The 57,671-nt window shown below is 60.3% G+C and carries 44 protein-coding genes and 1 pseudogene (2 of these 45 cut by a window edge); 15 read left to right on the top strand and 30 right to left on the bottom strand.

Annotated elements, in window-relative coordinates:
• The 7 genes from CLOEV_RS00265 to CLOEV_RS00290 all read right to left on the bottom strand — a co-directional run.
• Positions 1-100, bottom strand: the 5' end (the start) of a protein-coding gene (locus tag CLOEV_RS00265) for a creatininase family protein (protein WP_034441235.1). The gene continues 632 nt to the left of window position 1, outside the view; 100 of the gene's 732 nt are visible here — the first part of the coding sequence; the start codon lies at positions 98-100; its stop codon lies beyond the left edge, outside the window.
• A gap of 35 nt (positions 101-135) precedes the next feature.
• Positions 136-636, bottom strand: coding sequence for a hypothetical protein (locus CLOEV_RS00270; protein ID WP_034441237.1), 501 nt, complete (start codon positions 634-636; stop codon positions 136-138).
• Complete coding sequence (locus CLOEV_RS00275) at positions 605-2,176, bottom strand: sodium/proline symporter (RefSeq protein ID WP_008708586.1); 1,572 nt, start codon at positions 2,174-2,176, stop codon at positions 605-607. The genes CLOEV_RS00270 and CLOEV_RS00275 overlap by 32 nt, the downstream gene beginning before the upstream one ends.
• Positions 2,177-2,205: 29 nt before the next feature.
• The gene (locus tag CLOEV_RS16670; RefSeq protein ID WP_008708587.1) at positions 2,206-2,343 is read right to left on the bottom strand and encodes a hypothetical protein; all 138 of its coding nucleotides are present in this window, start codon (positions 2,341-2,343) and stop codon (positions 2,206-2,208) included.
• Positions 2,344-2,372: 29 nt separating this feature from the next.
• A complete protein-coding gene (locus CLOEV_RS00280) occupies positions 2,373-3,515 on the bottom strand; it encodes a M20/M25/M40 family metallo-hydrolase (protein ID WP_008708588.1) in 1,143 nt (380 codons plus the stop codon).
• A gap of 194 nt (positions 3,516-3,709) precedes the next feature.
• Positions 3,710-4,243: a hypothetical protein gene (locus CLOEV_RS00285; RefSeq protein WP_051484749.1), complete on the bottom strand. Its 534-nt coding sequence runs from the start codon at positions 4,241-4,243 to the stop codon at positions 3,710-3,712.
• A 371-nt stretch (positions 4,244-4,614) separates the two neighbouring features.
• Positions 4,615-5,400, bottom strand: coding sequence for an IclR family transcriptional regulator (locus CLOEV_RS00290; RefSeq protein WP_051484752.1), 786 nt, complete (start codon positions 5,398-5,400; stop codon positions 4,615-4,617).
• 541 nt (positions 5,401-5,941) lie between these two features.
• Here CLOEV_RS00290 and CLOEV_RS00295 point away from each other — a divergent pair.
• From CLOEV_RS00295 to nifJ, 13 genes and pseudogenes are all read left to right on the top strand, one after another.
• On the top strand, positions 5,942-6,787 hold the full coding sequence (locus CLOEV_RS00295; protein ID WP_008711993.1) for a sulfide/dihydroorotate dehydrogenase-like FAD/NAD-binding protein: 846 nt from the start codon (positions 5,942-5,944) through the stop codon (positions 6,785-6,787).
• On the top strand, positions 6,778-6,957 hold the full coding sequence (locus tag CLOEV_RS17480; protein WP_425393589.1) for a hypothetical protein: 180 nt from the start codon (positions 6,778-6,780) through the stop codon (positions 6,955-6,957). Before CLOEV_RS00295 ends, CLOEV_RS17480 begins: the two co-directional genes overlap by 10 nt.
• 14 nt (positions 6,958-6,971) lie before the next feature.
• On the top strand, positions 6,972-8,186 hold the full coding sequence (gene gltA / locus CLOEV_RS00300; protein WP_425393613.1) for an NADPH-dependent glutamate synthase: 1,215 nt from the start codon (positions 6,972-6,974) through the stop codon (positions 8,184-8,186).
• Positions 8,187-8,424: 238 nt separating this feature from the next.
• Positions 8,425-9,717, top strand: a complete 1,293-nt coding sequence (locus CLOEV_RS00305; RefSeq protein WP_034441238.1) for a lyase family protein — start codon at positions 8,425-8,427, stop codon at positions 9,715-9,717.
• The gene (locus CLOEV_RS00310; protein ID WP_034441239.1) at positions 9,710-11,200 is read left to right on the top strand and encodes an aldehyde dehydrogenase family protein; all 1,491 of its coding nucleotides are present in this window, start codon (positions 9,710-9,712) and stop codon (positions 11,198-11,200) included. The genes CLOEV_RS00305 and CLOEV_RS00310 overlap by 8 nt, the downstream gene beginning before the upstream one ends.
• 63 nt (positions 11,201-11,263) lie before the next feature.
• Positions 11,264-12,382, top strand: coding sequence for a Zn-dependent alcohol dehydrogenase (locus CLOEV_RS00315; RefSeq protein WP_034441241.1), 1,119 nt, complete (start codon positions 11,264-11,266; stop codon positions 12,380-12,382).
• Positions 12,383-12,482: 100 nt separating this feature from the next.
• The gene (locus CLOEV_RS00320; RefSeq protein WP_051484754.1) at positions 12,483-13,313 is read left to right on the top strand and encodes a lyase family protein; all 831 of its coding nucleotides are present in this window, start codon (positions 12,483-12,485) and stop codon (positions 13,311-13,313) included.
• 121 nt (positions 13,314-13,434) lie between these two features.
• Positions 13,435-15,157: pseudogene (locus CLOEV_RS00325) on the top strand (IS1634 family transposase).
• Positions 15,158-15,234: 77 nt separating this feature from the next.
• Positions 15,235-16,002 (top strand): lyase family protein, encoded by a 768-nt coding sequence (locus tag CLOEV_RS17130; protein ID WP_245591148.1) that lies wholly within the window; start codon positions 15,235-15,237, stop codon positions 16,000-16,002.
• 2 nt (positions 16,003-16,004) lie between these two features.
• Positions 16,005-17,636, top strand: a complete 1,632-nt coding sequence (locus CLOEV_RS00340) for a BCCT family transporter (protein ID WP_051484760.1) — start codon at positions 16,005-16,007, stop codon at positions 17,634-17,636.
• A gap of 52 nt (positions 17,637-17,688) precedes the next feature.
• On the top strand, positions 17,689-18,864 hold the full coding sequence (locus CLOEV_RS00345) for an NAD(P)-dependent malic enzyme (RefSeq protein ID WP_034441247.1): 1,176 nt from the start codon (positions 17,689-17,691) through the stop codon (positions 18,862-18,864).
• A 33-nt stretch (positions 18,865-18,897) separates the two neighbouring features.
• On the top strand, positions 18,898-20,271 hold the full coding sequence (gene fumC / locus CLOEV_RS00350; protein ID WP_034444941.1) for a class II fumarate hydratase: 1,374 nt from the start codon (positions 18,898-18,900) through the stop codon (positions 20,269-20,271).
• A 268-nt stretch (positions 20,272-20,539) separates the two neighbouring features.
• Complete coding sequence (gene nifJ / locus CLOEV_RS00355) at positions 20,540-24,073, top strand: pyruvate:ferredoxin (flavodoxin) oxidoreductase (protein WP_034441249.1); 3,534 nt, start codon at positions 20,540-20,542, stop codon at positions 24,071-24,073.
• Positions 24,074-24,604: 531 nt separating this feature from the next.
• On the opposite strand, the gene CLOEV_RS15570 is transcribed toward nifJ, so the two are convergent.
• Positions 24,605-25,330, bottom strand: a complete 726-nt coding sequence (locus CLOEV_RS15570; RefSeq protein WP_051484761.1) for a LytR/AlgR family response regulator transcription factor — start codon at positions 25,328-25,330, stop codon at positions 24,605-24,607.
• Between the two features lie 219 nt (positions 25,331-25,549).
• On the opposite strand from CLOEV_RS15570, the gene CLOEV_RS00365 reads away from it, so the two are divergent.
• Positions 25,550-33,511 (top strand): Ig-like domain-containing protein, encoded by a 7,962-nt coding sequence (locus CLOEV_RS00365; protein ID WP_034441251.1) that lies wholly within the window; start codon positions 25,550-25,552, stop codon positions 33,509-33,511.
• A gap of 516 nt (positions 33,512-34,027) precedes the next feature.
• Here the strand turns inward: CLOEV_RS00365 and CLOEV_RS00370 are convergent.
• From CLOEV_RS00370 to modA, 4 genes are all read right to left on the bottom strand, one after another.
• Positions 34,028-34,423: an endonuclease domain-containing protein gene (locus CLOEV_RS00370; RefSeq protein ID WP_034441254.1), complete on the bottom strand. Its 396-nt coding sequence runs from the start codon at positions 34,421-34,423 to the stop codon at positions 34,028-34,030.
• 637 nt (positions 34,424-35,060) lie between these two features.
• Positions 35,061-36,134 (bottom strand): sulfate/molybdate ABC transporter ATP-binding protein, encoded by a 1,074-nt coding sequence (locus tag CLOEV_RS00375; RefSeq protein ID WP_008709830.1) that lies wholly within the window; start codon positions 36,132-36,134, stop codon positions 35,061-35,063.
• 9 nt (positions 36,135-36,143) lie between these two features.
• The gene (modB, locus tag CLOEV_RS00380; protein WP_008709832.1) at positions 36,144-36,854 is read right to left on the bottom strand and encodes a molybdate ABC transporter permease subunit; all 711 of its coding nucleotides are present in this window, start codon (positions 36,852-36,854) and stop codon (positions 36,144-36,146) included.
• Between the two features lie 242 nt (positions 36,855-37,096).
• On the bottom strand, positions 37,097-37,864 hold the full coding sequence (gene modA / locus CLOEV_RS00385) for a molybdate ABC transporter substrate-binding protein (RefSeq protein WP_008709834.1): 768 nt from the start codon (positions 37,862-37,864) through the stop codon (positions 37,097-37,099).
• 258 nt (positions 37,865-38,122) lie between these two features.
• Here modA and CLOEV_RS00390 point away from each other — a divergent pair, with 258 nt between their 5' ends.
• The gene (locus tag CLOEV_RS00390; RefSeq protein ID WP_034444945.1) at positions 38,123-39,475 is read left to right on the top strand and encodes a glutamine synthetase family protein; all 1,353 of its coding nucleotides are present in this window, start codon (positions 38,123-38,125) and stop codon (positions 39,473-39,475) included.
• Positions 39,476-39,872: 397 nt separating this feature from the next.
• On the opposite strand, the gene CLOEV_RS00395 is transcribed toward CLOEV_RS00390, so the two are convergent.
• The 18 genes in view from CLOEV_RS00395 to CLOEV_RS00480 are tightly spaced (at most 45 nt apart) and all read right to left on the bottom strand, a layout consistent with a single transcriptional unit that may run on beyond the window.
• On the bottom strand, positions 39,873-41,243 hold the full coding sequence (locus CLOEV_RS00395; RefSeq protein WP_034441257.1) for a cobyrinic acid a,c-diamide synthase CobB: 1,371 nt from the start codon (positions 41,241-41,243) through the stop codon (positions 39,873-39,875).
• Complete coding sequence (locus CLOEV_RS00400; protein WP_034441259.1) at positions 41,240-42,778, bottom strand: cobyric acid synthase; 1,539 nt, start codon at positions 42,776-42,778, stop codon at positions 41,240-41,242. Before CLOEV_RS00400 ends, CLOEV_RS00395 begins: the two co-directional genes overlap by 4 nt.
• Before the next feature lie 45 nt (positions 42,779-42,823).
• Complete coding sequence (locus CLOEV_RS00405; RefSeq protein ID WP_034441261.1) at positions 42,824-43,330, bottom strand: cob(I)yrinic acid a,c-diamide adenosyltransferase; 507 nt, start codon at positions 43,328-43,330, stop codon at positions 42,824-42,826.
• 3 nt (positions 43,331-43,333) lie between these two features.
• Entirely contained in the window at positions 43,334-44,626 is a 1,293-nt protein-coding gene (gene hemL / locus CLOEV_RS00410; protein WP_034441263.1) for a glutamate-1-semialdehyde 2,1-aminomutase, read from the bottom strand.
• Positions 44,626-45,600, bottom strand: a complete 975-nt coding sequence (hemB, locus tag CLOEV_RS00415; RefSeq protein ID WP_008709844.1) for a porphobilinogen synthase — start codon at positions 45,598-45,600, stop codon at positions 44,626-44,628. The genes hemL and hemB overlap by 1 nt, the downstream gene beginning before the upstream one ends.
• A 1-nt stretch (position 45,601) precedes the next feature.
• A complete protein-coding gene (gene cobA / locus CLOEV_RS00420; protein WP_008709846.1) occupies positions 45,602-47,056 on the bottom strand; it encodes a uroporphyrinogen-III C-methyltransferase in 1,455 nt (484 codons plus the stop codon).
• Positions 47,053-47,952: a hydroxymethylbilane synthase gene (gene hemC, locus CLOEV_RS00425; RefSeq protein WP_034441265.1), complete on the bottom strand. Its 900-nt coding sequence runs from the start codon at positions 47,950-47,952 to the stop codon at positions 47,053-47,055. The genes cobA and hemC overlap by 4 nt, the downstream gene beginning before the upstream one ends.
• Positions 47,942-49,177, bottom strand: coding sequence for a precorrin-6A reductase (gene cobK, locus CLOEV_RS00430; RefSeq protein WP_034441268.1), 1,236 nt, complete (start codon positions 49,175-49,177; stop codon positions 47,942-47,944). Before cobK ends, hemC begins: the two co-directional genes overlap by 11 nt.
• Before the next feature lies 1 nt (position 49,178).
• Positions 49,179-49,916 carry a precorrin-3B C(17)-methyltransferase gene (gene cobJ / locus CLOEV_RS00435; RefSeq protein WP_034441269.1) on the bottom strand — a complete coding sequence of 246 codons (738 nt, stop codon included), beginning with the start codon at positions 49,914-49,916 and terminating at the stop codon, positions 49,179-49,181.
• The gene (locus CLOEV_RS00440; protein ID WP_034441272.1) at positions 49,913-51,091 is read right to left on the bottom strand and encodes a glutamyl-tRNA reductase; all 1,179 of its coding nucleotides are present in this window, start codon (positions 51,089-51,091) and stop codon (positions 49,913-49,915) included. Before CLOEV_RS00440 ends, cobJ begins: the two co-directional genes overlap by 4 nt.
• A gap of 3 nt (positions 51,092-51,094) precedes the next feature.
• Positions 51,095-52,033 (bottom strand): cobalt-precorrin 5A hydrolase, encoded by a 939-nt coding sequence (locus CLOEV_RS00445; protein WP_034441275.1) that lies wholly within the window; start codon positions 52,031-52,033, stop codon positions 51,095-51,097.
• A 4-nt stretch (positions 52,034-52,037) separates the two neighbouring features.
• Positions 52,038-52,793, bottom strand: a complete 756-nt coding sequence (gene cobM, locus CLOEV_RS00450) for a precorrin-4 C(11)-methyltransferase (RefSeq protein ID WP_008709856.1) — start codon at positions 52,791-52,793, stop codon at positions 52,038-52,040.
• A 3-nt stretch (positions 52,794-52,796) separates the two neighbouring features.
• A complete protein-coding gene (gene cbiE / locus CLOEV_RS00455; RefSeq protein ID WP_051484763.1) occupies positions 52,797-54,014 on the bottom strand; it encodes a precorrin-6y C5,15-methyltransferase (decarboxylating) subunit CbiE in 1,218 nt (405 codons plus the stop codon).
• A complete protein-coding gene (gene cbiD / locus CLOEV_RS00460) occupies positions 54,004-55,098 on the bottom strand; it encodes a cobalt-precorrin-5B (C(1))-methyltransferase CbiD (RefSeq protein WP_034441277.1) in 1,095 nt (364 codons plus the stop codon). Before cbiD ends, cbiE begins: the two co-directional genes overlap by 11 nt.
• Complete coding sequence (locus tag CLOEV_RS00465; protein WP_034441279.1) at positions 55,085-55,693, bottom strand: precorrin-8X methylmutase; 609 nt, start codon at positions 55,691-55,693, stop codon at positions 55,085-55,087. Before CLOEV_RS00465 ends, cbiD begins: the two co-directional genes overlap by 14 nt.
• Before the next feature lie 28 nt (positions 55,694-55,721).
• On the bottom strand, positions 55,722-56,615 hold the full coding sequence (locus CLOEV_RS00470; RefSeq protein ID WP_034441282.1) for a membrane protein: 894 nt from the start codon (positions 56,613-56,615) through the stop codon (positions 55,722-55,724).
• On the bottom strand, positions 56,616-57,308 hold the full coding sequence (locus tag CLOEV_RS00475) for an SAM-dependent methyltransferase (RefSeq protein WP_034441289.1): 693 nt from the start codon (positions 57,306-57,308) through the stop codon (positions 56,616-56,618).
• A gap of 5 nt (positions 57,309-57,313) precedes the next feature.
• Positions 57,314-57,671, bottom strand: the final stretch of a protein-coding gene (locus CLOEV_RS00480) for an ABC transporter substrate-binding protein (RefSeq protein ID WP_051484765.1). The gene runs 494 nt beyond the window's last position; the window shows 358 of its 852 coding nt (coding positions 495-852); its start codon lies off the right edge, out of view; its stop codon occupies positions 57,314-57,316.

Here is a 57,671-nt window from a genome sequence, read left to right on the forward strand (position 1 = left end):
CGGTGCCGGTGGGGAGGTGCGGTCCGTGCTGCTCGACCGAACCGCTCACGATCAGAGCGATCATCTCGCCGCGCTCCGCCTCGATCTCCTTCCAGGTCATATCAGTCCAACGCCGCAGATTATCACGCAAAAAAATCACCTTTCCTTGATACCCTCATTAATGGGGATTATTCCATACTCTCCTGTAAGCGTATCGAGCGAGATACCGCTCTCCGAACCGTTTGAATAACGTACGCGCCAAAGCGAGCACTCCTTATACACCAGCTCGATGCCGTTGATCGTGTAACTTATATCGGACCAGGCGCGCGCCCGTTTTTTCATGCCGAACCTTATCATCTGTGACAGCCGCGCGCCGTCCAGTTCATCTTTGGCGATATGAGGGGAGACCAGCTCATCTTCGTCGGCCTCCGTCTCATAGATGCCGCCCGGAGGCGGGAATCCCGCCCCCGAATTCACCGCGTCGACCGCCAGAAGCAACCGTTCCCTGCGCGGAGCGATAAAAGGAAATTTTACCGAGACCGCCAGATCAAGAAGCCAGTACGGATAAAAATATCGTCCGAACTCGCCGGCCTCACAGGCATTCCCCGCGACCTCCGCGGGAAGCTCAGTTACCCGCCGGTGCCAGCACCTTATCAAAAAACTCCCTCCGTTCGTTCACGGCGGCGCGCGCCTCACAGCTGACCGCGGCGGACGCGCCGGCGGCGACGGCCTTAGGGACATCGCCGTATTCGGAGGCGGCATCAAACAGCGCCAGCGTCTGTTTATGCGGCGGCTCCGTAAACAGCGAAACGACGACCAGCACCGCCACTGCAACGACAAGCCCTGCGATAAAGGGGTGCAGCCCCAACAGGTTCCAGTTGCCCAAAGTCGCTCCGACATAGATAAAGAGCGAGCATATCATACTGGCGATGACTCCCGCGGCGGTCGTGCGCTTCCAGAAGACCGAGAAAAGATTCGGTACTCCGAAGGCGAGCGCCATCCCGCCAAAGACAAAGATCACGATCGTGAAGACAAGCGCCGGCGGATTCATGGCGACGATGAAAGAGAGCACGGCGACGAGGAGGACAAGCACCCTCGAAATAAAGAGCCGCTTCTTTTCCGGTATTTCATGCTTTGAAAAACGGTTGAGCAGATCATGCGCGATCGTTGAAACAAGAAGCAAAAGGAAAGAGTCGGCGGTCGACATCAGCGAGGCGACGGCGGCCGAGCTCAAAAAGCCGGCCCAGAAAGGCGGCAGCACCGAAAACCAAAGCTTTACTCCTGCCTGCTCCACATCGGCAAGCCCCTCGCCGAGAATTACCCTCGCGAGGCTCCCCGTCATGTAATAGACAAAACTGAAAAGCACGACGAAGACCCCCGTTATAAGCATCGCCTGGCGCGCCGTGCTCGGATTGCGCATGGAAAAGTGCTTGATCGTGATATGCGGCATTCCAAAGCTGCCCATAATAATAAGAATTATCGGCGTGGCCGCCGCAAGCAGTCCGTAATAGGCCATATCCGGCCCCCACGGCGTGACCAGCGCGGGGTTGACGGCGCCAAGTTTGTCGTTCAGCGCGGCAAAACCCCCTACCTTGAAAAGGGCCACCCAGAAAAGCACCTGCGTTCCGGCGAACATCAGCAGTCCCTGAATAAAGTCCGTATAGACCACCGCCAGGTAACCGCCCATGATGGTATAAAGAAGGACGACGACGCAGCCGATCAGCATGCCGGTGAAATATTCCGTACCGAAGACGACGCTCAGCAGCTTGCCGGAGGCGGTCCACTGTGCCACCAGGTGCATACTCACCGTGAGCAGGATTACCAGCGCGGCGATCACGCGCAGCGCCGGGGAGTTAAAACGTTTTTCGTAATACTCCGGCAGCGTGATCGCGCCAAGCAGCTCGGAATATTTTCTCAGGCGGCGTCCAAGAAGGCCGAAACTCATCGCGTTGCCCGGAGCGTCTCCCGTCGCCCACCAAAGCACCGAGTACCCGCCGGCATACCCGAGTCCCGGGGCCGCCGTATAAGTATATCCGCTCATATAAGACGTTATCAGGGCAAAAGACGAGACCCATGGTCCGATCCTTCTCCCGCCGATAAGAAAATCCTCATAAGTATTGCCGATCCTCATAGTGACTACGCCGACGAGGCATATCGCCGCCAAATAAATAAAAAACGAAACCAACGCCCAATTCATAAAACTACCTCCTTAAACTCAGTGACCGTTTAGCCGGCTTTTTTCCCAGCCTCTTTTTCCTTTTTCCCCATATAAAAATACAGCGCGACGATCAACACCAGCACAAGCGCCTGACCGGCGAAGAGCATCCAGGTCCCGGACTGCCAGAAGATCTCATTTCCACTCATATCTCTCTCACCCCCTTTTTCAGCAAAAATTATTCCGACATATATTTTTCATATATTTTCTGAGCGGCACACACCTTGCTCATATATACATATTCATCCATCCTGTCGTCAAAGACCCGCTCCCCCGGGCCAAGGATCACAAAGGGGACGCCGAGCTCCTTGACAATGACCGAAGAATCTGAAAAATAACCGAGCCCTGACCGGGCGTTCTCGATCCCTTCCCGCCGGCAGATGGACTCGATTCGCCTGACGATAGGGGAATCGGCGCTCACGCCGACCGGCGGCCGCGCATTTAGAATGTCATAATCTATCGAAAGCCCCGGGACCTCTTCCGTCATCTCCGCGATCAGGCGGTCTGTATCCTTAATAAAACCGGCAAGATCAACGCTTGGTATCAGCCTTATATCGATATTTCCGCACGCCGATTCCGGCAGGATACATACTTCTTTTTCGCTTGTGGAGACCCCGGTCAGATATACGGTGGAGCCGCCCAGCAGGAAATGCGGGCGCGCCTCTTTCAGGAGCCCCTTAATACGGCGGACAAATTCCAGCAGCCAATAAAGCGCGTCTATCCCTTTTTCCGCTTCGAGCACATGCACGCGACGGCCGGAGACCCTGGCCTTCATCCAGACCGCCCCCTTTTGCGCGGTCGCGATGCCAAGCCCGGTGGGGTCCGCGAAAATAACCTCTGATATTCCATCGAGGAAACCACCCTCCAAGAGCGACCTGGCGCCCATTCCGTCGTCGTCGCCGCCCGCCGTGAAACAAAGCAGCGTATCCTCAAAAGGCGGACATTTTTTCTCAAGCAGCGAAAGCGCCGCGGCACAAATTGCGGCGACGCCGCCCTTTGAACTTGAAGCGCCGCAGCCATATACCTTTTCCCCGTCAAAATCGGCGGCAAACGGAGCATGGCGCCACCGCCGCGGTTCAAGCGGACTCACCGTATCCAGGTGGGCCATCAAAGCCCTCTTCGCGCCATTCCCGTCTCCCTTCAGCGAAAGTACGAGCGACGCCCTGTTGTCCCCGTGCCGCACGATATTGGCGGCCGTACCGTAAGGTTCGAAAAGCGAAACAATATATTTGACGACATCGAGCTCGTCGCCCTCTGGCAGACAAGAACGGATGCGTATCAGATTTTGCAGTATCGTCAGCGTCTTTGCCGAATATTCCATCTATCCACGTCGCCTCCAAACGGCGGCCCATCTTAGGCTGCCAGTTATTTAAGAGATATTAAATATAAATTTAAATTTTGTATATAGAGGTAACTTATAAATATATTTGGCAGTCGCTTACATATACGGACAGGCCGCCGCCCCCCTGGAGAGGGGGCGGCGGCTCGGCGATATCCTAATTTGAAGGCAAAAAATCAGGGCAAATCTATGAGATTGTCATCTGTGCCGAATTCCATTTCGGCGGGGCCGGAAATCATTTTGAGACTTTGGTTCGCCTCTATCTCCGGCAGATAATTTTCTGAGACCCAGATATGGTCAAGCTCCAGGGTGTTGTGGATTCTCACTATCCGCACGTCTTTTATTTCCGTCTTGCCGCAGGCCGAGGCCGCCGCGTAGATCGTATCGGAATCGTTGTTCATCACCATCGGGATCTTCGCCATGCAGAGCGGCGAGGAGAGGCTGTTGGTGTATGTGGCGGCGAGGTCGAGCTCCTCGGCGAAACGCCTGCAGACGAAATCGGCGATGCCAAGCCCCGCGGCGTTGCCGTGGCTCATCTCCGTCATACGTAAAATAGCTATTTTTTTCGGATGCGGATAGCCCTCCATCTGTTTTTCCGGCGCGAAGAGAAAGCGTCCCGTAATATTGGGGTCCATGCCGGCTCCGCTTATCTCCTTGCCGTACTGGTCGACGACAAGCGTATCTATATCTTCAAAAGCGATCTTCGGCATAGCCGCGGCAGCCTCTTTAAGCAGTTCCGGCTCGCGGGCGAGGACAGAAACATCTTCAACACGGATTGGTTTGAAAGCAAAAGCTGGGAACCGTGGTGCAGCCCGGCGATACGCGTCTACCGCGGCAACTTCGCCGCCTACATGGACGGCGAGACCAACCGCGGCGTGATCGTCGACAAAGACATGGGAGAAGAGAACGGCGGCTGACGGCAAAAATTTTAAGCGGCGGCCCCGGCCGAGCCACCCCCAAAGGGAGGCGCGGCCGGGGCCGTTGTTTGGCCGCGGCGACATTCACGATATGCCGCGATACAGGCGTTGACTGATTCCGCCATCTAAACGCGGCAATACCGTCTGCTCCGCATAGGTAAAAATCAATCCATACCTACCCTGAACGATTCCTCCACGCGTCTGCACGCCGAGATCAGGGCCGGCGCGACTTCGAACATCCGTTTTTCCGTGAAGCGGAACGACGGCCCCGCGACGCTGATGAAAGCCACCGGCCTCTTATCATATATTATCGGCGCCGACACGCCGTTTTCTGATTCGCTGAGTTCGCTGAGGATCATTCCGAAACCGCGTTCCCGCGTTTTGTTTATCTCTTCGATAAGCTGTTCCCTGTCCGTGATGGTCTGCGGTGTGAAGGGCGGCCGCGGGAGGGCGAGAAACTTTTCCAGCTCCGCCTCGGAAAGGAAGCTCAGCGCCATCTTGCCGTTCGAGGTCCCGTAGAGCGGCGATGTGGTGTTAATGTAATCCCGCAGCCGTATCGAGAGCGGCGACTGCACCTGCGCGATGGTGACAGTGCAGTTATACTTCGGCACCGCCAGAAGCACTGATTCCTGCGTGATCTCCGCAAGCTCTTCCATCGCCTGACGGGAATGCCTGATGATCGGTTCGTTTTGCGCCGCCGCGTCCGCGCAAAGCAAAACGGAGCTCAATCCGAGCTGGTAACATTTTGTCGAAACGTCGCGGTCTATAAAGCCGTTATTCACGAGCGTTGACAAAAGCCGCCACGCCGTGGTCCTGTTGAGCTCAAACTCCTGGCATATCAAACCTATAGGCACAGGCCCCTTTTCCGCCGCAATATACTTGAGTATCTGCAGCGCCCTGTCCGCCGTCTGCGCGCCGCCTGCCGCGCAGGCGGGCTTGTCCTTGTTCAAAAGCACACCCCCACAACACAATTTAGTTTATTCTAATACAGAGGGGGCCTTTTGAAAACAGAACGTTTGCGCAGAACAAATCATATGATAAAGTTGCCGCGATATGAATTGTTCATAGGCGAAACGCTCTCTTCCTACAGCCCTGACGGCAGCCGTCCGCACACGGCGCGGGATGAGATACCCTTGTTGCATTTTTTGTTTCAATAAAAACGACTTACAAAAAACGCTCTGCATTGACAAACAAAAGCTGCAATGATAATATCACATTATTTCAAATAACGCACTATATATTTATATATTGAACATATAAAAATAAGAACGATAAAAATCGATAGCAACCAAGATAAGGAAACGGCAAATATATCGTTCGGAACGGCGTTTGTTCCGATTCTATCACATATGCGCAATGTAAATATATTTAAAATTTAACGCCGTAAAACTTTTGAAAGTTTAATATGGATAGACAACGGCGGCCCAAAATCACGCTGCGCGCGGGCGGAGTCGCGATTTTTTAAGAATATATACTTAGAGGAGGTACATCATGTTCAAAATCGTATCAAAGCAAAAGCTTGCGCCGAAAGAATTCGACATCTGGGTCGAAGCTCCGCGCATCGCCGACCACGCGAAGGCGGGACAATTCGTCGTACTGCGCGTCAATGACCATGGAGAGAGAATACCGCTCACCATCGCCGATTATGACACCGAAAAGGGGCTTATCCGCCTCATCTTCCAGGTCGTCGGCAAGACGACCGCGGCGATGTCGGGCCTCAATGTCGGCGACTGCATCCAGGACATCTCCGGCCCTCTCGGCTCGCCGAGCGAGATCGAGAACTACGGCACGGTCCTCATGGTCGGAGGCGGCGTAGGCATCGCGGCCCTCTACCCCATCATCAAAGCCCTCAAGCTCGCCGGCAACAAAGTCATCACCATCCTCGGCGGACGCACCTCGGACCTCGTCATCATGAAAGACGAATGCCGTAAGTATTCCGACGAACTCATCATCACCACCGACGACGGCTCCGAAGGCATGAAGGGCGTCGTCACCGAAGCGATGAAGATGGTGGTCGAGCGCGGCGACAAGATCGACCGTTCATGGTGCATCGGCCCCTCGATCATGATGAAATTCGGCACCAAGGCCGCGAAAGAACTCGGCCTGCCGATATGGGTGTCGCTCAACCCCCTGATGGTCGACGGCACAGGCATGTGCGGCTGCTGCCGCGTAACGGTCGACGGCAAAATATTCTTCGCCTGCGTCGACGGTCCTGAATTTGACGGGCACAAGGTCAACTGGGACGAGTTCATGAGCCGCCTCCGTCAGTATAAAGATGAAGAAAAAATCTCAATGGAAAAATATGAAGCAGAAGTAGGTGAACCGACATGGCTGTAACATTCTCAAAGTGGAAGACCCCCATCAAAGAGCAGGACGCCGAAGTACGCAAAGGCAACTTCGGCGAAGTCTGCCTCGGCTACTCCCTCGAAGAGGGGACAGATAGAGGCGGGACGCTGCCCGCAGTGCAAGACGAAGCCCCTGCGTCGCCGGCTGCCCTGTCAAGATAGACATCCCCGCCTTCATCAAATGCGTCAAAGAGGGCGACATGGCCGGAGCCGCCGAAGTAATGGACAAATACACCAACCTCCCCGCCGTCTGCGGCCGCGTATGCCCGCAGGAATCACAGTGCGAAGGCCTCTGCACAGTCGGCAAAATGAAAGACTTTGAGCCCGTCGCGATCGGCAAACTCGAACGCCTCGTCGCCGACTGGAAATACGCGCAGGAAAACATGCAGAGCAAAGTTTACGAAGGCGAAAAGAAAGGCAAAGTCGCGGTAGTCGGCTCCGGCCCCTCGAGCCTCACAGTCGCGGGCGACCTTGCGAAAATGGGTTACGAAGTGAAGATCTTCGAGGCCCTCCACGCGGCAGGCGGCGTCCTCATCTACGGCATCCCTGAATTCCGACTCCCCAAAAAGATCGTCAAAATGGAGATCGAGGCGATGCAGAAACTCGGCGTAGACATCGAATGCAACGTAGTCGTCGGCAAGACGATCACCATGCAGGAGATCATGGAAGAATACGACGCCTGCTACATAGCGGTCGGCGCGGGAGCCCCGCACTTCCAGGGAGTGCCCGGCACGACGCTCAACGGCGTCTACTCCGCCTCCGAATACCTCACGAGGATCAACCTCATGCACGGCTATGAATTCCCGAAATTCGACACCCCCGCGAAAAAGGCGAAAAAAGTCGTAGTCATCGGCGGCGGCAACGTCGCGATGGACGCCGCGCGTTCCGCGAAACGCTTGGGAGCCGAAGAAGTGACGGTAGCCTACCGCCGTTCGCTCGCCGAACTTCCCGCTCGTATCGAAGAATACCACCACGCCGTTGAAGAGGGCATCATCTTCAACTGGCTGACGAACCCGACCGAATACGTAGACGACGGCAGCGGGCAGCTCAAAGGCGTCAAATGCATCAAAATGGAACTCGGCGAACCCGACGCCTCCGGCAGACGCCGTCCCGTCCCCGTAGAAGGCAGTGAATTCTTCATCGAGGCGGACTGCGCGATCGAAGCCATCGGACAGGGCTCTAACAAAGTGCTGCTCTCCACCTTCCCCGAAATGAAACTCAACAAATGGGGTTACATAGAAGCCGACGAAAAGACCGGAGCGACCTCCGTCCCCGGAGTATTCGCTGGCGGAGACATCGTCACCGGAGCGGCCACCGTCATCCTCGCGATGGGCGCCGGCAAGGACGCCGCCGTCGCCATCGATAAGTACATCACGGAGAAGAAAGCCTAGCATTTTTCCCGCGGACGATGAGGGTCTCCGTGCGCCTATGCGCCACGGAGGCCTTTTTTGTCGGGAACGCCCCGCTGAGGGGGATTATTAATAAATCTAGTTACTTATATTTTGAAAACTAATATTTAGTAAAATTAAATTTTCCTATTGACAAACAAAAATTGACGTGATAGCATGAGGTTGTTTCAAATAATGCATATTATATTTATATAATGAACTTATAGAGAAGGCGAAATCTATGGCAAACGAGAAAAACGCTGAACGTAAAGTACTCTATGGACAACAAACAAAGCTGAATCTGGAAAATATGTCTTTTTCCGGCGAGCGGCTTTCGCGGTTTCCCGAATATATATCGGCGGCGGCGAAGGTAAAGAAGGCCTGCGCGATGGCCAACGACGGGGCGGGCTTTTTGCCGCCTGAGGTCGCAAAGAATATCTGTTCGGCCTGCGATCTGCTTATCGGCGGCGAATATAACGACCAGTTCCCCGTGGACGTCTTCCACGGCGGCGGCGGGATCGGCATCAACATGAACCTCAACGAAGTCATCGCTTCGCTTGCCGGCGGCGGCACGGCCCCGATAGACCAGGTCAACCTGAATCAGTCGACCTCCGACGTCTGCCACTCCGCGCTCCACATCACCATCGTAAATGAAATAGACCGGCTCATTCCCATTCTTGACGATTTCGCAAAAACCCTGCGCCGAAAGGCGGACGATTTCACGAATATCACGACCATTGCGAGAACCTGCTGGCAGGACGGCCTCACGGCGTCTGTCGGCGTGCTTTTCTCCTCCTGCGCCTCGGCGCTGGAAAGGAATATCGGCAAGATCCGGGCGCTCAGAAATGAGTTCCTGAAAGTCAATCTCGGCTGGACGGTGATCGGCACCGGAAGCGGCGCCGATGAAAGATACAGAAAGCTCGTTCTCGGCGTCCTCTGCCGGGTCACGGGGCTTCCGCTTTCCTGGCCGGAAGATAAATGCGACGCGGCGCAGTATCCCGACGACATCGCCTCGCTCTCTTCGGAAATAGCGACGACGGCCGCCGTCCTGATGAAGCTTTCCGCGGATTTGCGCCTGCTCTCATCCGGGCCCGAGACGGGGCTGCATGAGCTCAACCTGCCGGCGGTGCAGGCGGGCTCATCCTTCTTCCCCGGCAAGGTGAACCCGGTGGTGCCGGAGATGATGATCCAGTGCGGGATGCTGATCGAGGGCAACAACGCCGTGGTAGGCAGGACGGTATCGATGGGTGAAATACATATCAACCTGTGGGAGATAATGGCGGGCTTCCTCACGCTCAAAAACATTTCCATGCTTGGCAAGGCGGCGCGCCTTCTGAACGACCGCTGCCTGAGCGGAGTAACGGTCAACGCCGATGTCTGTGAGAGATACGCGCACAGCAGCATCCCCACGATCACGGCTTTCAAAGAGAAATTTGGCTATCAGCGCATATCCGCGCTGGTCAAAGAGTTTGGTACACAAAGCGCAATAGAAAAACTAGAACAAATTGAAAGAGAGGAAAAAGGAAATGAGTGAATTTGCTCCTAAAAGGGAATGGGCAAAAGAATGGCTTAAGGATGTGAAGTCGCTGTACATCGGCGGCCAGTGGGTCAAGGGGCATGGCAACACCTTCCAGTCGTCGAACCCCGCCACCGGCGAGGTGAACGGCACTCTGGCGGCCGCCTCGGCCGAAGATGTCGACGCCGCCGCCAGGGCGGCGAGAAAAGCTTTTGAGGGCGACTGGACGAAGTCGATCTCCAACAAAGAGCGCGGCATCATCATGCGCAAGCTCGCCCAGCTCGTCAGGGACCATGTTTCTGAACTCGCCACCATCGAAACGATGGACAACGGCAAGCTCTTCTCCGAAGCGTGCGAGGACGCCGTGAACGTCGCGGACTTCTTTGATTATTACGCAGGCTGGACTGACAAGATCTACGGCGAAGTGAACCCCGTCTCCAACGGCTATTTCTCGTACACGAGACGCGAGCCAGTCGGCGTCTGCGCGCAGATCATCCCGTGGAATTACCCGCTCGACATGGCGGGCTACAAACTCGGCCCCGCGCTCGCGGCCGGCAATACGCTGATCATGAAGCCGTCGGGAATCACCTCTTTTTCCCTCGTGCGCCTCTATGAGATATTCGACGAGGCGGGAGTACTTCCTCCCGGAGTAATGAACCTCATCGTTGGCCGCGGCGCGGTCGGCTCGCTGCTCACCAGCCACAGCGATATCGACAAGGCCGCCTTTACGGGCAGCACCGAGGTCGGCCGCAGCCTTGTACGCGACTCGGCCAACTCCAACCTCAAGACGCTGAGTCTTGAGCTCGGCGGAAAATCAGCGAACATCATCTTTGCCGACGCCCCCGACATGGCCTGGGCCATCGAGCGTTCGTTCGTGGCGATGTTCTCCGGCAAGGGAGAGAAGTGCTCCGAGCCGACGCGCCTCTTCGTCGAGCGCCCGGTCTACAAGCAGGTCCTTGAGGGACTTGCGGAGCAGTATAAGAAGTGGAAGGTCGGCGATCCCTTCAACCCCGAAAACAATCAGGGCGCGCAGGTCTCCGAAGAGCATTTCAATTCCATCATGAAGTACATCGAGATCGGCAAAAAGGAAGGCGGACGCGTGATATGCGGCGGCGGACGCAACGTCGAGGGCGCGAACGCGAAAGGCTTCTTCATTGACCCGACGATCTTCGCCGACTGCACGAATGAGATGCGTATCGCTCGCGAAGAGATATTCGGCCCCGTGCTCACGGTCATCCCCTTCGATACGGAGGATGAGGCGGTGCGTATGGCCAACGATTCCACCTATGGACTTGCCGCCGGCTTCTGGACCAACGACGTCAAGAGGACGCAGCGCGTCGCGAACGCCCTGCAGGCCGGACAGATCTTCATCAACAAATACGGCTGCTACGATCCTGCGAGCCCCTTCGGCGGCTACAAGGAGAGCGGCTGGGGCAGAGAATGCGGCGCTCGCTCGCTCGAGCTTTACACCAAGGCGAAGGCGATCTGGTACGCGTTTTAACGGGTAAACAAAGAGCTGTTCAGGATCATAAAAATCAAAAATTTTGAAAGGCAGGATAAGATCATGAAAATTAAAGCAGCGGTAATGACGGCGGTAGGAAAACCTCTGGAAATTCGCGAAGTCGAACTCGACAAGCCGAAATCAAACGAAGTCCTTGTTAAAATATTAGCGACAGCCATCTGCCACAGCGACCTTAACACGCTGAACGACGAAACGACCCCGATCCCGCAGGTCCTCGGACACGAGGGCGCCGGCATCGTCGTCGAGACCGGCGAAAGCGTCAAGACCTGCAAAAAGGGCGACTTCGTGACGCTCTCATGGGTACCCTACTGCGGGACCTGCGCCTTCTGCCGCGCGGGCAAAGTAAACCTCTGTGAATCAGCCTTCGGGCCGATGTTCGGCGGAACGCTCATGGATGGTACGTCGCGCCTGCACCTCGACGGCAAGCCCGCCTATCACATGTCGCTCCTTTCCACCTTCGCGGAATATACGGTCGTCCCTGAAATGAGCTGCATCCCCATGCCCGAGGGCATGCCCGCGGCGCCGGCCTGCATGATCGGCTGCGGAGTCGCCACCGGATACGGCGCGGCGGTCTGCGCGGCGCAGGTGCGTCCCGCCTCCTCCGTCGCGGTCTTCGGCATCGGCGGCGTCGGCATCAACGCCATCCAGGGCTCGCGCGTCTGCGGAGCGAGCCAGATCATCGCCTGCGACATCAAGGACGATAACCTTGAACTCTCGAAGAAGTACGGAGCGACACATACGATCAACACGAAAAACGTCGCCGACGTCCCGCAGGCGATCAGAGACCTCACCGAGGGTCTCGGCGTCGAATACGCCATCGACTGCACCGGCAATACGAAAGTTGGCGCGATGGCCTTCATGAGCACGAGGAAGGGCGCTACGACGGTAGTCATCGGAGCCTATCCCGCGGACGGCAAGCTCGAGCTTCCCGCCGGCGGATTCCACCGTTACGGCAGAATACTCCGCGGCAGCTTCTACGGCGACGTGAATCCTTTCCAGGACTTCCCGCGCATCGGACAGCTCTATCTTGACGGGAAATACGACCTTGACAGCCTTCTCATCAAAAAGATCAAGCTGGAGGACATCAACGAGGCCTTCGACGCGTTCCACGATCCGAACGCGAAGAACATGGGCCGTTATGTAATCGAATTCGATAAGTAAATAAATGACCGTCATGCCGGCCGGCGGCCCCGCTTTTGAGGGAAGCGCCGCCGCCGGCCGGCATGGCCCGGTCTTGTCCCTGTGTGGAGGATGGGTTGCTATGAGCAGAAGGGAACATGATTTTCTAGGCGAAATGGAAATAGACGATTCCGTCTATTACGGGATACAGACGATCCGCGGTATCGCCATGAGCGACGTCGACCCGGCGACGCTGGAGCGTGACGCTCCGGAACTGGCGCGGGCGATGGTCACGATAAAAAAGGCCGCCGCGCTCGCCAACAGCTCTCTCGGCGCGCTCGACGCCGCCGTCGCTAAGGCGGTATGCGGCGCCTGCGACGAAATACTCGGCGGTACCCTGAAGGGGCAGTTCCCCATGCGGCTTTTGAGCGGCGGCGGCGGGGTCTCCATACACATGAACGTGAACGAGGTCATCGCGAACAGGGCCAACGAAATACTCTGCGGCAAAAAGGGTTACGATCTCGTCCACCCGAACACGCACGTCAACATGGGGCAGTCTACGAACGACGTAGTGCCATCGGCGATCCATATCTCGCTCTACTGGATGCTTGGGCCCCTGGTTGAGAATTTAAAGACCGCTTCTGAAATTTTACGTGAGAAATCCATTGAATTCAAAGATGTTGTAAAGCTTGGCAGGACCTGCCTTCAGGACGCCATGCCGGTAACGCTGGGGCAGGAATTTTCCGGCTATGCGGACCTTATCGCGCGTCAGGCCGCGTCGGTGGAAAGGGTGCGGCGCGAGTGCCTCAGCCTTCCGCTCGGCGCCACCGCGGTCGGCACCGGTTCCGGTTCCGTCACGGGCTTCGGCCGGGAGGTCTTCGCCCGTCTCGCCGAACTGACGGGGGACGATTTCCGTCAGGACGAAAATCTATTTCCTGACTTTTGCACTTATGAGCATCAACTGAGCCTCTAAACAGCTGCAATCACCATATTTGCAGCTGTTTTTGTTCTTAAAATTATTGTAGTTTATAGTAGTTTATATTTGTTATTTCATCTATATTGCTGTATAATGTCTGTGTATGGGAGGCGAGGCTTTGAGACTGAACACGAGACGTTCCAACGGCGTTGAATATGTTTATTTCCTGGAAAGTTACCGCGATCCTGTCACAAAGGAACCAAGGACGCGGACTGTCAAAAGTTTTGGACGTCGGGATGTGCTCGAAGCGCGCGACCCGGATATAATGTCCAAGCTGCAGGCTGAGTGCGATAGGATAAACGCCGAGACATCTACTTCCGTCGAAGAAAAGCTGGCGGAACTTTTTAAGAAAGCTCCCGCCGACCCTGTGTGCGAAGGGTTGTCTTTAAAGAATTACGGCATTTTCTGTTACCGCGCTCTTTGGAACGAACTGAGTATGGACGTTTGTTTCCGCGGCATACAGTCTCTTTCACGAAGCAAATGTGATCTTGCAAGAAGCGCCTTTTTCCTTTCTGCTCTGAGAAATATGCAGCCATGCTCAAAGGTCGCATCTTTCAGGCAGAAGGATTCTTATCTCTTTAATTTTGGTTCTCTGCGTTTGGATGATATGTACAGATCTTTGAATATGTTTGCCGACTATAAGAGCAAAATAGAGGCTCACCTTTACAAAAAGCTCTTCAACGGAGAAAAGAAGAATGTCAGCGTCGCGTTTTACGATGTGACGACTTACTATTTCGAGAGCGTCGAGGCCGACGGTTTCAGAAATTTTGGTTTTTCAAAGGACCACAGGGTTGGAGAGGTCCAGGTTTTAATGGGACTTTTAATAGACAAATGCGGTATTCCGCTTGGATACGAGCTTTTTCCCGGAAACACGTCCGAGTTTAAGACGCTGCTTTCATCTTTGAATAAACTGAAGAAGCAGTATAAGGTCGAGAAAGTGATCGTTGTCGCCGACAGGGGCCTTAATTCCAAAAGCAATCTTGCCAGGATCAAGGAGATGGGCTTCGAGTATGTTCTTGCGTTTAAGATCCGCGGAGCTTCCGACGACGTAAAGGCCGCTGTCCTTTCCAAAGACGGATTTACAGAGTGTCTCAAAGAAGGCGAAGAAGATTCCTGCAGGTTCAAGGTATTGGAGCACACGCAGGTCGTAGTCTGTCCTGACGAGGATGGGGGCAGAAATAAGATATACCTCACAGACAGCCTTATCATAAGCTATTCGTCCAAAAGGGCGGAGAAAGATGCGAAGGACAGAGGGCGTCTGATCAAAAAAGCTGAGAAGCTTAGTCGCTAATCCGTCAATGTTCAAAGCGGAGCTCAAGAAGGGCGGAAAGAGCTTTGTCGCAGCTGATATAGACGGGAACTCGCTGAAACTCGACGCGGCCAAGATCGCCGAACAGAGCCTCTACGACGGATACTACGGAATACTGAGCAGCGACCCCGAGATAAGTCCGGAAGAGGCGGTGTCGATCCATCACGGCCTTTGGAAAATAGAAGAAAGCTTTCGGATAATGAAGAGCGGCCTGAGGTCGCGTCCCTGTTTTGTTTGGACGCCGGAACACATAAAAGGACACTTCGTGATCTGTTACTTAGCGCTTGTACTGCAGCGTCTTCTCGAGAAAAAACTTAAGGAGCGCGGCATTGCTGGAAGCTCTCAGGCGATACAGGATTCTTTGAACAAGGCTAACGTAATGGAGCTTCGCATCAAAGGACAGATATTCTACGCAAAAGAGAAAACCCCAAAGCTTTACGACGAGATAGCGGATACCTTGGGAATAGCGCCCTTAAGAACTTACTCTACTAAAACCGATCTTCAAAAACATTTCCGCCACAGAATTTCATAGAGAGCTCTGAACTACGTAAATTGTAAAAGGTAAAGAGCGCTGAGCTGTGATATACCAACGGCTCAGCGCTTGTTTAGCTGGGAGAAAGTGCTAAAGTCAGGACCGGTTCCGGTTCCGTCACGGGCTTCGGCCGGGAGGTCTTCGCCCGTCTCGCCGAACTGACGGGGGACGATTTCCGTCAGGACGAAAATCTATTTGACGGGCTCCAGAACGGCGACATATATATCCGCGTCTCTTCCGCCCTGAAAGCGGCGGCGGCCGGCTTCTCCAAGATCGCGGCCGATCTTCGCATCATGTCCTCCGGGCCGCGCGGCGGCTTTATGGAGATAACGATCCCCGCGGTCCTTCCGGGCTCTTCGATAATGCCCGGCAAGATCAATCCCATACTTCCCGAGCTGATGAAACAGATATACTTCCAGGTCTTCGGCTGCGACGCGGCGGTCACTCTCGCCGCGGAAAACGGCGAACTCGACCTCAACGTATGGGAGGCCGTCATCTACAAAAATCTTTTTGAAATGATACGTTTACTGACAAAGGGTTCTCTGCTGTTCGCCGACAAATGTCTGAGGGGCGTTGCCGCGAACAGGGAGATATGCTTCCGGCACGCGGAGAATTCCACCGCGCTCGCGGCGATAGTCAGCGCCGTAATGGGTTATGAGACGGGGAGCCGTGTCGCCCGCGAAGCGATGGAGCAAAATAAAAGCGTCCTGCGGGTCGTGATCGACAGCGGCCTGATGAAAGAGGACGAAGCGAGAAAATTGCTTGCGCCCGGCAATCTGGTCGACAGCGATGTGATGGCCGAAAGCATCACGCTGGCGCGCAAAGGGCTAAAACAGGGGGGTTAAGAATGAAAAATATACGTTCCACAGTGTTATTCGTTCCGTCAGCGATCTTTATCATCGTGCTTATCGCCGGTTTTATCGACATCAAGACTTTTAATTCCGTATTGACCGGCGTCTTTGAACGGCTGATGGTGAATATGGGATGGCTCGTAAGCCTGACCATGCTCGTATTCGTCATCTTCTGCCTGACAATGCTCTTCCACCCGATCGGCAAAATTCGTATCGGAGGTCCCAACGCCAAACCGAAAATGACTCGCTGGCAGTGGTTCGCCGTCTCGCTCTGCGCGGGGATCGGAACGGGAGTCGTCTTCTGGGGCGCGGTCGAGCCGCTTCTCTTTACGATGCAGCCGGCACCCAGCCTCGGGATCGCTCCCGGCAGCAACGAAGCCGTCATCTGGGCCATGAGCACGACGTTCCTGCACTGGACGCTCACGCCCTACGCCATCTACGTCACCTTCGGCGTCATCCTCGCCTATGTCTGCGGGAACATGAGGAAGCCGTTCAACCCTAGCTCCGGTTTTGTGCCGCTCATCGGCGATCGCGCGCTTTCCCGTAAATTCGGCGACATCGTGGACACCTTCTCGATATTCGCCCTTGCCGGAGGCATAGCCGGTTCTCTCGGCTACGGCATACTGCAGCTTTCACGCGGCGTCGACATCATATTCGGCATCCCGTCGAGCACTTTCATCTACTGCCTGGTCGCGGCCGCGATCGTCGCCTTTTACACGCTCACCTGCATATCGGGGCTTAAAAAGGGCATCATGTGGCTCGGTGACCAGAACGGCCAGATATATATGGTCCTGCTCTTCTTCATGCTGGTGACAGGCCCGACCGCCTATATCTTCAACCTCGGCACGCAGTCCACTGGCACCTATCTTCAGAATTTCATCGAGAGGATGACATACACCGCGCCCTTCAACAACGCCGAGCTCTGGCCGCAGTGGTGGGATATGTACTGGTGGGTGGACTGGCTCTCCTACGGTCCGATCATGGGACTCTTCTTCGTCAAGCTTTCCTACGGCAGGACGATACGCGAATTCGTGACGGTCAACTGGCTCCTTCCGTCGATCTTCGGGATCGTGTGGTTCAGCATCTTCGGCGGCACCGTGCTTCACGCCCAGCTCTTCGAGGGCGCCGACCTCTTCGCGCTCTATAAGGCCAAGGGAGCGGAAATACTGACCTTCGCCGCCTTCGACTACATCCCCTTCTCGGTGTTTGTAAAGCCCTTCATGCTGATAGTGATCGCAATTTCATTCGTCACACTGGCAAACTCGATGGTAGCCACCATTTCGCTGATGTCCATGCGCAACAACCTGGGCGTCGAGGAAGGACCTACGTCGCTGAAGATCTACTGGGGGCTTATGCTTGGCAGCGTCTCGCTCCTCTTTACTCTCTCGGGAGGCATCGACGGCATCAAGATGGTAAAGACCTTCTGCGGTTTCCCGATAATGTTCATGGGGCTTTTCATGGTCTACGGTTTTGTCAAATACATGGGCAAACGGCCGAGGGACGCCTATGGCAACTACCTCTATGAGGACGCCGTCGCCGACGCCCCCGATTCCGGCGAACCGATGGCGAAGCAGTCGGCCGTGATGAGGAAGCTTTCAAAACTCTTCGGTATAGAGATAGAAGACTAGTAATATAATAGATGCCTAAGAAATCAAAACGGCACCGAAAGGAAGATCTATAATGGACTACAGAGCGGAATCACTGAAACTACACGAACAATGGAAGGGCAAGCTGGAAGTCGTGGCTACCGTCCCCGTAAAGACGAAGGACGACCTGTCGCTGGCTTACACGCCAGGCGTCGCGCAGCCCTGCCTTGAGATACAGAAGGACGTGGAGAGAAGCTACGACCTCACGCGCCGCCACAACCTCTGCCTCGTCGTCACCGACGGCACCGCGGTGCTCGGGCTGGGCGACATCGGGCCGGAAGCGGGAATGCCGGTCATGGAGGGCAAATGCGTGCTCTTCAAGACCTTCGGCGGCGTGGACGCTTTCCCTCTCTGCATCAAGAGCAAAGACGTCGACGAGATCGTAAACACCATATACCTCATCTCCGGCAGCTTCGGCGGCGTGAACCTTGAAGACATAGCCGCGCCGCGCTGCTTTGAGATCGAAAAGAAGCTCAAAGAAAAGTGCGACATCCCCATCTTCCATGACGACCAGCACGGCACGGCCGTCATAACGCTGGCCGGCCTCACGAACGCGCTCAAGGTCGTCGGCAAGAAGAAAGAGGAGGTCAAGGTCGTAGTCAACGGAGCGGGCGCCGCGAGCATATCGATAACAAAGCTGCTGCTAAGCGACGGCATCAAAGACGTCACCCTCTGCGACAGAACGGGGATAATCTACGAAGGCCGCGAAAAGGGCATGAACCCCATCAAACAGGAAATGGCACTTGTGACCAACGTGAAAAAACAGCAGGGATCGCTTGCCGACGCCATGAAAGGCGCGGACGTATTCATCGGGGTCTCCGCCCCCGGCACCGTGACCCAGGACATGGTCCGCTCAATGGCGAAAGACGCGATAATCTTCGCCTGCGCCAACCCGACGCCTGAGATATACCCCGACGAGGCGAAGGCCGCCGGAGCCGCCGTGATCGCGACCGGCAGAAGCGACTTCCCGAACCAGATAAACAACGTCCTCGCCTTCCCGGGGATCTTCCGCGGAACCTTTGACGTGCGCGCGAGCGACATCAACGACGCGATGAAGATCGCCGCCTCGCGGGCGCTCGCCGGGCTCATCAGCGACGAAGAGCTTTCAGCCGACTACATCATCCCCGCAGCCTTCGACCCGAAGGTGGGGCCGGCGGTGGCGAAGGCCGTCGCGCAGGCGGCGCGTGAGAGCGGAGTGGCGAGGATCTAGTTCCTTAAAGACATACTGCCGGAGGATATGAACGTGGAGTACAGGACAGAACACGACACAATGGGAGAAATGAGGGTCCCCGCCGACAAATACTGGGGGGCGCAGACCCAGCGCAGCTTCCAGAATTTTGAGATCGGGACGGAAAAGATGCCGGCCGAAATAATCGGGGCCTTCGCGGTCCTCAAAAAGGCCGCCGCCGTCGCCAACATGAGGCTCGGCAGGATCGACGAAAAAAAAGCGGACCTTATCGCCGAAGTCTGCGGCGAGATATCCGGGGGGAAACTCGACGGCAACTTCCCGCTCGCCGTCTGGCAGACCGGCAGCGGTACCCAGTCGAATATGAACGTCAACGAAGTGATAGCGAACAGGGCGAACGAGATCGCCGGTGAAAAAATCGTCCATCCGAATGACGACGTCAATCGTTCGCAAAGCTCAAACGACACCTTTCCGACCGCGATGCATATCGCCGCCGTTCTCGCCATTGAGGATAAACTTCTTCCCTCTCTGCGCGCGCTGAAAAATACGCTTCAGCGGCTCTCCGAAGAAAACGCCTCCGTGATCAAGATCGGGCGCACCCATCTCCAGGACGCCACGCCTCTAACCTTCGGGCAGGAAGTCAGCGGCTGGTACGGCATGACGGACAAGGCGGAACAGATGATAACGGCGGCCCTGCCTTGGCTGAAAGAACTCGCCCTCGGCGGCACCGCCGTCGGAACGGGGCTCAACACACACCCGGACTTCGGCAGGATCGCCGCGGAAGAAATATCGAAGATCACCGGCAAAGACTTCCGCACGGCGCCGAACAAATTCCACGCGCTGACAAGCAAGGACGCTCTCGTCTTCGCGCACGGCGCGCTCAAAGCGCTGGCCGCGGACCTGATGAAGATCGCGAACGACGTCCGCCTGCTGGCGAGCGGCCCCCGCTGCGGCATCGGAGAAATACTGATCCCCGAAAACGAACCGGGCAGCTCGATAATGCCGGGCAAAGTCAACCCTACCCAATGCGAGTCCATGACGATGGTCGCCGTGCAGGTCATGGCGAACGACGTCGCGGTGGGCTTATCCGCTTCGCAGGGCAATTTTGAGCTGAACGTATTCATGCCGGTCTGCATCCACAACTTCCTTCAGTCCGTGCGCCTTCTTGCCGACGGGATGCGTTCCTTTGAAAAAAACTGTGTTTCAGGCATCAGGCCCAACCTGCCGGTCATGGAGGGATACCTGAAAAACTCGCTCATGCTCGTCACCGCGCTGAACCCGATCATCGGATATGAAAAGGCCGCGGCCGCGGCGAAAAAGGCGCATAAAGAAAACACGACGCTGAAGGAAGCCGTGACAGGCCTCGGCTATCTGACCGCGGAAGAATTTGACCGGGCCGTGCGCCCGGAAAATATGATAAAACCGCAATAGCCGCGGATCACAGAAGCAGCGGTCCGGTGAGAACGCTGAAGACCACTTGGGACTGGTACAAATAAGGCTTACCGCCTCCTACCCACACAGGAGATATCGCATCACAGAAAACCCGGCGGCCGATCCGTATCTTTACAGGGCCGCCGGATTTTTAATATCTAAAAAAAAGTAAGGCGGCATAGAAAATATTTATTATATTTATAATTGAGGTATAATAGGTCCAATAATAATAGTCTGAATATTTGTAATAATATGGGAGGAACGAATCATGTCAGAGAAAAAGATGGTAACGCTGGATGGCAACGAAGCGGCGGCGCACGTGGCGCACGCGGTAAACGAAGTGATATCGATCTACCCGATCACGCCGTCGTCGCCGATGGGCGAATGGTCGGATCAGTGGTCGGCGGAATCGCGTCCCAACATCTGGGGCACAGTGCCGCTGGTGGAAGAGATGCAGAGCGAGGCGGGGGCCTCGGGAGCCTACCACGGAGCGCTGCAGGCGGGAGCATTGGGCACCACCTTCACCGCCTCCCAGGGACTCCTGCTCATGATCCCCAACATGTACAAAATAGCGGGCGAACTCACCAGCACAGTCATGCACGTAACAGCCAGAAGCGTGGCCGCCCACGCGCTCTCCATCTTCGGAGACCACTCCGACGTCATGGCCGTGCGCAACACCGGCTGGGCCATGCTCTCCTCTGCGACAGTGCAGGAATCCATGGACAACGCGCTCATCGCGCAAATGGCGACCCTCGAAGGCAAAGTTCCCGTCCTCCACTTCTTCGACGGCTTCCGCACCAGCCACGAAGAAATGAAAATAGAAGAAATCCCCTACGACGCCATGCGCGCCTGCATAGACGACGACCTCGTGCGCGAACACAGATACAACCGCCTCACGCCCGACGCGCCCTTCATCCGCGGCACCGCGCAAAACCCCGACGTATTCTTCCAGTCGATGGAAGGACGCAACCGCTACTACGCCGACATGCCCGACACCGTCCAGCAAGCGATGGACAAATTCGCGAAAACCATAGGCAGACAATACCACCTCTTCGACTACTACGGCAGCCCCGAAGCCGAGCGAGTCATAATCATCATGGGCTCCGGCGCTGCGGTAGCGCGCGAAGCCGTAGACCGCCTGAACCAAGAGGGAGAAAAAGTTGGCCTAATAATCGTGCGCCTCTTCCGCCCCTTCGACATCACAAGATTCACAAACGCCCTCCCCGGGACAGTCAAAAAAATAGCCGTCCTCGACCGCAGCAAAGACCCTGCGGCCAACAGCGAGCCCCTCTGCGCCGACGTCAAAGAAGCCCTCAACGGCTCCGGCATCACCATAGTGGGAGGCCGCTACGGCCTCTCCTCCAAAGACTTCACCCCGGCCATGGTCAAAGGAGTCTACGACGAACTCCGCAAACTCGCCCCCAAAGACGGCTTCACCATAGGCATAGAAGACGACGTCACCTACACCAGCCTCCCCTACGACCCGTCATTCGACACAGAAAACCCCAAAACAGTCAGATGCCTCTTCTACGGCCTCGGCTCAGACGGCACAGTGGGAGCCAACAAAAACTCCATCAAAATCATCGGCCAGGAAACAGACCTCTACGCCCAGGGCTACTACAGCTACGACTCCAAAAAATCCGGAGGAATAACCGTAAGCCACCTGCGCTTCGGTCCCGACCCCATATACGCCAGCTACCTCATAAACAAAGCCAACTTCCTGGCCTGCCACGTCTACAGCTTCCTCGAAAAACTCGACATCCTGAAAAACGCGGCAGACGGCGGAACATTCCTCCTCAACGCCCCCTTCGGCCCCGAACAAATCTGGGACAAACTGCCGAAAACATACCAGCAAAAAATAATAGACAAACACCTCAAACTCTACGTCATAGACGCCGTTAAAATAGCCAAACAAACAGGCATGGGCTCCCGCACCAACACCATCATGCAGACCTGCTTCTTCGCCATCAGCGGCATCCTGCCCCAGGACAAAGCCATAAAAGCCATCAAAGACTCAATAATCAAAAGCTACACCAAAAAAGGACAGGCCATAGTAGACAAAAACATCAAAGCCGTAGACGAAACACTAGCCAACCTCTACCAAGTCAAAGTGCCGGCCGAAGCGACATCCGCCTTCGACATCCTGCCGCCCGTAGCCGAAGACGCCCCCGAATTCGTCAAACAAATACTCGGCCCCATGATGATAATGGAAGGAGACAGCCTCCCCGTCTCCGCCCTGCCCGAAGACGGCACCTACCCCAGCGCCACCACCCAATACGAAAAAAGAAACATAGCCATAGACATCCCCGTCTGGGACCCGTCCCTCTGCATCCAATGCGGCAAATGCGTCCTCGTCTGCCCCCACGCGGCCATAAGAGCCAAAGTCTACGCCCCCGAAAAACTCGAACAGGCGCCGGCAGCATTCAGACACGCCCAAGCCAAATTCCCCAACTTCAAAGACTATGACTTCACCATCCAGACCGCGCCCGAAGACTGCACCGGCTGCGGCCTCTGCGCGGCCAACTGCCCCATAAACAAAACCAAAGCCGAAGACCCGCACCGTCCGCTCATCATGCGCACCCAAATGCCCATAAGAGAGACAGAAAAAGCAAACTGGAACTACTTCCTCAGCCTGCCCGAAACAGACAAAGCCAAACTCAACACAGCGACAGTCAAAGACGTCCAACTCCTGAGACCCCTCTTCGAATTCTCGGGAGCCTGCGCGGGCTGCGGAGAAACCCCCTACCTCAAACTCCTCTCCCAACTCTTCGGAGACAGAGCCATAATCGCCAACGCCACCGGCTGCTCCTCGATATACGGAGGCAACCTCCCCACCACCCCGTGGGCCGTAAACGACCAGGGCAGAGGCCCTGCGTGGAGCAACTCCCTCTTTGAAGACGCGGCAGAATTCGGCCTCGGCTTCCGCCTCACCATAGACAAACACAGAGAATACGCGGCTGAACTGCTCACCAAAATGACCCCCGAACTGGGAGAACAGACAGTCAGAGAAATACTTGACGCGCCGCAGACCACCGGCGAACAAATCAAAGCCGTAACAGACGAAATAGACCGCCTCAAAGAACAACTCTGCTGCATAGAGACACAACAGGCAGAAGAACTCGAATCAGTCATAGACAACCTCGCCAAAAAATCAGTCTGGTGCGTGGGAGGAGACGGCTGGGCCTACGACATCGGCTACGGGGGACTCGACCACGTAATAGCCAGCGGCAAAAACGTCAACATCCTTGTACTTGACACCGAAGTCTACTCCAACACCGGAGGGCAGGCCTCCAAATCCACGCCGAGAGGAGCCGTGGCCAAATTCGCTGCGGCCGGCAAACGCATGGGCAAAAAAGACCTCGCCATGATGGCCATGAGCTACGGCAGCGTCTACGTGGGGAAAGTGGCGTTGGGAGCCAACGACGCGCACACAGTCAAAGTCTTCCAGGAAGCCGAAGCCTACGAGGGACCGTCAATAATAATCGCCTACTGCCACTGCATAGCGCACGGCATAGACATGGTCAAAGGACTTGACCAGCAGAAAAAAGCGGTAGACTCGGGCCACTGGATGCTCATGAGATACAACCCCGACCTTGCGAAAGAGGGCAAAAACCCGCTCGTCATAGACTCCAAAGAGCCGAGCCTGCCCCTTGAAGACTACATCTACAACGAAGTGAGATACAAAAGCCTCAAAGCGACGGCCCCGGAAGAGGCTGCGCAGCTGCTCGAAGAAGAGAAAAAAGCCATTGCCGACAGATGGAGATTCTACAGGCATATGGCTGAGATGAAGATGGAGGGGTAAATCGGCGTTTATACGCACCGTCTGCGTCATAACTTTGGGGTCTGCGGTCCTGCGGCAAACGCACCCGCATGCTGCGGCAATATGGATAATTTGAAAGAGTTCCCCGCCAATGGCGGGGAACATTGCCTTGCAATCGCCGTATTGGTATACGGCTCCGGGCGCAGACCCCAAAGTTATTTAGCATCCGGCACGTCTAAACGCCGATTTACGCGATTGCGAGGAAAAGATAAATAGCGATTTACCGCTCTGCCCTCCCGTCGCTCCGGCCTCCGAGCCGGAGCCTATGATTGTTGGCTTGGTTTATCTTTTTAAAAGGCTCCCTCGCCGAGGGAGCTCCCCGCGAAGCGGGGTGAGGGAGTGTTGACCTTGGGTTTTGTTTTTGTTCTGGCCTTATCCTATTCCGCGGCTTCCGCCGCGGGCACTGTGTGGCGCGGAAAACATGCGCCGCGCAGTACAACACTCCTTCCGACCCGGCGCAAAAACCGTGCGCCGGCCCACCTCCCTCGGGGAGGGAGGCTTTAAGCCTATCATTCATCTTTCCCCGTTGACTTTATACCTTGCGTACTCCGCGGCTATGCGTTCTCGGACTCGGCGGCCGAGCTTTATCTCCTTGCCGGTGTCCAGCAGCAGGCCTTCGCGCGTTACTGCGGAGATGCGGTCGGCGTTCAGCAGGCTTGCGCGGGCGATCTTGAGGAAGCGCCCGTCTTCGAGCAGGCGCTGCTCGTAGTCGGCGTATTTGCCGCTCAGCGCGAGCGTCTCGCCGCCTTTCAGTTCCAGGTAGATTATCAGCAGCCGTTTGCTGAGCGTCAGGATATCGGCGAGCAGGACGTGCCGTTCGCCGACCGCGCACTTTACCATCATCGAGGCGGAGGCGCGCAGGGCGCGGCTTGCGGCGAAGGCCAGCGCGTCGAAGAGCAGCGCGCTGTTCTCGCGCACCGGCTTCAGCACATAGCCCGCGGCGTGCACGCTGTAGCCCTCGATCGAAAAATCACGGCTCGAGGTGACGAAGATGATCGCGCACGACGGCTGCGCCTCTCGCAGCGCGCGCGCCGCCTCCATCCCGTCCATCTCGCCCATGATGATGTCGAGCGCCGCCACGTCGAAAGACTGCTCGCCGAGCGCGGCGGCAAACTCCTCCGCCGAGGCGAACTCGCGGCAGACGGCTCCCGTCACGCCCACGCGCGCCAGGTACTCCTCTACTAAAGAAACGATCTCCGCGCGCTCGTCGGCGCGGTCGTCAACAACGGCGATCCTCATGCATCGGCTCCCATAAACAAAAATTGCGGCGTCCGTGCCGCCCGTAATTATTATACATCCCGTTTGTACATTCGAGGGGTAAAAATGTACATTCGCGCGCCATTTGCCCTTGACAGGCTTGAAAAAAGCGGCCCCGCGCTCATAATCGGGGTGCGGAGGCGGCCTTGTGCCCCTCCGCGGACGGAATCATCGTAATTAAGCAAAGGGAGGATATTATAAATGCGATTCATCAGGCAGATCATTCAACAATTGGGGCTTTCGCCCCGGGAGGGCGGCGGCGGCGCGAAGCGCTTCTGCCTGCCGCTGCTCGCGCTTATCTGCGCGGCGGCGCTGGGAAGCTGGCTGCTGATGCGCCCCTCGTCGGCGGCGATCACGCCGGACACGGCGTGGTATGAAAGCAACCCCCACGCCCGGGAATTTTACATCTCCACCTCGGCGGACCTCGCGGGGCTGGCGCAGCTCTTCAATGACAGCTATAATCCTAATTTATACGGCAAGACCTTCCACCTCTCCGCCGACATCGACCTCGGCGGAGTGCCGTGGACGCCGATCGGCAACGAGACCTACGTCTTCCAGGGAACCTTCGACGGCGGCGGCCACGCGGTGACGGGGCTTTATATCGACGGGAGCGAAGACTACCGGGGCCTCTTCGGCTATATCTTTAACGCGACGGTCAAGGACCTCTCCGTCTCCGGCTCCGTCACAACGACCGGGGGCAACGTCGGTGCGGTCGCGGGATGCGCTAATCAGAGCACGATAACCAACTGCGTGAGCGATGCCGCCGTCAGCGGCGGTTCCAATGTCGGCGGCATCGCCGGCAGCGTCGAATGCAGTATTTATGATCCCGTAGACATCTCCGGCTGCGTCAACGGCGGCAGGGTCTCGGGTAGAGAAAATAACATCGGCGGCATCGCCGGCGCACTTAACAACGCCATCGCCCGTGACTGCGCGAACGCCGGCGCGGTCACGGGCGGCGGCAGTGGGAACAGCGGCATCGGCGGCATAGTCGGCTACGGCAGCGGCGGGGGTGTTGTGAACTGCCTGAACCGCGGCGACGTCAGGGCGGAGAACGCCGGTGCCAACGCCGGCGGCATCGTCGGGTATTACTCCAATATAAGCGCGGAGTTCTGCACGAACATGGGGCGGGTCTACGGCGGCGGCTATGCCGGAGGCATATTGGGGAACCACTTTGCTGGGGATTCCACCGTCACCTCCTGCGCCTCCGTGGGAGGCGTGAGCGGCGGTGGGAGTAGGGGCGCGATAGTAGGCGGGGCCTTTTTTACAGGATCCGATGGAAGCCAATCTCGGTACGCCACTCTCTCCAACTGCCTCTGGTACGAGAGCGGCTCCGTGAACGCCGGCCTCAAGGCGGCGGGCGACGACGACGATGAGGGGAAATTCACCGCGGCGATGGCCGCCTCGGCGGACAATTACGGCGGCTTCATCGCCACCTACGCGCCGGACCCCTTTGCCTCCGCTATACCGGCGGGCAAGACGAAGAGGCTCTTCCGCAGCTGGCCCGGCGTAAAGGCGGGCGCGGTGACGGCGGTCAGCTATGACGTCTCGCCGGATATAGGCCTCACGCTCAGCGCGGACGTCAACAAATCCGTCGCCGCGACGATGACGACCAGCGGCGACTATCGGGTCAGCGCGACGGCGACCTTCACCCCGCTGCAGCTCGCAAGCGGCGACGTGACGCCCTACACCACGGAAAATATGACGCTGCGCGTCGGCGAGGGCTGGCCATATCTGCCGGTCGTATACGTCACGCCCAACGGCACGGGCGAGAAGGACGGCTCATCGTGGGCGAACGCGATGGGCGGCGCGGATTTCAGCGCGATGCTCAAATGGATAAACAGGCAAAACAGCGGCACGGCCTATGAGTTCCGCGTCGCCGCGGGCATATACGCGCAGAAGGAGACGCTGTATCTGTCGAAGGGCGTCAAGCTCTACGGCGGCTTCGCGGGGACGGAGACGGATATCGACGCGCGCGAGATCGCGAAGAACGTCACCACGCTGACGGCGGCGACTGGCGCGTCCATCAGCATCGTCACCGGCGGCGAGGACGCGACGTCGGCGGACACCGTGCTCGACGGTTTCACGATCACGGGCGGCAAGGGGACAGTACAAAGTGATGGGAATTATTACGGAGGTGGAATTTTCATCTCATCATCCAACCCCGCCATTGCCAACTGCGTGTTTTCTGACAATAATGCTTTTGCCGGAGGCGGTATGTTTCTTGAAAAGTCAAACCCCGCCATTATCAACTGCGATTTTTCCAATAACAGCGGCACTGCCGCCGGCGGCGCTCTGTATATGGAGTTCAGCGCGCCATATATTAAAAACTGCGCCGTGACAAACAACGTTGGCGGCGGCATCTATGGGCAGGATTCCAGCATCATCGCCGAGGGCTGCGTATTTAAAGACAATACCTATGCCAGTGGGGTAGGCGGCGGCGGAATCGGCCTTGTTGAATGGGACGACGGAGATCCAACGATTCTATCGTCGATAAAGGACTGTTCCTTCATCGGTAATTCCGCAAAGGCAGGCGGCGGCGGTTTATTTACGGAGAAACCCCTCAGTATCATAAACACCACCTTCAGCGGCAACAGCACGGACGTTAACGGCGGCGCGATTTGGTCGTATATAGAGCTGTCGATAGCCAACTGCACATTCAGCGACAACAAGGCTCCCAAGGCATTCGGCGGGGCCATTTCCGCGAGAGATAAGTTAGCGGTGGTCAACTCTGTATTCCGCAACAACAGCAGTAAAGCAGGCAACCCCGATATACACACGGAGATTAGCAGCGCTACGGCCACACTCCAACATTGCGTGATAAAAGAGGGCGGCGCGGGCGGAGACGGCGCGATCACCTCTTCCGACATCTTCACCGGCGACCCGAAGTTCCTCACCGCCTCGCCCGACGACAACGGCGGCCCCGTGCCGACGATGGCGGTCTCGGCGGGCGGCTCGGCATACCGCAACGGCCTCGCGCCGGGCGCGCATGAGATCGGCGGCGTCAGCGTCACCGTTCCCGCCGCCGACGCGCGCGGCGTATCGTTTGACGTGACCAGCGCCGACATCGGCGCTTACGCCTGGAAGGCGGAGGGCTTCTCCGTCAGCGGCAGCCTTGAACTGGCCGCGGGCGCTTCGGCGGACCTCGCGCCCTACGCGGAGGCGAAGCTCGTCTCGACGGACGTCCGCGATACGAACGCGGGCCGCGCGGCGGTGTGGACTAGCGTCAATACAGGCGTTGCCACAGTCGCGGACGGCGTCGCTTCCGGCGTCGCCAGAGGCAAAACGACGTTGACAGCCTCCTTCGGCACCGTCAGCGGCTCCCTGCCGGTGACGGTGCTCGCCGCGCACGGCGACGTGACGGAAGAGCGCATGACGGACACCCCCGACGCGAACGGTTACGGCTCCGGCGTGATCGCCGTCTCCTCCGACGCGAGGGAGAGCATCGCGATCTACGACGCGCTTGGTCTGCTCTCGGCCGACCAGAAGCTCCCCGCGAACATCGACCCGACCGCGAAGCCGATCGACGCGTCGAGCGTGGACGTGACGACGAGCGCGGATATCTACACAAGCGCCGACATCCGCGGCGCGGTGGCGCGCTATCTCAGCATAGACGCGGAGGCGGAGGGCGATTCGCCCTACAAGGTGCGCCTCGTCCAGGTGAACAACACCGTCGCCTCGCGCGCGGGAGAGGGCGATACGCTCTTCGCGAAGTTCTGGCGCTTCCTCACGAGCTTCTTCGGCGGTAATGCCGACGAGCACGCCGACGACTATCTGCCTTTGCAGACGAACTTCGTCATCAGCGAAGACCAGCTTCCGGGCCATCTCGCGTATAGGTTCGGTTGGCAAAAGAACTCTGAACAAGACTATAAGTTCACCTCCGACGACATGACGGAGTTTATCAGGGAGGTCAACCCCTTCGTCGTCGTCAGGAGCGGCGACGCCGTCGAGGCGCGCAGCCTCTACGACATCGTCAGCGGCGACGTGACGAAATACATCACCGTCGAGCGCGCGGGGACGACGGACACCACCAGCAATATCGATCACTTCACCTACACGATCAAGACGCGCGTGCTGCTCTTCAACAAGGCGGGCGCGGTGACGGTGGGCGCGGGCAAAGAGTTCGTCATGCCCGTGACGCTCTCGGACGACGCTAAGACGCGCGCAAGCGGCAACTACTTCCTCGTCGAGGACGGCGCGGCGGACGACAGATACGACCTCTGCCTCGCCTTCGCCGTGAAGACGCCGAAGGTGCTGCACGTCAAGCAAAACGGCGGCGCGGACGGCAAGAGCGGCGACGGCGCGACATGGGGTACGGCGCTGACAAGCGCTGACTTCGCCGACCGGCTGAGGCAGATAAACGGCGAGGTGGTTCCGGGCGCCGACGCATTCTACGCCGCCGACGAATACGGCTATGAGTTCTGGGTGGCGAGCGGCGACTACAGGCCGACGGCAGATGACGATAGCGGATACTACTTCGCGCTGACCTCGAACGTCAGGCTCTACGGCGGCTTCGCCGGCACGGAGAGGAGCGTCGACGGGCGCGCGGCGGGGAACGTGAGCACGCTCAGCTGCAAGCTGGCGGAGAACGAAACGTCCTCCGTGCTTGCCGGTACAGAGGTCAAAGGCGCGGTCGTCGACGGCTTCACCGTCAGCGGCGGTGCAAGCGGCCTCTATCTTGTGAACGCCGAAGTAAGAATAAGCGGCTGCCGCGTCGAGGGCAACACAGAGAGAGGCTTCTATGCATACTCTTCGCGCCTCGAGATCGAATCTTCCCTCATAGCCGCCAACGGCCGCAGCGGTATTGATTGTTGGTCCGGCGCCGTTACGCTGAAAGACAGCACCCTCACCGGCAACAAGACCGGCACTGCAGGCGGCGCGGTCTATATGCAAGGGGGGATCTGCGCACTGCGGGCGGAGAACTGCACATTCAGCGGCAACAGCGCGGAAAGTAACGGCGGCGCTGTCTCGTTTGTAGACAGCAGCGGCGAACTGCTGCTGGCCAACTGCACATTCAGCGGCAACAGCGCGGGAACTGAAGGCGGCGCTGGCGGCGCGATCGCCAACCCGCCGGCGGGATTCAAGATATACAACACGCTCTTCGCCGGCAACACGGCGACATCGGGCAAAGACGTCTACGCGCCGAACCAAGGCGAGCTCGTCAACTGCCGCTTCGACGCGGGCGGCATCGAAGCAGACAGCGTAGTAACTTCAAGGGACTGCACGACCGCCGACGCGCTCCTGCTCACCGCCTCGCCCGACGACAACGGCGGCCCCGTGCCGACGATCGCGGTCTCCGCGGGCGGCTCGGCCTTCCGCGCGGGCGTCACGCCCGGCACGGTAATCAGCGGCGGCTTCAAGACCCCGCTCACCGACGCGCGCGGCGTATCGTTCGACAAGGCGCACGCGGAGATAGGGGCTTACGCCTATGAGATAGCAAGCGCCGACGCCTACGTCAAGGCCGACGCGCCGGAAGAGCTCATTCTCGGCACGTCGTCCGACATCGACAATGTATTCTCGCTCGCGGCGCACCTGACGGGAACGGCCTCGCCCGACAGATACGCGGCCGCTTTCAACATCACAAGCGTCGCTTCGGACGTAATTTCCGTTGACAACGGCGCGCTGTACGCGCTGAAAACCGGCAGTTCAACGGTAAAGGCGGAATCGACGAAGGGAACGCAGGCGAACGGCAAGCCCGTAGAGTTCAGCGAGTTCAGCGGAGTAACAAAAACGCTGAAAGTTGCGATCCCCGTGGCGTCGCTCGACATCAGCGAGAGATCGCGCGTCATCCGCAGGGGCGCAAGCGCCCAGTTCAGCCTTGTCCTTCCGAACGGCTATACTTCGGCGGACATCGAGAGCAGAGATATTGCGTGGAGCCTTACTACAGGCACAGACTACAGCATAACGGCGGACGGGCTTTCCGCCACGGTGACGGCGGGTAATGTTTCGTTTGGCGCGTCTTCAACTATAACGGCGACGATCGCCGGTAAAACGTCCGGCGAGACAAAGACGCTGACGGCGGCTGTAAGCACGCCCGTAGGCGAAACGCCGAAGCCGCCCGTGACGCCCGCCAACCGCACCGACGGCGCCGGCGGCGAAAGCGGGAGCGGCATACTGGACATCGTCGGCACGAGCGAGGACTTCGCGATCTACGACGCGATGAAGGGCCTTGGCGCCGCGGCGAATCTGCCGGGCGGCATAAGCGCCGACGCGAAGCCGATAGGCGCGACGAGCGCGGACGTCGTCACCTCCGAAGACCTTTTCAGCGCGGAGCAGATAAAGGCCGCCGTAACGGAATACTGGGGGCTCGGCGCGGCCTCGGAAGACAGGGTGCGCCTCGTTGAGGTGCAGAACACCGTCGCCTCGCGCGCGGACGAGGGCGGAACGCTCTTCGCGAAGGTATGGCGCTTCCTCGTCAGCCTCTTCAAGGACGGCGGGAACGAAGCGCCGGACGCGAGCGACTATCTGCCGATAGAGGCGCACTTCACGATCGGCTCCGCCGACATCGCGGCGCTGCCCGACGAAGTGAAAGAGGGCCTCTCCGCGGGTAATCTGCTGTCGAAGGTGAACCTCTTCGCGGTAGTCTCCGAGGACGGCAAGGTCAGCGCGCGCAGCCTGGCGGACGCGGCAAGCGGAGACCTCGCGGCTTATATCACCGTCAGCGGCGGCAACGACGCCGGCTATACGGTGCAGACGCGCGTCATGCTCTTCGATATGAAGGGCGGCGTCTCCGGCGACGCGGAGGCAGACAAGGCGGCGGGCGCGAGGTGGGTGCAGCCGCTCAAAGTCAGCAGTCCCGACCAGAGGACCAACGAGAAGGACAACTACTTCATCGTCCAGGACGGAGCGGAGGACGACAGATATGACCTCTGCCTCGCCTTCGCGGCGAAGGAGCCGAACTATGCCGAGGTGAGCGTGACGGCCTCCGGCGACATCGAAAGCAACGACATTGAATACGCCAGATGGACCGTCAGCGGCGACGCGGCACAGCACGAGGCCGACAGCTCCGCCGACATCAGAGGCGACGAGCAGAGCGTGACGCTCATTGTGCCGGGCGGCTACCATGTGACGCTCTCCGACGAAACGCAGACGCTCTCGCGGGACGTAAAGATGATCTCAGCGGATGTGACCTGGGGCGGCGAGTGGAAGATAACGGCGCTCTTTGAAAAGATCAAAGCGGAGAGCGTGACGCTGGACAAGACGACGCTCGCGCTCGCCGTCGGCGGCAGTTATAAACTGACCGCGAAGGCCGCGCCCGCCGAAGCCTACGCCAACTACGCCCTCTGGACCTGGACGACGAGCGACGGGAACGTCGCCGAAGTCGCGGCGGACGGCACGGTAACGGCGAAAGCGGCGGGCAAAGCGACGATCACCGCCGCGGCGAACGACGGCAGCGGAGCCAAAGCGGAGTGCGCCGTAACGGTGAGGAAGAGCGCCGCCGACGACCCGGCGGGCACGCCGGCGGGGCCGGAGGCGGTGAAGCCGGAGGTCGTCACGCCGAACGAAAACGTCGTCCCCGTAACGCCGGGATATGTGACGGACCCCGTCAAACAGGAAGACGTTATGAATGAGATCGGCCTTAAAGCGGAAGACGCGGCTGTGACGGAAAACGGCAGCCTCACGGTGGCCGGCGGGCTCGCGGACAAGGCGGCGGGAGAAGTGATCGCCAACGACCCGGACACCGTCTCCAAAGACAGCGTGATCTCGCTGCCGGTGACGGTGAGCAGCGCCGACGAGGCGGGCATGATCCACGCGCTCGGCTTCAAGGTGAGCGGGGACGTATTCGGCAAAGTTGACGGCGTCGGCGAGATCCGCGTCCTCAAAATCTTCACGGACGGCGGCGGCAAAGCATTCACGGTCGTCACCGCGGCGGAGGCCATAGCGGACAAGACGGTGGCGCTTTACGACGCGAACAACGAAATAGTGACGGGAGCGATAGACGCGGCGGCGACCTACACGCTGACGGCCTTCGTCCTTGACGGAGGGGAATACGACCTCGGCGGCCAGACGGACGGCAAAGTCATAGACCCGATCGCGATAATCAAACAGGCGGAACCCCCCGTATCGCCGACCCCGACCGGCGGCAGCGGCGGCGGCTGCAACGCCGGAGCCGGAGCGCTGGCGCTGGTGCTGATTCCGATGGCGGTGAGGCGCGGGAAGCGGTAGTAAATCGGCGTAAATCGGCGTTTATACGCGCCGTCTGCGTCATAACTTGCCCTCTGAGTGTCCTCGCCGTATGACCAATACGGCTCCGGTACTCAGAGGGCAAGTTATTTAGCATCCGGCACGTCTAAACGCCGATTTACGCGATTGTAGGGAAAGATAAACCGCGATTTACGCTTTTAAAGCCTCCCTCGCCGAGGGAGGTGGGCCGGCGCGATTTTTGCGCCGGGTCGGAAGGAGTGTTGTACTGTTTGGCGCGGTTTTCCGCGCTAAACAGTGCCCGCGGCGCAAGCCGCGGAAGGGGCGGAAGAGGATAAGGCCAGAATCAAAACAAAACCCAAAGTCAACACTCCTCCAGTCTCGGCGGAAAAGCGCCGCCGAGCCAGTCCTGGTGTAACTACCAGCCGATTCGCACAAATCAGAAAAACACTGATTTGGCTCTCTGGCCGCCTCGGGGAGGGAGCCTTCAAAAGAGCAAAACACGGAACCCCAAGTCATCGCCTTTTCTTTTTTCCTTGATCATTCCCTTAAAAAGCCTTCGGGTTCCGGCAGATCGCCCTCTACCCGTGCCGTTACCGCCTTATCTATCGCTATACAGACCTCGTTAAAACAACGTTTTACATCGAAATTGGAAAAACGCAGCACAGCGAGTCCGAGTTTATGAAAACACTCGCTCCTCAGCCTGTCGTACTCCTCGCCCTCATCGGTGTAATGCTGTCCGCCATCGACCTCCACCACGAGCGCCGCACTGAAACAATAAAAATCGGCGATATACCGGTCTATCGTCTTCTGCCTCTGAAACTTTGCCGGATATCTGGATAAAAACTCATACCACAACCGCCGCTCCTCCGGCGTCATATTACGTCGAAGCCGTTTAGCAAGCGGTATGATATCCTTCCCATATCGTAAAGACATAATAGCAGAGCCTCCCTTTTATCGGCAGCGGAACGGTGTGACAGTGAGTAAGATACCATAAAACGAAAGCAACGGGAAAGGGCGCGAAGGAAGGAAAGGGCGCGGCTGGAAGCAAAAGCCTATATCAAAACAAAACCCAAGGTCAACACTCCTCCACCGGCTTCGCCGGAGCCCCCTCGGAGAGGGAGCCTTTAAAAGAGCAAAACAAAATCCAAGGTCAACACTCCTCCACCCGCCTGCGGCTGGGAGCTAAGCGATTCGCACAAAACGAAAAAACATCGTTTTGGCTCCCTGCTTATCGGAGAGGGAGCCTTTTAAAAAGCAGAACCCAAAACCCAAAGTCAACCCTCCTCCAGTCTCGGAGGAAAAACGCCGCCGAGCCAGCCCTGGTGTAACTACCAGCCGATTCGCACAAATCAGAAAAACACTGATTTGGCTCTCTGGCCGCCTCGGGGAGGGAGCCTTTAAAAGAGTAAAACACAAAACCCAAGGTCAACGATCCTCCACCCGCCTGCAGCTGGGAGCTAAGCGATTCGCACAAAACGAAAAAACATCGTTTTGGCTCCCTGCTTATCGGAGAGGGAGCCAAAGGTCTTAATAAGCCACCGGGCCCAAGGGCGAGCGCGGGGCGCGGCGTTTATGCCAGCAGGGGCATTACGTCGGCGGGGGAGACTTTCAGGTAGATGGTTTCGCCGGTATGGTATTTTTCCGCGAGCTCTTTTGAGAGTTCTATGCGTATCACGGCGAAGTTGCTCTCCGATTCGGTCTCGTTCGGGCGCACGGTGATGATCGCCGTGAAGACGTCGTCGCGGACTTCGAGGATCTCCGCCTTGATCGTGTTTTCATCGCGTTCGTTTTCGGGGACGGGGATCAGGTAGTGGGCACGTACCCCGACGTAGCGTGCGCCGTCCGGTATCGGGCGGGCGCAGGCGAAGGTCATGTTCCAGTCGCGCGCGCGCAGGCGGAGGCTGTCGATGATGTCGATGCGCGAGAAGTTTTTGCAGCCGGAAAGGATCGCCGCCGCGAGCGTCGGCGGCGCGTCGAAGAATTCGGCGACGGTTTTGACGGGTTCCGAGCGGCCCTGGTTTATCACGCAGACGCGGTCGCAGAGCCTGTAGACTTCGTCGCGGTTGTGCGAGACGTAGAGCGTGGTGCCGGAGTATTCGCGCAGTATCCGCGAGAGTTTCAGTTCAAGCTGCCAGTGGAGGAAGCTGTCGAGCGCCGAGAGCGGTTCGTCGAGCATGATCACCGCCGGGTCGCTGGCCATGATGCGCGCCAGGGCCACGCGCTGCTGCTGGCCGCCCGAGAGCTGGGAGGGGTAGTGGTCTTCCAGCCCCGTGATGAAGAAGCGCCGCGCGATCTCCTGATAGCGTTCTTCTTTGTTCGCGCTGCGTCCCGCGCCGTGTTCGAATACGGTCATGATGTTTTGCCGCGTCGTCATGTTGGGGAAGAGCGCATAGTTCTGGAAGAGCAGCCCCGTGCGGCGCTGCTGCGGTTTGAGGTTTATCCCTTTTTTTGAGTCGAAGAAGGTGACGCCGTCGACGATTATCTGTCCCTCGTCGGGCGTTACGATGCCGGCGATGCATTTGAGCGTCATGCTTTTGCCGCAGCCGGAGCCGCCGAGCAGCGCGAGCACTTCGTTGCCGGCCTCAAAATCCACTTCGAGCGAGAAGCTTCCGAGTTGTTTTTTAAAGTTGACTGTCGCGGACATGTTTTTCCCCTACTTCCGCTCGAATTCTTCGCTGAGCGTGTGGTTCACGGCCCGGCCCTTCGGCTGTCTGTAGCTGTTTTCGAGCATGTTTACCGCTACGAGCACGATGAAGGAGATCGCCAGGTTGACCATCACCCATTTGTAGGCCGCCGCGTCGTTGCCCTCGCGCCAAAGCTGGTAGACGGTCGTCGAGATCGTCGCCGTGCGTCCGGGAATGTAGCCGGTGACCATCGTCGTCGCTCCGTATTCGCCGAGGGCGCGCGCGAAGGCGAGCACGGTCGCCGCGAGGATGCCGTCTTTGCAGTTCGGCACCATGATGTGCCAGAAGATGTATGTGTTTGAAAGGCCGAGCGTCTGGGCGCTGTAGGTGAGGTTGTGGTCGAAGCCGTCAAAGGCCCCGCGGACGGTGCGGTACATCAGCGGAAAGGTGACGATCGCCGTCGCGAAGATCGCCGAATACCAGGTCATCGTAAGGCGGAAGCCGAATAGTTCCAGGACGACCGAACCGATGGGGCCGAGCGGCCCGATCGTCTTCAGCAGAAAGAAGCCGACGACGGTCGGCGGCAGGACCATCGGGAGCGTGAGCAGGCAGTCGAGGACGCCCTTGGTGAGTTTCGAGGTCTTGGAGATGTAATAGGCGGCGCAAATGCCGGTGAAGAATGTTAAAAAGGTGGAGATGCCCGCGATTCTTAGCGAGTTATATAAAGGAAACCAATCCAAAGTCCGTCACTCCCTGCGGCGGAAACGCCGTTTTCATTATAAGGCCGTTGTTGAAAAAAGCCAACCGGATCAAAGCCAATAACTCCCCCGCCGGCTTCGCCGGATTTAAACGGCCCGCACAAAACGAAAGAGCGTCGCGCCGGCTCCCTGTCTGTGAGGGGGCCAAAGCAGATTTAAAAAAGGGGCCGATGCGTTCGGCCCCTTCACACGAGGAGAGAGGAGAAGTTCTATTTGCCTGAATATTACTTCTCCGGGATTGCAAATCCTATCTTTTTAAAGACGTCGGAGCAGGCGTCGCCCTTGAGGAATTTCACGAATGCCTCGGCGGCCGCTTTCTGCTTGGTGTTTTTCATTATCGCCGCGGGGTAAACTATCGGCTTGTGCGTGTCTTTCGGAGCGGAGGCCACCACTTCGACGGCGTTAGATGTCGCCGCGTCTGTGCTGTAGACGATGCCGCAGTTGACCGCCGCCGCCGCCGTCTGCGCAAGGACTTCCTTGACGTTGCTGGCGAAGGTGATCTTGTTTTCTGACTTCAGCCTGTCCCAGATACCCATATTCTTGAAGATCTCTTCGGAATACTGTCCGACGGGGACGTCCGAGTTGCCGAGGGCGATGAGCTTCACTTTATCGGTGACGACGTCGCCGAAGCTGCGGATGTTCGTCGCGTTCTTGCCTTTCGGGACGATGAGGACGACCTTGTTGGCGACGATGTTGAAGCGCGTGCCGGGCATTACGAACTTATCGTTGATCGCGTTCATCTGCTTCTGTCCGGCGGAGATGAAGATGTCGCACTCGGCGCCCTGCTCGATCTGTGTCTTGAGCGTGCCGCTCGAGTCGAAGTTGTAGACGATCTTGACGTTGGGATCGACCTTCTGGTACATCTGCGCGATCTGATTCATCGATTCCGTCATCGAGGCCGCCGCGAAGACGGAGAGTTCCGTCGCCGCGAAGGCTGGCGCCGCCGCGAGGACTACGGCGCAAATCAGCGCTAAAAACGATAATTTCTTCATAATATTCGCTCCTTCAAATTTTACGAATCACGGCTGACCGCCGTATAGGTGTGATTATATCCCTTTAGGGCTGTTATTGCAATGTACTTGCGTTGCGTGGGAGGCAAAAATTTTTTGAATCCGGCGCGGATATTTTCGCCGGAAATAAAAAAGCCGCTCTTTGATTTCGGGGTTTTTCATGGTAGACTAACCGAGCCCATAGCTGACAAACAAATATTTGAACCGATAGTAAACAAAAAATTTTCTGGAGGGATAACAATGCAACTGGAACGGTACAACGGTCACGTGGAAGAGGCGGATTTTCTAAATCTCCTGATGGTCGATATTGCGGGAAATATCCGCAGCGTGTCGCTGCCGCACGGCTATGTTTCAGAAAAGGTGCTCAAGGAAGGGATCGGCTTCGACGCCTCGAATTACGGCTACGCGAAGGTGAACAATTCGGATATGGTGGCGATCCCGGACATGTCGACCGCCTTTTTCGAGCTCCGCGGCGATTATAAGATGCTGCATGTGCTCTGCGACGTCGTCTCCACGGAACGCGAGACGTTTGACCAGTATCCGAGGAACGTTATCAGGAACGCGCAGAAGTTCCTGCGCGACAAAAATATCGCCGACACGGCGAAGGTGCTGGTCGAGCTTGAGTATTATGTCTTCGAGGAGGCGGAGTACGCGAGCGGCATCGAGGGGGCTTTCTACCGCGTGAAGTCTTCCGAGGGGCTCGGCGACGGTTACAGCGACAAGCCGCGTGTCAGCCTGCACGGCGCTTACCACCGTATGCCGCCCGACGACAGTTATATGGATTTCCGCAATGAAACGGTAGCGCTCATGGAGGTGCTCGGCATTCCCGTGAAGTACCACCATCATGAGGTGGCGGTCTCCCAGTTGGAGATAGAGCTCGACTTCATGGATATGGCGCGCGCCGCGGATATGGTGTCGCTCGCCAAGTGGATCATCCGCCAGGTCGCTTCGGAGTGGGACCTCGCGGTGACTTTCATGCCGAAGCCGTTGTACAAGATGCCGGGCAACGGTATGCATGTCCACCAGTTTCTTGAAAAGGACGGCCGGTCGATTTTTCCCGGCGACGTGCTTTTCAATCTTTCGCAGGAGGGGCTCTCTTACATAGCGGGGATGCTTTCGCACAGCCTTTCCGGCAGTCTGCTCGCCTTCGCCTGCCCGAGCACGAACAGCTACCGCCGCCTGGTCCACGGCTATGAGGCCCCCGTCTCCGCGACCTTCGCCAAGGGGTCGCGCGCGGCCGCGGTGCGTATCCCCGGTTATGTGCCCAAGGATGAGACGCGCGTCGAATACCGCACGGGCGACGCCTCCTGCAATCTTTATTTCTTCCTCGCGGCAATGGTGCTCGCGGGCGCGGACGGCATCATCCGGAAGCTGGACCCCGTGGCCTTAGGCTATCAGAGCCAGGACGCGAAGGAGGAGCTCACCTTCCCGCTGAATCTCAACGCCGTGCTCGACGGAGCGGAGAGGGACAGGGAGTACCTCGCCCCGGCCTTCCCGGACAAGCTCTTAGAGCTCTGGACGAAGGCCAAGCGCGCGGAGGCGGAGTATATTTATAACGCGCCGACTCCGCAGGAGTACGAGCTTTACTTCTAAGGAGCGTTTATAAGCGCGACTAACTTCATAACCGGGGGCTTGCCAATGTTCGCCGCACTCTAGTGCGCCTCCGCTCGGCAGGCCCCCGGTTATTTCGTGATTCGCGCTCGTAAGCGCCGGTTTACTCGATGGCGGGGAAACGATGAACAGCGGTCAAAGAGGGAGCCGAGAATCTTTGCTAAGCCGCTGTTTGTCCCCGTCGCTCCGGGCATTACAAGGCGGAATCTAAAAGAAGTTCACGGCATGTAATCCATCGTCAGCGAATTTTGTTCGATCGCATATTTGTCGGCTTGTATGTTTTGTAAAGTGCGTTTTACGAAACTGTGTACATCGTGGGTTTTGTAAAACGTATTTTATAAAACTTAGGCCGCAAGTGAGCGTATTCAGGCCGCGCGGGTCAGGCGTTATCGCGGAATTCTTTGCATTTTTCCACGAAGAGTTCGGCGGCTTTCGGGAAGCCGGCGAAGTGGAGGTGGAGGTAGGAGCCGAGGATGTTTTTGTCGGCCCAGCCGCCGGGGTATTTTTCTCCGGTGCGGTTTTTGGTGAAGAGGAAGGCGCGGGGGATCTCTCCGTCTGGTTCGGCGCTGGAGAAGTGGAATTCGTGGCCGCGCAGCTCTTCGCCTTTTTTCGCGACGACGTTGTCGGAGAGCGCCTTTGCCGTGACGTAGCCGACGGTGCGCAGGCTGTCGTTCATTTTGCAGCTCATGGGGATGACGCCGCACATCCTGTGCGCCGCGCCGTCGAAGTCTTTTATTTCGCGCGTGAGGTACATGAAGCCGCCGCATTCGGCGTATATGGGCATGTCCGCCGCCGCGGCGCGCGCGATCGACTCTTTCATCGAGGCGTTTGCCGCGAGGCGCGCGGCGAAGATCTCGGGGAAGCCGCCGCCGAAGATGAGGCCGTGGCAGTCGGGGATTTTTTCGTCGTTGAGCGGGCTGAAGCCGATTATTTCCGCCCCCGCCGCCTCAAGGACGGCGACGCTTTCGGGGTAGTAGAAGGAGAAGGCTTCGTCGCGCGCGACGGCGATCTTTACTTTTTTTTCAGAGCGCGGCGCGGCGGCGGCCTCCGGCGCGATCGGCGGGGCGCTTGCCGCGATTTTCAGGAGCGCCTCGAGGTCGACGGCGGGCTCGATCATTTTTCTGATGTTTTCGATGTGCTCGCGGTTGCTGTTTTCTTCCACCGGCAGCAGTCCGAGGTGACGTTCTTTGACCTCCGCCTCTTTGTTGCGCGGCACCGCGCCCAGCACGGGCAGGCCGGCGCGTTCTATCGCTTCCGCGCACATCGCGCGGTGGTTTTCGGAGCCGTAACGGTTGATGATGACGCCGCGAATGTCCACTTCGGGGTCGTAGTCGCGGAAGCCTTTGGCGATCGCCGCCGCGCTTTCGCCCATCGAACGGACGTCGATGACGAGCAGCACGGGCGCGCCGAGGGCTTTCGCGATCCGCGCGGTGCTGCTGACGCCGCCGCGCCCACCGTCGTAGAGCCCCATGACGCCCTCGATGATCGAGATGTCGGCCTCTTCGGAGGCGGAGAGGAATATCTTTTTCATCGCCGCTTCGCCGGTGAGCCAGGTGTCGAGGTTGTCGGCGCGCCCGCCCGCCGCGAGCCCCAGGTAGCCGGGGTCGATGTAGTCGGGGCCGACTTTGTAGGGGTGTACGCGCAGGCCGCGCGCGGCGAGCGCCGCTATGATGCCGCTCGTTATCGTCGTTTTGCCGCTGCCGCTCTGTGTCGCGGCTATCAGCAGGCGGGGACGTTCGGAGCGGCTCATTTCGCGCCCTCTTTCGGAGCCTTCGTCAGGCGCATGATCTCTTTGACGATGTAGTCGATGTCGAGGTTTTTTCGCGCCTGCGCCGCGAGGGCGTCGTAGGCCGCCTCTTTGGCCGCCGTCGTGGAGACCGGTCCGCGCTCTGGCAGGCCGCGTTTTTTGCGCAGGCGGTTGAGCCATTCGGCGCGGAAGAGGTCGTTGTGGAAGGCGTTGTGGAGGTAGCTGCCGGCGGCGCGCAGTTCTCCGTCGGCGAGGCCGTCCGGCTTGCCGTCGAGCTCGAAGAGCGGCGCGAAGCCGGGCTCGTCGCGCAGCGGGCGCGTCTCGCCGAAGTGTATCTCGTAGCCTTCGACGGGCGTCTCCCCTTTGAAGCAGGGGTGTATCGCGTGCCCGCGGCGGCGGACGGTCGTCTTTTCCTCGCCGAAGGCGGTGGCCGCGGGCAGCAGTCCGAGCCCCTCGATCGCGGGTATTTTGTCGTTGTCGCGGAGGAAGCGGTCGTCTATCTCTTCGCCCATCATCTGGTAGCCGCCGCAGAGGCCGTAGACTGTGCCGCCATGCCGGTAGAAGCGGCGTATCCCGTCGGCGAGGCCCGAGTCGAGCAGGTATTTCATGTCGAGCACGGTGCTCTTCGTCCCGGGCAGGATGACGGCGTCGAGCGAGGCGGTCTGGGCGGGGGCGGCGAGTTCGACGATCTCGACGTCGGGTTCAAAGCGAAATGCCTCGATGTCGGTGTGGTTGGAGACGCGCGGAAATTTGACGACGCCGACGCGGAGTTTTTCCCCGGCTTGACCGTCTCCGCCCCTCGTCCAGTTGATGCTCATGATGTCTTCGCCCTCGATGACGATGTCGGTGAGCCAGGGCATGACGCCGACGACTTTGACGCCGGTCTTTTTTTCGGTGAACGCCACCGCGTCCTCGAAGAGCGAGAGGTCGCCGCGGAATTTGTTGAAGATGATCCCCTTGACGCGGCGGCGGTCGCGGCCGAGCAGTTCAAGGGTGCCGACGACGGAGGCGATCGCGCCGCCGCGGTCGACGTCCGCGACGAGCAGCACGGGGATGTCGGCCTCGTTCGCGACGCGCATGTTGACGATCTCCGCGGCGTTCAAGTTGACCTCCGCCGGGCTTCCCGCTCCCTCGCAGACCATCACCTCGTATTTTTCGTCGATGAGGGCGAGCGCCTCGCGCAGGGTTTCGAGCCCTTTGCCCATCGTGAAGGTGCGGTAGTAGTTTTTATCGCAGGGGGCGTCGAATACTTTGCCCATCAGCACGATCTCCGAGGAGGTGTCTTTGCGCGGCTTGAGCAGTATCGGGTTCATGTAGGTCCGCGGTTCGACGCGCGCCGCCTCGGCCTGCACTCCCTGCGCGCGCCCCATTTCGAGGCCGTCGGGGGTGACGCAGGAGTTGTTGGACATGTTCTGCGATTTGAAGGGGCAGACGGCGTATCCCATATCGGAGAATATGCGGCAGAGCGCGGTGGTGATGAAGCTTTTGCCCGCGTCGCTCGAGGTCCCCTGTATCATGATGCCGGTGCAGTTTTTCATAATTCTCACCTCGGTTGTTGTTTCGGTCAGCCGTTTCCGGTTTCCCTAATACTCTATCCCGCGCCGCGCGGGCAGTCCGTCGTCGTAGTAGTGCTTTATCTTTTTCATCTCGGTGACGAGGTCGGCCCGTTCGATAAGTTCCGCGGGAGCGCCGCGTCCCGTCAGCACGAGTTCCGTCTTTTCGCCCCGCGCGTCGAGGAGGGAGAGCGCCTCTTCCCGGGTGACGCAGCCGTACCGCATCGCCGCCATTATTTCGTCGAGGATCAGAAGGTCGGCGTCCCCCCTCTCTAATATCCCGCGCGCCGCCGCAAGCAGCGGGCAGGGCGAGGCGCAGGGGCCGGAGCCGCGCCCCTTCGGGCACTGCGCGAGTTCGATGCCGAGCTTTTCGGCGCTCTCGTGCTCGCCGCAGCGCAGCCCCTTCTGAAACTGGATGATGAAGACCCGGCCGCCGCAGCCCGCGGCGCGCATCGCGAGGCCGAAGGCCGCGGTGCTTTTGCCTTTGCCGCAGCCGGTGTATATCTGTACTTTGCCCCGCTCTTCGCCGTCAAACATTTTTTAGAATCCTTCGCTTCCAGCCGTCTCGTCGGCGCAGACGAGGAAGTATTCAATGTCTTCGTCGCTGTGCGCCGCGCAAAGGAAGAGCGCCTCGAACTGCGAGGGGGCGAGCAGAATGCCGCGCGCGGCCATGCCGCTCCAGAAGCGGGCGTAGCGCGCGGTGTCGCTCTTTTTCGCCTCGTCGTAGCTTTTTACCGGCCCGGCGGTGAAGAATATCGTCGCGAGCGACCCGACGCCCTGCACGCAGGCGGGAATATTGTATTTTTTGAAGATCTTGTCGAGGCCGCCGCGCAGTTTTTCGCCCCTGGCCGCGAGTTCTTTATAGATGAGCGGGTTTTCGCGCAGCGCCGTCAGCGCCGCGAGGCCGGCTGCCATCGCCACGGGGTTTCCCGAGAGCGTTCCCGCCTGATAGACGGGGCCTAAGGGGGCGACCATCGACATGACGTCGCGGCGTCCGCCGTAAGCGCCGACGGGCAGGCCGCCGCCGATTATTTTGCCGAAGGTCCAGAGGTCCGGCGTGACGCCGTAATAGCCGGAGGCGCAGTTTATCGAGAGGCGGAAGCCGGTGATCACTTCGTCGAAGATCAGCAGCGCGCCGTTTTCCGCCGTTATCCCGCGCAGTCCCTCAAGGAAGCCGGGCGCGGGCGGGACGACGCCCATGTTCGCGCCGACGGGCTCGACGATCACCGCGGCGATTTCGCCCCTGTGCGCCGCGAAGATGTTTTTGATCTCTTCCAGGTCGTTATAGCGGCAGGTGAGGGTCTCGGCGGCGGTCTTCGCCGGCACGCCGGCGCTGTCGGGCTGCCCCGCCGTCGCGAGGCCGGAGCCGGCTTTCACGAGCATACTGTCCGAATGGCCGTGGTAGCAGCCCTCGAATTTCACGATCATTTCGCGCCCCGTGAAGCCGCGCGCCGCGCGGATCGCCGAAAGCACGGCCTCGGTGCCGGAGGAGACCATGCGCACCATCTCGACGCCCTTGACGAGCTCCGTGATGAGGCGGGCCATTTCGACCTCCCTCGCCGTCGGCAGGCCGAAGCTCGCGCCGTCGCGGACCGCCTCGCAGACGGCGTCCACGACGGGGCCGTAGGCGTGGCCGAGGATGAGCGGCCCCCAGGAGCCGATGTAGTCGGTGTATTTTTTGCCGTCGGCGTCCCACAGGCAGGCGCCCTCGCCGCGCGCGGCGAAGACCGGCGTCCGCCCGACGCTCTTGAAGGCGCGGACGGGGCTGTTGACGCCGCCGGGGATGACGAGGCGGGCCTCTTCAAAGAGTCTTTCACACTGGCTTTGGCTCATTAGAGTTCCCCCTCTTTCATCATCTTCGCGAGCTCGGGGGCGAAGTAGCTGACGATGATGTCCGCGCCCCCGCGCGCGAGGCAGACGGCCGACTCCGCGATGACGCGTTTTTCGTCGAGCCAGCCGCGCTCGGCGGCGGCCTTGATCATCGAGTATTCGCCGCTGACGCAGTAAGCGCCGACGGGCACCTCGGACACCTCTTTCACCGCGCGCAGCACGTCGAGGTATGGGAGTCCCGGCTTTACCATTATCATGTCGGCTCCCTCTTCGATGTCGAGCAGCGCCTCGCGTATGCCCTCGCGCACATTGCGCGGGTCCATCTGGTAGCTTTTGCGGTCGCCGAAGGAGGGGGCGGAGCCCGCCGCCTCGCGGAAGGGGCCATAGAAGGCGGAGGCGTATTTCACGGCGTAGGAGAAGATCAGGGTGTCGTCCATGCCCGCGCCGTCGAGTTTCGCGCGGATCGCCGCGACGTGCCCGTCCATCATGTCGGAGGGGGCGACGATGTCGGCCCCCGCCTGCGCCTGGGAGAGCGCCGTCTGCGCGAGCAGCTCGAGCGTCGGGTCGTTGTCCACCGTTTCGCCCTTGAGCAGGCCGCAGTGGCCGTGCGAGGTGTATTCGCAGAGGCAGACGTCGCCGATGAAGCACATCTCGGGGAAGTGTTTTTTGCCGGTGCGCAGCGCCTGCTGGATGACGCCGTTTTCGTTGTAGGCCTCGCTGCCGCGTTCGTCCTTATGCTCGGGGATGCCGAAGAGGAGCACGGAGTTCACGCCCGCGCGCCGCACCTCTTCGAGGATGCGCGGAAAGGTGTCGGGGCTGCAGCGCCTCTGTCCCGGCATCGCGGGGATCTCTTCGATGATGTCCTTTCCCTCGCGGATGAATACCGGATAGACGAGCATGGAGGGGGAGAGCCGCGTCTCCGCCGCCATGTCGCGGATGATTTTGTTTCTTCTCAGTCTTCTCGGACGTACGATCATTTTATATCTCCTCCAAAGTATCTATAAGGCTCTCCAGCGTCGCCCTTTGAGCCGTTATTATCCGTTTGAATCCGGCGCGCCGCGCCGCCGCCGCCGTCTGTTCGCCGATGCAGCAGGCGCGTTCTATCTCAAGCTCCGGCATCGCGGCCTTAAATCCCCGCACCGTGGAGGCGCTGGTGAAGATCGCGGTATCCGCGCCCCTCGGTATTATCCCGGTTTGCTCGTATATTGTCTCATAGAGCGGCAGTTCGGTGAAGTTTATCTTCCGCGCCGCAAGCTCCGCCGTCAGTTCCGGCGAGCCCTCCTTCGCGCGGATCATCAAAACGGGCGTATCGTAAGTGATCTCCGCGAGGCCGCGCGCGAGATGGAGGCCGTCGTAGACCTCGGGCATATAGTTTGTGACGAGGCCGCGTTCCTTCAGCGCCCCGGCGGTCGCCGGACCGATCGCCGCGATCTTCGCCGCGCCGATGTCGCGGATGTCGCGCCCCTTTTCCGCAAGCAGCGCAAAGAGGGCCTCGACGCCGGTCACGCTCGTGAATCCCAGCCAGCCGTACTTTGAAAAGTCCGGCAGCTCCGCCTCTATGCGGCGCGTGGAGATGCAAGGCAGTTCGACGACTTCAGCGCCGCGCGCGCGGAGCATCGCGGAGAGCCGCCCCGCCCGTTCGCGCGGGCGTGTGACGATCACTTTGCGTCCCGCGAGCGGCAGGAATTTTTTCCAGGCGAATTCCCCCGCGAGGGCCGTGACCTCGCCTGCGATTATCAGCGCGGGTGATCTCAATTTTTCCTCCGCGCATCTGGCGGTGAGCGTCGCTAGGGTGCCCGTGATCAGCCGTTGCGCGGCGGTGCCGGCGTTTTCGAGCGCCGCCGCGCGCGTCTCTTCCGCCATCCCCGCGCGCCTGAGTTCGGCGCAGATCTCCGCGACGGCGCTCGCGCCCATGAGGAAGACGAGCGTGCCGCCGAGTTTCGCGAGGGCGTCGTAGTCGACGGGGGCGATGGTGCCCTCTTTGGTGTGCGCCGTGATCACGTGGACGGAGCGCGCGACGCCCCTGTGCGTAACGGGGATGCCCGCGCAGGCCGGTCCGCCGAGCGCCGAGGTGACGCCGGGAACGACCTCGAAGGGGATGCCCTCGCGGTTCAGCGCCTCTATCTCCTCGCCGCCGCGGCCGAAGATGAAGGGGTCGCCGCCTTTGAGCCGCGCGACGCGCCGGCCCTTTTTCGCCTCGCGCACGAGGATCTCTTCGATCTCACGCTGCGGCACGGAGTCTCCGCCGCCGGTCTTGCCGACGTTTATTTTTTCCGCCGCCGGCGGCATCATCGCGAGCACGCCGTCGCCGACGAGCCGGTCGTAGACGACGCAGTCGGCGGCCTCGAGCAGCTCGCGCCCGCGCAGGGTGAATAGCCCGGCGTCTCCCGGGCCGGCGCCGATGAGCGCCACATGTCCTTTTTTGAGCGTCATAGTTCTTCCCCCCTCGAAAGCTCCTGTGCGAGCTTCGTCGCGATTATCATGCTTTCTTTCACGGCTCCGCGCGCCGAACCGCGGCGGATGTCTTTGCCGCTTTCGTCGGCGTACAGTCCGATGATCTCTATCTCTTCGCCCGCCAGCGAGGCGAAAGCCCCGACGGGGGCGGGGCAGCCGCCGCCGAGCGCGGCGGAAAAGGCCCGCTCCGCCGCGGCGCAGGCCGCCGCCTCCCTGTCGCGTACCGCGTCAAGGTAATAGTAGTCCTCTCCGGCCCGCCCCTGACAGGCCAGTATCCCCTGCCCCGGCGCGGGTATCATCTCATCCGTATCGAAGTATCTGGCGATGCGCCCCTCCAGGCCGAGGCGTTTCAGCCCCGCCGCCGCGAGCACGAGGGCGGAAAATTCTCCCTCGCCGAGCTTGCGCAGGCGGGTGTTGACGTTGCCGCGCACCGGCTCGATCCGTATGCCGGGGTAAAGCGCCGCGAGCTGCACGCGCCGCCGCGCCGAGGAGCAGCCGATGACGCCCCCCCTGACCTCCCTCTCTCCCTCGGGCAGGACGAGCGCGTCGCGCGGGTCCTCACGTTTTGAGTAGGCGACGAGCGGCAGCGCGGGGTCCGCGTTCATCGGCATGTCTTTGAGGCTGTGGACGGCGACGTCGATCGCGCCGGAGAGCAGCGCCTCCTCAAGTTCCTGGGTGAACAGCCCCTTGATGCCGAATTTATCGGAGGCCTCGGAGAAGGGCTTCATATTTCTGTCGCCGCTGGTATCCATCGCGACGAGCGCGACCTCCAGCTCCGGGTCGGCGAGAGCCACCGCCTCCATCACGAGCTTCGTCTGCGCGAGCGCGAGCGCGCTCCTTCTGCTGCCGAAGCGTATTATCCTCTTATCCGTCATTTTTATCCTCCAGCGCGGCGCGCTCCTCTTTTACCCATTCGCCCCAGACCGAACGGAGCCGCTCCGCAAGCCGGCGCGTCAGCGCCGGGGAGAGCGCTCCCGCCGATACGGAGGCCGAAACTTCGCCGCTCGTTACGAGCGAGGGGAAGAAAAAGCTGCATTCCGCCGCGTTGTCTGCGACGCTGACCGGTATGCCGCGCGCCTTCGCTTCGGCGGCGACGGCGGCGTTGACCGTCCCGTCATCAGTCGCCGCCACCGCGAGGGCCGCGCCCTCAAGGTCTTCCGGCTCCCATTCTTTTTTAAGAAGCGAGCACTTCAGCTCCCTGAATTCGGGGGCGAACGCCGGGCTGACGACGGTCACCGCCGCGCCGCATTTTACCAGCGTCGCCGCCCGCCGCGCCGCTACGCCGCCGCCGCCCGCGATCACCGCGCGGCGGCCCTCCATGTCCGTCAGCAGCGGGAAGAGCGGCGGCCTCGAAAGGCCGAGTATCCGGCGCGCCCAGAGCAGCGCTTCGGCGCAGCTGTGGCCCTCTTCTTCCTCGCGCGGGCGTTCTATCATGATGACGCGCGCCTTGCAGTTGCGCGCCGCCTCCAGCTTTTCCTCAATGCCGCCGGCGGCGCCGCCGTCCTTCGTGACGAGCCAGCGCGCGCCGGTGAGGCGGATCATCTCTTCGTTCATGAGCAGGCTGAAGGGCCCCTGCATCGCGATGATGTGGCCGCTGTCGAAGCCGCAGGCGGCGCATTTCTTTATCACTTCCGGGTCCGGCAGCACTCTTGCGAAGAGGCGCGAACGCGCGCTCACGCAGGCGAAGGCCTCAAGCTCCTTGCTGCCGGTGGTCAGCAGCGCGTTGCCCGTAGTCTCCTCAAGGCGGCGCGCCGCCTCCTCCGCGCTTTTCACGCGGATGACCTCTTCGTCCGCGGCGCTTTCCCTGCGCTGCACGCGCATCAGCGGCGTGCCGGAGGCGGCGCAGGCGGCGCGGATATTCTCGCGGGCCTCGCGCGCGTAGGGGTGAGTCGCGTCGATGACGCAGGCGATCCCGGATTCCCTGATGAACTTTTCCATCTCCGCCGCGTCCATGCGGCCGACGGCGATCTCGGTATTTTCCGCGCCGCGCACCAGCTCCGCCCCGTAGGCGGTGGCGACGGAATATATGAGCGGCAGCCCGAAGCGCGTCAGTTCGCGCCCCTCGGTGGTGCCTCCGAACAGCAGGATGCGCCGTTTCATTTCAGTCCTCGCCGCCGGCGGGGTCTTTGTAGCCGCGCGGCGTTATCAGGCGTCCGTCGATCACGCGGGTGGCGGAATTCCCGATGATCACGGTGCAGAACATGTCGATCGGCGCCTCTTTCAGCCCGGCGAGCGTCGTCAGGCCGAAACTCTCCCCGTCGCGGCCCGCGTTGCGCACCCAGCCGGCGGCGCGGTCCCGCGGCAGCCTTTGCATCAGTATCTCCGCCGCGCGCGCGAGGTGGCCGGGCCGTCCGCGGCTCGCGGGGTTGTAGACGCAGATGACGAAGTCGGCCTCCGCGGCGGCGCGCAGCCGCTTTTCGATGAGCTCCCACGGCGTCAGCAGGTCGCTGAGGCTGATCACGGCGAAGTCGTGCATCAGCGGCGCGCCGAGTATCGAGGCGGAGCTCGCGGCGGCGGTGATGCCGGGGATTATCTCGACCTCCGTCCTGTCACCCGCCACCTCGAGCATGATCCCGGCCATGCCGTAGATGCCGGGATCGCCGCTGGAGATGAGCCCGACGGTGCGGCCCGAGAGCGAAAGTTCAAGCGCCTCAAGGCAGCGCGCCCGCTCCTTTTTCATCGGCGAGGCGACAAGTTCCTTGCGTCCCTCGAAGAGGGGGCGCACCAGTTCGATATAGGCCTTGTAGCCGACGATCAGGTCGCATTTTTCCAGCGCGGAAAGCGCGCGCGGCGTTATCTGTTCCGGCCCTCCGGGGCCGAGCCCGACGACGTATATCATCTCTGCGCCGCCTTTGCCAGCGCGCAGTAACATTCTTTTGCCATATCTATATCAACCCTTTCTTTTAATGAGAAGAGAAGTTTGTTCATCATGCTGCGGGTGGCCGCCTTCACGCGCGAATATTCCTCGGCGTCCGCGCAGCCGAGTTCGTGCGCGAGCTCGCGTTCGGCGAAGGAGCAGACGTCTTCGATGTAGGGCATACATTCGTGTATCTGCCGCCATTCGTGAAAGCGCCGGGTGTGCTCCGTGACGCTCTTTTTTATCTCGCGCATGAAATCCGCGGGCAGCGCCTCATGCCCCAGTCCGTCCATGTCCACCAGCGTCGCCGAAGGGCGTTTTATAAAGGCGGGATCGATATCGCGCGGGACGGCGAGGTCGATCATCAGCCGCCTGACGCCGTCGTCGGCAAATTCTTTCGCCGTGAGGACGAAGTGGGGGCTCGCCGTCGCGCAGATGACGAGACGGCACTCGCGCATCGCCTCGTATCTGCTCTCGTAAGGTATCAGCGTCACCCCCGAGGGCGGCTGCGCGCCGTCTTTGCGGCGGCGGCGCTGCGTCATCCGCACGGAAGCGCCGCGGTCGCGCAGCAGCCGCGCCGCGAGCATCCCCATCTCGCCGCTGCCCACGATGAGCGCGGGGACGCCGCGCAGGGGGCCGCCGGAGGAGCTGCCGCGTTCCCCGAAGAATTCATCCGCCGCCGCGCAGGCCGCCGCCGCGGCGGAACACTCGTGCGGCAGGGCTTTGAACTTCGTGCGGACCTCCTTGCCAGCCGTGACCGCGCGCTGGAACAGCTGCCCCAGCAGCGCGCCGCAGGCTTTTTCCTCGCGCGAGGCGGCGAGCGCCTCCTTCATCTGTCCCAGGATCTGGTCCTCGAGGGGGATCTGCGAGTGCAGCCCCGCCGCGATCTCGAAGACGCGCGCGACGGCCGCCTCCCCCCGCAGCGAGAAGAAGCTGCCGCAGCCGCGGGCGCGGTGCAGCAGTTCCGAAGGCTCCTCTTCGGAGACGACGGCGAGTTCCGTCCTGTTGCAGGTCGAAATGAGGACCGCCTCCCGGACGTGAGGGGCGATCCCGCGCAGCAGCGCGCGGCGCTCGCTCTCCGTAAAGGTGAATTTTTCCCGGATGTCGACGGATGCCGACCGGTAGTCCAATCCGGCGATCTTTATCTCCATAGTCATAGATCACAGACTCCTTTTTCTTGCCAGCGCGAAGGTGACGCCGGGGTACTTCGTCTTCAGGCGCACCATATAGCCGCCGCGCGAGGCGGCTATCGCCGCGCGTTCGCAGACGTTGTCGGCCCCGACCGCCGCGAGCGCCGCCGGGGAGGGAGTAAATTCTCCCGGCAGCGCCATCAGCTCCTTCGCGGAGAAGGTCTCAAAGGGTATATTATAAAATTCCGCGAGCCCGGCGATCGCCGCCTCGTCCCTCTTCTGTTCGATAGAGGCGACGGCGGCCGCCGAGAGCGCAGAGTAACCGCTCTCTTTCATAAAGTCTGAAAAATATTCGCGCAGCAGCTCCGGCTCCGTACCGCGCTTACAGCCGACGCCGACGATCAGATCCTTCGGACGCAGCCACAGCGTGACGGGATAGGGGGCGGGCTGTAATTCGTCGGTGACGGCGACGCCGACGGCATGTCCCGCGAGCAATTCCGCGGCGACGCGCTTCGCGGCGGGCAGGTTTTCGATGGCGCAGCCGTTTTGCACCGCCCACGAGTCGGGCGGCGTGATGCCGTTAACGTCGGTGGCGGTGGTGATCACGGGACGGCCGCCGACGATCCCCGCGACGCGCAGCGCAAGTTCGTTGGCGCCCCCCAGGTGGCCCGAGAGCAGCGATATCACGTTGAGTCCGCGCTCGTCGGCGACGATGACCGCGGGGTCTTTATCTTTGCCCCTGAGGTGCGGCGCGACGGCGCGCACCGCGATGCCGCAGGAAGAGACGAAGACCAGCGCCTCCGCCTCGGCGAAGCGCGCGCCCGTCCATTCGCCGAGCGAAGCGCCGAAGGGGAGCACGCCGTTTTTCGCGTATTTTTCCGGGGCCCAGGCCGCGCCGCCGAAGGCCCGGGCGATCCTGAGGGCCAGTTCCGCGCCCCTCTCTGAAAACGCCGCCGCGTGCAGCTTCATGTTTTTACTCGGAGGCCCGGCGGAAGCCGTGTGAAAAGTGTTTGTCGTAGAGCTTTGAAAGCTCGTACTCATCGCCGAGGAAGTCGCCCACGAGTATCAGCGCGGTGTTCTTTATCCCGCTATCCGCCGCGAGCAGCGGCAGGGTGGCGAGCGTGGCGCGTATCACCCGCTGCTCGGGCCAGGAGGCCTTGTACACCATCACTGTCTTCGTTTCGGGGGGGTAGCCGCCCATGATCAGCTCGGCGCAGAGGCCGTCGAGCAGCCCCGTCGAGAGAAAGAGCACCATCGAGGCCCGGTGGGAGGCGAGCAGCCGTATCTTTTCCTTCTCGGGAACGGGCGTGCGCCCCTCCATGCGCGTGATTATCACCGTCTGGCTCACCGAGGGCAGCGTGTATTCCGCCTCCGCCGCCGCGGCCGCGGCGCAGAAGGAGCTGACGCCGGGCGTGATGTCGTAGGGGATGCCGAGCTCCTTCAGCCTGTCCATCTGCTCGCGTATCGCGCCGTAGATCGAGGGGTCCCCCGTGTGGAGGCGCACCGCGTCGACTCCGGCCTCGTGCGCCTCGCGCAGCTTTTCTATCACCTCGTCGAGCGTCATCGAAGCGCTGTCGCGTATCTCGCAGCCCTCTTTCGCGCGCTTCAAAAGTTCGGGGTTCACGAGAGAGCCGGCGTAAATTATCATCCCCGCCTCTTCAATGAGCCGCGCCCCGCGCAGCGTGATCAGGTCCGGGGCGCCCGGCCCCGCTCCGACAAAATGTATCATCCTCTATTCTCCCTTCGCGGCGCGCGTCGTCGCGGAAAAAATCACGACGGGGTTCTGCGCCTGCCATATCTGTGTCTTGCCGACTGTCTTCATTCTGCTCACGGCGACCTGCGCCGCGTCAAAGTTTTCAAATTTATCCCCCGCCAGCACCTCCGTGCAGAGCACGATCGTCTTGAGCGAGACGGCGGAGACGACGACGCGTATCCCCGCGCCGCGCGCCGCCGTCCGCTCCAATATCGCGGGGAGTTCCGGCCCGCTGCCGCCGATGAAGACGACGTCCGGGTCCGGCAGGTGTTCCATCACCGCGAGCGCCGAACCTTCGTGGACCGTTACGTTATGCAGGCGGAACTTCTCCGCGTTCGCGCGCACCAGCGCCGCCGCCTCGGCGTCTATCTCCGCCGCGTGGAGTTCGCGGCAGAGCCGCGCCGCCGCCACGGAGACCGAGCCGGTCCCCGCGCCGAGATCCCAGACGACGGAATCCGGCGTAAGGCGCAGCTTCGCCGTTATCACGGCGCGCACCTCTTCGCGCGTCATCGGCGCGCCGCCGCGGATAAAATCGGCGTCCTCCGGCAGCAGCGGGGGGCGTTCGGTGAAGTTCTCATTTATCAGCAGCACGATCGAAAGCGCGTCGAAGCTCTCATTTACAAATTCGCGCGCCGCGCCGCGGCTCACGCGTTCGTCCGCCGCGCCGAGCCTTTCGCCGACGACCGCCTCTACTTCGCCGAGGCCGGCTTCGCAGAGCCGGGCGCAGAGCCAGGCGGGGCCTTTTTGCGCGTCGCAGAAAAAGATCACCGCGCGGGCGTGCTCCACGGCGTCGAGGATCCTCGGCGTCCCGATCTCCCGCCCGTGTCCCGAGAGGACGACGGCCTCCTGCCATGTCTCGCCCGCCTTCGCGCAGAGGCTCTGGAGCGAGCTGACGCCGGGAAGGACGACGATCCCGTGGGAGGGGAAGTTCTTTTTTATCAGCGGCAGCAGGCTGAATATCCCGGGGTCGCCCGAGACGACGACCGCCGCGTCGCCCTGTTCCAGCTCTTCGCGAAGACGCCGGAAGGTGTCCTGAAAGTTTTTCATCTCAATGACGTTAGGATGCCCGGCGGCGATGTGAAGGTGGCGCGCGGCGCAGGCGACGGCGCGGGAGGCGGCGATCGCGGCGCTCACCGCCGGCGTCACCTCTTCCCGGCCTCCGGGGCCGGCTCCCAGCACGTAAAGTTTATTTCCCATCTCTTATCTCCTCCGCAAAGGCCGGCGCGTCGTCCGTCGCGCCGAGGATATTGCCGCCGTTGTCGATGAAGGCGACGGCGCTCTTTATATCTCCGAAGGCGCGCTCTTCGCAGCGTTTCGCGGTAATGCGCGCCAGTATCTTCCATAAAAAATCAAGTCCCTCTTCGCGCACGAGGCGCATCGCCTCTTCGGTGGTCGGGCATTCGTAGAGGGCCTTCACCGTGTCCGCGGAGGCTCCCGCGATCGCCGCCTGCGCGCAGAGCGCCTCTTTCGCGCCGCCGCCGGTACGGTTGTGGGTGTTGAAGCTCCCCGCCGCGACTTTGAGCAGCTTTCCCGGGTGTCCGCCGATCAGCAGCCGTTCCAGCCCGAGGCGCGCCGACTCGTCGAGAAGGTGGCCGATGTAGTTCCCGCACTGTACGACGGCGCGGTTCTTTATCCCGTATGCCTTGCGCAGCGCCTCTTCGCCCGTTCCCGCGAAAGCGACCGCGACGGCGCGGCGTCCCTCCGCCGCGTGGGTGTTGAGTTCGAGCGTCAGCGATTCGAGCAGCGCGGCTTCGTTCATCGGTTTCACGCGGCCCGAGGTGCCGAGGATCGAGATGCCGCCGACGATGCCGAGCCGCGGGTTGAAGGTGCGCTTCGCGACCTCCCGCCCCAACGGCGCGGAAATGGTGACCTTCGCGCCGCGCGCGCCGATCACCTCGCGCACCGCGCGCTCGATCATCGCGCGCGGCACGGGGTTGATCGCCGGTTCGCCGACGGCGATCTTGAGCCCCGGCAGCGTCACCGTGCCGACGCCCTCCCCCGCGAAGAAGAGTACAGCCCCCGGCTCCGGCGAGAGTTCCACGGCGGCCTTTATCAGTATTCCGTCGGTCGAATCGGGGTCGTCGCCCGCGTCCTTGATCACGCCGCAGCAGCCGTCGCCGTATCCGACGACCGGCAGGGTAAATTTCCTCTCCTCCGGCGTCGTGATCTCCACGCTTTCGGGGCAGGGCAGCCCGAGCGCGCGCATCGCCGCGGCCTTCGCCGCCGCCGCCGCGCAGCTTCCCGTTGAATATCCCTCGCGAAGCCCCTTATTCGATGCCATAGAGCAGCGCGTTCACGATCGTGGAGGCGACAGGCGAGCCGCCCTTGCGCCCCACGGCTGTGATATAGGGGACCTTCGCGGCGAGCAGGCGTTCCTTTGACTCGACGACGTTGACGAAGCCGACCGGCACGCCGATGACGAGCGCGGGGGCGCATTTGCCCTCTTCGATCAGCTCGCAGAGGCGTATCAGCGCGGTGGGGGCGTTGCCGACGGCGAAGAGCGCGTTGGGCGTCGCCTTGACCGCCTCCTCCATGCTCACGACGGCGCGCGTCGTGCCGCGCGCCTCCGCCGCCTCGCGCACCGCGGGGTCGGCCATGCGGCAGACGACCTCGACGCCGAAGCGCGCGCAGGCCGCCCTGTTGATCCCCGCCGCCGCCATGTTCGTGTCGGTGACGACGGCGGCGCCGTTTTTCAGCGCCTCGCGCGCGAGCTTCACGGCCCCTTTGGAGAAGCGCATATTCTCCGCGAAGTCGAAGTCCGCCGTCGTATGTATCACGCGCCTGACCACCGGAAGCTCTTCAGGAGCCCCGAGCCAGGCCCCCATTTCGGAGGCGATTATGTTCATGCTTGCTGTTTCTATCTCGTTTGGCCTCATATCGGTCACACCCCGTCCGTAAATATTTTTATAATAAGAGCGGCAGCGCCGCCAGCGCTATCGACAGCACCGCGAAGCCCGCGGTCGTCGCAAAATTCCAAAAGAGCAGCCACTGGGCCGTCTCCTTGCGGAAGAGGCCGAAGTAGTATCCGGCGTTGGCGCGGAAGAGCCGGGTGATGATGCCGAAGCTGTTGCCGAGCAGCAGCGCGAAGACCGCCTGCGCCACCGTCAGCTCTCCCGCGGCGAGGCTTCCCCCGGCGAGCGCGAGCGCCGCCGAGACGTGCGCGATGGAGGCGGCAGCCACCGTGAGGGCCGCGAGGGGCAGGATCGTCCCCGCGAGCAGCCACTCCTTTATCGCGCTTTCGGCCCACGGCACGAGCATATAGGCGATCGCGAAGAAGAGCCAGGCGACCGGCAGCGTCTTCAGCAGCCTTTTGTTGAAGCGGATATCGCGGGCGCTCCCCTCCTGCCTCGCCTCCGCCGCCTCTTCCGCCTCGCCGCCGCGCTTGAGGATGAACAATATCAGCACGAAGCGCGCCGCGCTGCGCAGCAGCAGTATCGCGCCGAATATCGCCCCCGAGGCTCCCGCCATAGAGGCGGCCATCACCATCGTCGAGGGCCAGCGGTGCAGGTAGGCGGGGAAGGAGAGCAGCAGCGTCCCCCACTTGGCGGAACGCTCCGAAATATCCCCGCTGTCGAGCGCCGAGGCGATAAAGGCCGCGCCCGCCTTCGCGGAGCCGAGGGAGAGCGTCAGCGCCATTCCGAGCGCCGAGCCGATGCCCGCCTTCCGCAGATGCGGCACAAGCCGCCGCATGAGCCTGTCGGCGAGTCCGCTTCTTAAGACCGCGAAGCCTATCAGGAGCCCGAAGAGGATGTCGAAGGTGAGCCGCAGCTCGCCCGCGACAAGGCCGCGCCAGTCCATCTAGTTCCGCCAGAGCAGCAGTATCGAGAGGTACTCTTCCGCCGGCGTGAGCGCCGCTTCCCCCTCGTATATTTTTTCGTCGGCGAGCCCCGCGCGGTCGATGCGCGCCATGCGCCGCCACGGGCCGGCCTCCGCGACCACCCCGGCGAGTCCCTCTTTCAGGATGCAGGGTTTATAGAGCGCCGCGGAATCGGCGCGGCGCAGCGCCGCCACGATCCCTTCGCGGTCGTCGATGCAGGGGACGACGGAAAAGATATCCTCTCCCATCGCGAGGAAGGAGCCGATGCGCGAAGCGGCCAGTTGGTGCGCGGAGATGCCCGGCACCAGCGACAGCTCGAGTTCCGGCGCGATTTTCTTCCAGGCGTCGAACAGATACGAGCCCGTCGCGTAGAGCGCCGAGTCGCCGATGACGGGCAGCACGGCGCTCTTCGCGCCGCGCCATGAAGCGCCGATCCGCTCAAGCTCGCCGAGGAGAAACTTCTCGCGCTCCTCCGCGTCGGTGAGCATGGGGAAGGTGATGGGCGTCGTCTCTGTATCGGGGAGGTTCGCGCGCACTATCTGTTCGGCGACGGAAAACTTCCCGCGCGGCGAATAGGGCGTCAGCACGACGTCCGCCTCCTTTATGATCCTCAGCGCCTTGAGCGTGACGAGCTCGGGATCTCCCGGCCCCACGCCGACAACAGTAAATTTCAAAGCATTCACTCTCCGTAGAATATTTTTATCAGCCGCCGTCCGCCGGCTTCGAGCCCGAGCAGCGACGGGCGGCTCAGCTCTCCCTCCGGCACGACGGCCGTCTTTATCTTTTTTATCGCCGGATACCACGGGCGCGCCGCGAGGGATTCTTTGTCCGCGGCGTTCATCGTTCCCTGCTGTACCAAGTATACGTCTATTTCGCCCGCGGCGGCGGCCTTTAGTATCCGCTCGAGGCCGTAGGGGGCGATCGCGCTGCCCTTGCGGACCGGCTGCGCGTCGGAGGCGGCGTTCCGTCCTCCCGCGAGCTCAACGAGCTTTGCCGCCCACGAATCGGGCGAGCAGGTGTGCAGCTCCTTCGCCGTC

The organism is Cloacibacillus evryensis DSM 19522 (assembly GCF_000585335.1).
Classification (GTDB): domain Bacteria; phylum Synergistota; class Synergistia; order Synergistales; family Synergistaceae; genus Cloacibacillus; species Cloacibacillus evryensis.

Bases quoted from the DNA above. Each gene is read 5' to 3' on its own strand.
- CLOEV_RS00400 (WP_034441259.1), bottom strand. From the start codon at position 42,778: ATGAAAAACTGCACCGGCATCATGATACAGGGGACCTCGAGCGACGCG.
- cobA (WP_008709846.1), bottom strand. From the start codon at position 47,056: ATGACGCTCAAAAAAGGACATGTGGCGCTCATCGGCGCCGGCCCGGGA.
- CLOEV_RS00340 (WP_051484760.1), top strand. From the start codon at position 16,005: ATGAAAAATATACGTTCCACAGTGTTATTCGTTCCGTCAGCGATCTTT.
- CLOEV_RS15570 (WP_051484761.1), bottom strand. From the start codon at position 25,330: ATGAGGATCGCCGTTGTTGACGACCGCGCCGACGAGCGCGCGGAGATC.
- CLOEV_RS00465 (WP_034441279.1), bottom strand. From the start codon at position 55,693: ATGAGGCCAAACGAGATAGAAACAGCAAGCATGAACATAATCGCCTCC.
- CLOEV_RS00295 (WP_008711993.1), top strand. From the start codon at position 5,942: ATGTTCAAAATCGTATCAAAGCAAAAGCTTGCGCCGAAAGAATTCGAC.
- cobK (WP_034441268.1), bottom strand. From the start codon at position 49,177: ATGAAACGGCGCATCCTGCTGTTCGGAGGCACCACCGAGGGGCGCGAA.
- CLOEV_RS00440 (WP_034441272.1), bottom strand. From the start codon at position 51,091: ATGACTATGGAGATAAAGATCGCCGGATTGGACTACCGGTCGGCATCC.
- CLOEV_RS00315 (WP_034441241.1), top strand. From the start codon at position 11,264: ATGAAAATTAAAGCAGCGGTAATGACGGCGGTAGGAAAACCTCTGGAA.
- cbiE (WP_051484763.1), bottom strand. From the start codon at position 54,014: ATGGGAAATAAACTTTACGTGCTGGGAGCCGGCCCCGGAGGCCGGGAA.
- CLOEV_RS00285 (WP_051484749.1), bottom strand. From the start codon at position 4,243: ATGCCGAAGATCGCTTTTGAAGATATAGATACGCTTGTCGTCGACCAG.
- CLOEV_RS00395 (WP_034441257.1), bottom strand. From the start codon at position 41,243: ATGAGCCGCTCCGAACGTCCCCGCCTGCTGATAGCCGCGACACAGAGC.
- CLOEV_RS17480 (WP_425393589.1), top strand. From the start codon at position 6,778: ATGGCTGTAACATTCTCAAAGTGGAAGACCCCCATCAAAGAGCAGGAC.
- CLOEV_RS00445 (WP_034441275.1), bottom strand. From the start codon at position 52,033: ATGAAGCTGCACGCGGCGGCGTTTTCAGAGAGGGGCGCGGAACTGGCC.
- CLOEV_RS00280 (WP_008708588.1), bottom strand. From the start codon at position 3,515: ATGGAATATTCGGCAAAGACGCTGACGATACTGCAAAATCTGATACGC.
- modA (WP_008709834.1), bottom strand. From the start codon at position 37,864: ATGAAGAAATTATCGTTTTTAGCGCTGATTTGCGCCGTAGTCCTCGCG.
- CLOEV_RS00365 (WP_034441251.1), top strand. From the start codon at position 25,550: ATGCGATTCATCAGGCAGATCATTCAACAATTGGGGCTTTCGCCCCGG.
- CLOEV_RS00375 (WP_008709830.1), bottom strand. From the start codon at position 36,134: ATGTCCGCGACAGTCAACTTTAAAAAACAACTCGGAAGCTTCTCGCTC.
- CLOEV_RS00370 (WP_034441254.1), bottom strand. From the start codon at position 34,423: ATGTCTTTACGATATGGGAAGGATATCATACCGCTTGCTAAACGGCTT.
- CLOEV_RS00470 (WP_034441282.1), bottom strand. From the start codon at position 56,615: ATGGACTGGCGCGGCCTTGTCGCGGGCGAGCTGCGGCTCACCTTCGAC.
- CLOEV_RS00320 (WP_051484754.1), top strand. From the start codon at position 12,483: ATGAGCAGAAGGGAACATGATTTTCTAGGCGAAATGGAAATAGACGAT.
- CLOEV_RS00390 (WP_034444945.1), top strand. From the start codon at position 38,123: ATGCAACTGGAACGGTACAACGGTCACGTGGAAGAGGCGGATTTTCTA.
- CLOEV_RS00405 (WP_034441261.1), bottom strand. From the start codon at position 43,330: ATGTTTGACGGCGAAGAGCGGGGCAAAGTACAGATATACACCGGCTGC.
- cobM (WP_008709856.1), bottom strand. From the start codon at position 52,793: ATGATACATTTTGTCGGAGCGGGGCCGGGCGCCCCGGACCTGATCACG.
- hemL (WP_034441263.1), bottom strand. From the start codon at position 44,626: ATGAGCCAAAGCCAGTGTGAAAGACTCTTTGAAGAGGCCCGCCTCGTC.
- CLOEV_RS00305 (WP_034441238.1), top strand. From the start codon at position 8,425: ATGGCAAACGAGAAAAACGCTGAACGTAAAGTACTCTATGGACAACAA.
- cbiD (WP_034441277.1), bottom strand. From the start codon at position 55,098: ATGGCATCGAATAAGGGGCTTCGCGAGGGATATTCAACGGGAAGCTGC.
- hemB (WP_008709844.1), bottom strand. From the start codon at position 45,600: ATGATCGTACGTCCGAGAAGACTGAGAAGAAACAAAATCATCCGCGAC.
- cobJ (WP_034441269.1), bottom strand. From the start codon at position 49,916: ATGATATACGTCGTCGGGCTCGGCCCCGGAGGGCCGGAACAGATAACG.
- hemC (WP_034441265.1), bottom strand. From the start codon at position 47,952: ATGACGGATAAGAGGATAATACGCTTCGGCAGCAGAAGGAGCGCGCTC.
- CLOEV_RS00310 (WP_034441239.1), top strand. From the start codon at position 9,710: ATGAGTGAATTTGCTCCTAAAAGGGAATGGGCAAAAGAATGGCTTAAG.
- CLOEV_RS00345 (WP_034441247.1), top strand. From the start codon at position 17,689: ATGGACTACAGAGCGGAATCACTGAAACTACACGAACAATGGAAGGGC.
- CLOEV_RS00275 (WP_008708586.1), bottom strand. From the start codon at position 2,176: ATGAATTGGGCGTTGGTTTCGTTTTTTATTTATTTGGCGGCGATATGC.
- nifJ (WP_034441249.1), top strand. From the start codon at position 20,540: ATGTCAGAGAAAAAGATGGTAACGCTGGATGGCAACGAAGCGGCGGCG.
- CLOEV_RS16670 (WP_008708587.1), bottom strand. From the start codon at position 2,343: ATGAGTGGAAATGAGATCTTCTGGCAGTCCGGGACCTGGATGCTCTTC.